The following is a 57,671-nucleotide window of genomic DNA, read 5'->3' as shown; positions in this document are numbered from 1 at the left end:
CCGCGTTCGTCGACCTCGGCGACCTTCCGGCTGTAGATCAGGTCGTTGATGGTCGTCGTGGACGAGTTCTCCGGGCCGGCGACCACGTAGTCGACCTCACCGGACGCCGTCGCCTTCGCCGCGTCCCGGGCCTTGAACTGGTACGAGACCTGCGCGGCCTCCAGCTCGCCGGGGTAGAACGCCACCTCGGCGGCGGCACCGGTGAGGTAGTTCATCCCGAGGGTGCCGCCGGTGCCGAGCAGATCGGTCCAGTCCCAGTGGCTGTACCCGGCGCCGACGTAGAAGTCCGGCCGGACGGCGGGAACGGTGAACGGGGTCCCGCCCGCCCACTGGCTCTTCTCGCCGTCGACGTACAGGGACTGCACGCCACCCGCGACGGTGAGCGCGGCGTGGTGCCACTTGCCGTCGTTGACCAGCTTCGCCTGGCTGTTCAGGCCGAAGGACCAGGTCTGGCGGGGCGGGGGCTTGGCCTCGCAGGTGTAGAGAAGGGCGTCGGTGCCGATGGCGACCTCGGTCTTCTCGTTCTTGTTCATCGGGAGGGTGAGGCACTTGCCGGAGTTGGGGTTGCGCAGCCCGCCCGCGAACGGCTTCCACACCTGCGCCACACCGCCGTTGCAGGTGTAGAGCTGGATGACCGTGCCGTCGTCCTTGCCCGAACTCTTCACGTCGAGGCATTTGCCGAACGCCTGGAAGGTGCCGGTGCCGCTGCTGCCGACGGTGAACGTCCAGCTCTGCGCGGTGGTGCCGTTACAGGTGTACAGCTGGACCGGGGTGCCGTCGGCGGTACCGGAGGACTGCACGTCCAGGCACTTGCCGTTGTACCCGGCACTGATCGGGCCGGTCGGATTGTTCGCGGGGGCGAGTCCGCGCAGCCGCCCGCCGGAGTCGACCCAGAGGACCGGCGAGACGGTACGCCCGGTGACCGCCTTGGACTCGCCGAGCAGGATGCCGCTCGACCCGGTCCGGAACCACAGCGAGGTGGAGGCGTTGCCGGTGGGCAGGATGCCGTCCGGCAGGTCCACGTACGACTTGGTCGTCCCGCCCGGGAACTGTGCGGCGGTCGCGGCCGCCCCGAACGGTCCGGCCTCCGCGCCCAACTGGACGTTGCTGTACGTGGCGGTGCTGCCGTTGACCTCGTTGACCGCGTCGGTCACGCCGGTCTCGGCCATCCGCCAGTAGTTGGTCGGCGCATCGCCGAGCACGGCGCTCTCGTACACCTTGGGGGTGCGCCCGATGGTCGGCGCGGCCGGTTTCCACACCGCGCCGTTGCCGTCGGTGAGCTGGCTGACCCGCCCGGTGACGGTGTCGTAGGCGACCGTGGCGGTCCGCTGCTGCGAGGGGCGGAGCACCGCGGTGAGCTGGCTGCGTTCCGCCCGGGCGGCCCAGATGTCGGCGACGACCTGGCCGTCGATCGCCGTGTCGTAGAACGCGACGTCGGCGAGCGAACCGGTGAAGTAGTCCTTCGCGCCCTTGTTGGTGCCCGCGGTCGACCGTGACTGGTTGGGCCAGGCGCCACCGAGGAAGCCCGAGCCGAGGTACGAGGCCGCCGCGCTCATGTCCTGCACGGTGATGCCGGTCTCGGAGGCGACCAGGGTCCCGTCGAGGTACATCTGCTGGGTGTTGCCGGTGGTGTTGAGGACCACGTGGTGCCAGGCGCCGTCGGTGACGGCGGCGGTCGACCTGAGCGCGGTGTGGGCGCGGGCGAAGTACGACTGGTCGGCCTTGCGCTGCTTGCCGCATGCCCAGATCTGCATCTCGGCGCCGGCCGTGACTCCCTCGCCGACCGAGTCCATGCAGTACCCGGACTGGTCGCCGATGATCTGGCCGTCGGCCTGCACGTCCCACTTCTGGTTGGCGCCGCCGTGGCAGTCGAAGCTGATGATGTCGGCGCCGTTGACCGATTCGCCGCCCTGGACGTCGACGCACTTCACGGCGCCGCCGGTGGTGACCTGCAGTTCCCGGTCGGCGGTCCAGGTGAAGGTCTGGTTGGCCGCGCCGGTGCAGTTGGCGATGGCGAGCCGGACGCTGTTCGCGGAGGAGTTGCCCGGAACGGTGAGGCACTGCCCGTTGCCGGAGGCGGTCAGCGTGCCCAGGACGGTCCCGGTCTTCGGTGCCTTCGGGAAGGTGCCCTGCAGGTATCCGTCCGAGCCGACGTAGAGCGTCGGGTTGTAGGCGCCGTTGGTGGTCGCCCCGGTCTCCCACGACTGGCCGTAGAGGACGCCGTCGCCGCCGCCGGACGACTTGAACCACATGCTGATCGCCTGGTTGGCGGCGTCGCCGTCCAGGTCGGCCGGCAGCTCGACCTCGGCGGTGCTGCCGTTGAAGCCGGCCGCCGTCGCCGTCGAGCCGGTCAGCGGGCCGGTCTGGCCCAGGGTGACGTTCTTGTACTTGCCGTTGTCGGTGCCGCCGTTCTCCAGCATCGTGCTGGCCGCGGTGTCGCCGCTGGTCTCGGTCAGCCGCCAGTACGAGTGCGGGCGGCTGTTGGTGACCGCCGTCTGGTAGGGCGATCCGGTGCCGTACTGGTAGGTGTGACAGTCGCTTCCGTTGCCGGGCGGGCACACCTTGGTCAGGTTGTTGCCGGTGTACTCGTACCCCCAGGTGCTCACCGAATTCGCGTCGCCGGGGACGGCCGGGTCGGAGGAGATGGAGGCGACCCGGGCCGGGGTCGTGCTGGTCCAGGTGACGGTGAGGGACCGTCCCGACGCCGCGGTGATCGAGGACAACTTGGTGCCGGTGTAGGTGAACGTCTGCGCGCGGCTGGACGAGTCCTTGATCGTGCTGATCGCGTACCGGCCCGACCCGAGGTAGCGGGCGAACTCGTAGGTGGTGCCGTCCTTCTCGGTCATCCGGTAGCCGCCACCGGTGATGGTGGTGAAGTTCGAGGCCCGGCCGGCCGGTGATCCCCAGGTTCCGTCGTTGTTGCGCCCGTACGCGAGTTCCCGACCGTCCGGATAGGTGATCACCACGGTGTTGATGATCGTCAGGCCGTTCGCGTCCTTGGCGTACCGCTCCACCGCCTTGGCGTCGATCACGCTGGACCAGCCGGTGCCGAACGCCTGCGTGGTCCGCGGGTCGATGCTGTTGTAGAACCGGTTGATCTCCAGCGGCGGGCCGACCGTGTTGATCATCGCGTCCCGGGCCGCGGTGGTGTAGTTGCCGCCGACCGGATCGAAGCCCTTGTCCGAGTTCTGCGACAGCCCGGAGGTGACCGACGGCTGGGGTACCGGTGTGACCAGCAGGTGTTTCGTCTGGCTCTTCGCGTTGTCCTTGAGGCTGTCGGAGACGACCACCGACCAGTAGTAGTTCTCGCCCCACTCCAGGACGCCGGCCGGGACCACCCAGTTCTTCTTCTTGATCTTTCCGGAGCTGGTGATCCGGGTCTTCGCGTCCTTCTGGTAGACGATGAACTCGTACTGGATCGACTTCGGCCACTCGTCCGGGTCGTGCGCGTCGGCGATCAGCTCCGGCGACAGCGTCGCCACCGGTGCGCCGTACGCCGGGTACTGCTCGTCGACCTGCGGTTCCTGGTTCTCGTCGTAGGTCATCTGCAGGTACGGCGTGTTACCCCAGTCGTCGTCGTTGCGGGAGTTGAACCGCTTCCACGCCGTCTTGTCGGTCTCCGACGCGGTCAGCGCCAGACCGTAGTTGGGGATCGCGCCGGTCGACCAGCCGTTGAAGGTGGTGGCGTTCAGGTCCACCGACCGCCACTTGCCGACGCCCCGGTTCGACTCGGTGTTGGTGCAGGCCGGGTAGTTGTCGTCGATCTCCAGGGTGCCGATCGCCCCGGAGTACGCCGGCCCCTTGTCCAGGTTGCTGGCGGCGCCCTCACCGATGGAGTCGTTCGACCACGCCTCGTTGATCCGCCGCACGTAGACCGGCTTGTGGCTGGTGCAGTCGTAGGACCAGGTGTGGAACAGGAACAGCTTGGCCGAGTAGATCTGGGTGCCGGCCAGGCCGATCTTGTCGTCGTCGAACTCGGTGAAGGCCATGAACGAACGGGAGACGGTGCTGCCGTCCCAGGTGCCGACCGGCAGGTTGTTGGCGTTGTCGTGCTCCAGCGTCGACGCGTCGTTGTCCGCGAAGGTGTCGCCGGTGTCGTAGATCTGCCAGGTCGTCGGGTCGATCCGCACCGGGTACCGGCGGGCCGGGTCGGCGAGCCAAGCCGCGTCGGCGGTCACCTTGAGCGCCTGCCCGCCGTCGATGTCGATCAGCTGGTAGTCGACGTCCCAGGAACGCGTGAGGGCGCCGGACGCGGGGTGGATCTTCGAGTCCTCCATGAAGCCCCGCGGCACCTCGAGGACCGGATCGCCCTGCGGGTCGATCAGTTCGAGCGCGCCGTTCTCGCCGGGCCGGACGGTCAGGCCGTCGGTGTGCAACGGGAAGATCCACTCGTTGCCGGCCGGCGGTGCCTTCAGGACGATGGTCTCCTTGACACCGCTGCCGAAGGTCCGCAGTTCGAGGTCGGTGCCGGGCAGGATCTCCGGGTAGGTCGCGGTGCGGCCGTCGACGACCGCCGTCACGTCGGCGGCACCGTCCAGGTTCCAGGCGATGGTGTGCCCGTCCTCGGTGGTCACCGAGGCGAGAGCGTCGTCGGCCGAGTCCGGGGCGGCCGGCTCGTCGGCCGCGGCCGGTTCCTCCGCCGCAGCCGGGTCGGACGTGCTCGGGCTCGGCGTGGGCTCCGCGGCGGCACGGGCCGGGGCTTCGGTGGCGGTGTCACCGCCGGACGCGGTCACCCCGAGGGTGACGTCGATCGAGTTGGCCGCCATCGACAGCCGGCCGTCCCGGCGTACCAGAGTGGCGTCGATCGGCAGGTAGGAGCCGTCCGACGCGCGGTAGTTGATCCGCTCCTGGTGGACGTTGCGGGTGATGGTGCCGTCGGTGTTCTCGAAGGCGTCGACGGTCTCGCTCGACCTTTTCGGGAGCCGCTTGCTGGTCGCCTCGTCGAAGGCGTTCTCCGGGTCGGTGGCCTGCGGCGTGGTGAACTCACCCCGGTCGACCACCGGTGGCGGTGCCGCCGCGTCGACCGCGCCGATGCCCTTGCCGGGCTTCGTGCCGGCGCCGACATCGGCCTGCGTCTGATCCGCGGAGACGTAGTGCTCGCGATCGTCGGCCCCGCCGGCCCACTCCTGCAGCGGCATCCCGACGACCGCGGCGAACGCGGCCGGCTGGCGTAGCGCCGCGAGGATTCCGGACAGCGGCCAGCCGCCCTCCTCGGGAATGACCTCCGGTGGAACGCCGAGCGACAGGCCGACGGCCAGCGCGGTGACAGCAGCTAAGCGCCGCCTCATAGTGAGCCCCGTTCTCACAGCATGCTTTCAGGCATCGCGAAGCATGAATCAAGGAGATCAAGGTATGCAAGATCTTGATTTGCTGTCCGTGAGCATCTAACGTCGCTGCGTGCCCACAAAGGCGAGGTCATCTCGCAACCGCTCATCGTCGACAGTGGCGAGGATCACAGCCCATCCACGATGGATGATCGCCGGGGCGGTAACGGTGACGGCCGTGATCGCCGGCCTCACCACCTGGGCCCTGTGGCCGGAGCCGCCGCGTCAGCGCGAATACCTCGACGCGACCGCCTGCCTGCTCACCGACGAGAAGGGTGTCACCGGCGAGGCACAACCGGTCTGGACCTCCATGCAGGAGGCCTCGGTCGCCGCCCTGGTCCGGGTGCAGTACCTTCAGGTCCAGGGCCCGCAGACGGCCCGCAACGCGACCGCCTTCGCCACCTCACTGGCCGGCGGACGATGTGGCGTGATCTTCTCGGTCGGCGCGGCCCAGACCGAGGCGGCCACCGCGGTCGCCCCCGGCTACCCCACCGTCCGGTTCGTCAACGTCGGCGAGGGCAACGCCACCCCACCGGCGAACGTGCAGGTGATCCCGGCATCCGCCCCGGACACCCTCGGTGCCGAGATCAAGCAACACATCGCAGCCCTGGCCGAGGCGTCCGCCGAGGGCTGAGAATCAGCTGAACAGCCCGGCCGTCGCCATGGCCACGCGGCGGCGGGCGGCCGCCTCCTCGTCGCGGAACCGGTCGACGGCCCACGACAGTGCGAGCACCAGCTCGTACACCTCATCGGGTGTGATGTCGGCAGCCGCCACCCCGTCGGCCTGAGCGGCCGCGAGTAGCACCCCGGTCCGCGCCAGCAGTGGATCGTAGGTCTCCTTCATCGGCGACGTCTCGTCCCGCAGCGCCGTGGCCAGGCAGTACGGCAGGTCGTGCCAGATCCGCAGCCGCCAGGTGAGCAGGATCAGCCACTCGCCGAGCGCCTCCCGCGGCGACAGGGACGAGGCCAGCACATCCGCCTCCGCCAGCGCCTCCGTGATGGACGTCGCCATGATCGCCGCGAGCAGGTCGTCGCGGGTCGGGAAGTTGCGGTAGAGCGTGGCGTTGCCGACGCCCGCGCGCAGGGCGATCCCATCCAGGGACGTCATCACCCCTTCGGCCTCGAACACTTCACGGGCGGCGTCGAGGATCGCGTCGCGGTTGCGCTGGGCGTCAGCGCGCAGAGGCCGCTTGGCCGCGTTCCGGGCAGTCGCCATCGACACATCCTCCTTGACTAAGTGGGGACTCTCCCCACATAGTTCTTTCCGGGGGCACTCCCCACTTGCTGAAGGAGTTTAGATGACCACGACACTCGACGGCCGCACCGTGCTCGTCACCGGCGCCAACGGCGGCCTCGGCGAGGAGTTCGTCCGGCAGGCCGTGGCACGAGGCGCGGCGAAGGTCTACGCCGCCGCCCGCTCGCCGCGACAGTGGGACGACACCCGGATCCACCCGCTCACCCTCGACGTCACCGCGGAGCAGGACGCCGTCGTCGCAGCTCAGGCCGCCCCCGACGTGGACCTGGTGATCAACAATGCCGGGATCGCGCCGGCCGGCGACTCGATCTCCGGGCCCGAACAGGAGCTGCGCCGGATCTTCGAGACCAATTTCTTCGGTACGCTCCGCGTCGCCCGCGCCTTCACCCCGGTGCTCGCGGCCAACGGCGGCGGCACGCTGGTCAACATCCTCTCGTCGGCCGCCTGGGCCACCATGCCCACCGGGTACGCGGCGTCGAAAGCCGCCGCCTGGTCGGCCACCAACGCGTTGCGCGTCGAGCTGGGCGCCCAGGGCACCCAGGTGGTCGGCCTGCTCGTCGGCATGATCGACACCCCGATGTCGGCGCGCTGGGACGTCCCCAAGGTGAGCCCGGCGAGCGTGGTCGCCCAGGCGTACGACGCGGTCGGCGCCGGCACGCTGGAGGTGCTGGCCGACGAGACGACCCGTTACCTCAAGTCGCGGATGAACACCCCGGGCGAGGAGCTCTACCCCTGGATCGGCGAGCAGATCGCCGCGATCGTGCCCTGAAGCGAGCAGATCGTGCCCTGATCAGGCCTTCGGGTCGTGGACGGCCTCGCTCAGCCGCCGCTGCTCGGCCCGGGGCAGGGAGTCACCGTCGGCGATGTTCATCGCCCACGGCGTCGTGCACGGACCCTCGTGGTCCCGGTCCGGACAGAGGGCGTGGACGATACGGTCGGTGAGGACCTCCATCTCCGCGGCGGTCGCGATCACCGGGATGGTGATCCGCCACAGACGGGCCCCACTAGATTCACTCACCACGGCACCAAGAGTAGGCCGTCAGTTCCCGGTGTTGACGAACCCCGGGTTGTCCAGGAGGAACCGCGGCACGTCGTTCTTCGCCACCGCGGTGAAGAACTCGTCGACCGGTCCGGTGAACCGCTCGCCCAGATAGTCGCCGCTGGAGGACTCCACGGCGCCGCCGGGCAGGCTGATGGTGACCATGTTCTTCGGGTCGACGTCGCGCATCGCCAGGGCCCAGTCGGCGATGTTGTGGCCGCCGCCGGAGAAGGTCAGCGACTGTCCGGCGGCGTCCAGCACCTTCAACAGTTTCGACGGGTTGGTGACGACGTCCTTGGAGAGTGCCTGCTCGGTGATCGCCCGGATGAACCGCTGCTGGTTCTTCTGCCGGTCGTAGTCGCCGTTCTTCAGGCTGTACCGCTGGCGGACCACGTCCAGGGCCTCCCACGCCTCGAGGTGGTAGGTGCCCTTCTTGTAGACCTTCTGCTCCCCGACGTACGGGTGGGAGCAGCTGTGATCGGCGCACTCCGGCCGGCGGTCGCGGGGCTTGCCGTTCGGCTTGAGGTGCTCGGACCTGATCTCCTGGTCGATCGTCATGGTGACGCCGCCCATCGCCTCGACGATGCTCTTGAAACCGCCGAAGTTGACGATCGCCCCGGCGTCGAAATCCTTGATCCCGGTGACCTGGCCGACCGTCTTCGCCAGGTGCTGGAAGCCCTGCGTGACACTGGGTTTGCCGCCGGGCACCCGGCTGCCCAGGCTCATCGCGCCGTTGATCTTTCCGCGGCCGCCGGCGTACTGCGACTTGGTGCTGGCCGGGATGTCGACGTAGAGGTCGCGCGGCAGCGAGAAGATGTAGGCCTGATCCATCGTCGACGGAATGTGCGCCACGATGATCGAGTCGGCGAGCGGGGGCGTCGTGTCGTCCCGCGGGTCGATGCCCACGAGGAGCACGTTGACCGGCCCCGTGATGTCGGTCTTCTCCGTCTCCGCCGCCGCCGCCGCGGGATCACCGATCAGGTCCGGCGCCTCGACCGCTTCCAGACGGGCGAAGGCCACCTCCTTGACCGTCAGCACACCGCCACTGGTGATCATCAGAATGACGCCGGCCACCGTGGCGAGCCGCGCCCACAGCGGCGAGCGGCGCTTCTTGATCTTCCGCTTCGTTGTCATGCTGGTCCCCGTATCCCGCCGTTGCCGATGGGCAATCTAACGGACGGAGATGACTCTCCCGGACACGCAAAGGATAGAGTCGAACACGCCGTGAACAGGGCGTTCGTCTCCTGGGACTCCCCTGGCAAAGTCCTGGCGCATTCCTGTTCCGGACCTGTCCGGATATCGAGGGATCTCTCAGGACGTGACCGCGGGCACAGCCGCTCTCAGACCTGGTGTGCGCCCGCCGGCAACGTGACGACAGCGTCGATACCGGACGGTTCCGCCGGATCCAGCCGCACGTGACCACCGTCCGCCTCGGCGAGCTTGCGGACCAGCGCCAGCCCGAGGCCGCTGCCGCCCTTGGGTGCGCCGGGCGCCCGCCAGAACGGTTCGAGGGCCCGCTCCCGCTGCTCCTGCGGAAGGCCCGGCCCGCTGTCCACCACATGCACCTCGACGACCTCGGACGACGGCCGCGCCACCAGCCGGATCACACTGCCGTCCGGCGCCACCGCAAGCGCATTGGAGATCAAGTTGTCGAGTATCTGCTCCACCGAACCGGGCGTCACCACCACCAACACCTTCGGGGGTACGTCAGCGAGCACGGTGACGTCACGTTCCGCGGCGAGCGGCTGCCAGATCTCGGACCGGTCGACGATCCGGGCGGTCAGGTCGACGGTCTCCGGAGTCTGCTCGGCGCCCTCCACCATGGTCAGATCGAGCAGCGTGTTGACCAGCTTGTCGAGGCGTTCGGTCTCGCCGATGGCCGCCTCCAGGTTCGGGGCGCCGGCCGCCGACACCTCCGGTTCCAGGTTCTCCAGGCGCAGCCGCAGCGCCGCGAGCGGGCTCTTGAGCTGATGCGACGCGTGCTCGACGAACGCGCCCCGGGCGGCGAGCACGCTGTGCAGGCGCGACGCGGTCCGGTTGAACGTCTGCGCGAGACGCCGCAGCTCGGGCGGCCCGTCCACGCCGAGGACCGCGGCCGGCTCCGACTCGTCGGCCAGCTGCCCGGCGGCGTCCTCCAGGGCACGGACCGGTTTGGTGATCCAGGCGGCGAGGCGTACCGCAACAGCGGCACTGACCACCAGCACAGCCGCGCAGGCGACGGCGAGCAACGCCCAGAACTGATAGACGTGATCAAGAACGGACGCGGCCGGGACGCTGACCCGGACCGAACCGACGTCCGTCCGGCCCGGCTCGACGGAGACCACCGCCGACATCATCATCACGCCGTCGACCTCGACGATCCGGTTGCCGGTTCCCGGCGACGCCCCCGCGCCGCCGTGCCCCGGCAGCGTGCCGAAGACCAGCCGGCCGGACGCGTCGAACAGCTCGACCTGACCGCGCCAGCGCCGGGCCGACTCCTCGGCCACCTGCTGCGCGCCCTGCCCGTCGTTCTCGTCCAGTTCGGCGCCGATGTAGGCGGCGAGCACCTCGGCCTCCCGCTCCAGCTGCCGGAACGCCTGCTGCTGCTCGCTGCTGCGATAGAGGTAGCCGAGCGGAACCGCCAACGCGACCAGCACCAGCGTGACCAGCGTCAGGTGGGCCAGCACCAGCCGCCGGGTCATGCCACGGCCCGGCGTTCGCGGCCCGCGAGGAGGAAGGTCACCCGATCAGCCGAGCGGGACGAGCCGGAACCCCACACCGCGGCGCGTCTCGATCCACGCCGGGTCGCCGAGCTTGCGGCGCAGGGCGGCGATGTGGAAGTCGAGCGTCCGCCCCCGGCCCTCGGCGGTCGCCCACACCTGCTCCAGCAGCTTCTGCCGCAGCACCACGGCACCGGGCCGGGCGGCGAGCATGGTGAGCAGGTCATATTCCTTCGGCGCCAGTGCGACCGGTGCTCCGCCGACGCTGACCTCACGGGTGGCCAGATCGATGCTCAGCCGGCCCGCAGTGCATGTCTCCGGCGCGGTGGCGGGCACGGTCGACACCCGTTCGATCGCCGCCGCCCGGGACCGCCGGTCGACCGCCCGGATCCGGGCCACCAGTTCCCGCAGGCTGAACGGCTTCGCCAGGTAGTCGTCGGCACCACCCTCCAGGCCGCGGACCAGGTCGGCCTCCCCGCGCCGCGACGTCAACATGATCACGGGTACGTCCCGGGTGCGGTTGAGTTCCCAGCAGACGTCCACACCGTCGATGTCCGGCAGTCCCAGATCGAGCAGAACCAGGTCGACCGGCTCGGCGGCGAGCGCCTCAGCGCCGGTCGCAACGTGCCGGGTGACGATGCCGTACCGGGCGAGGCCTTCGACAAGCGGCACCGCGATCGCCTCGTCGTCCTCGACCAGGAGCACCCGCATGTTCCACCTTCCCGCAGTGCCATGACCGGTTGTGGTCAGGCACCCGACTCTAACCACCGCGCCCGCCCCGCCACCGCAGCGGGCCGGGCCGCACACTCCACCACAGCCGCCGCCACCAGGGCATACGCCCGCGCAGCACCGCCGCGTAGGCGCTCACCTCACTCCCGGCCCGATCAGCCTGCCGTTCATCGGCCGCCCCCGGCGCAAAACCGACCGTGTTGACCGCCTCGATCAGCCCGTCGACAGGCGTCCCCCCGACAGTCCCAGCAACCGCTTGCCCGAAGGACGCCTGTCTGGAGAACGCCGCATCCGTTTGTCCGGAGTTCACAGCACCTGGTCGTTCGGAAAATGGTGTGGCTGTGTGCTCGGCGACTGCGGCGGCGAAACGGCCGGCCTCGGTCGCGGACAGATGCGTGGGCAGCGGGCTTCCGGCCAGCCGCAGGATGTCGGTGAACTCCAGCCAAGCCCCGGTGACACGCTCGTCCGGGCCGCCGACGGTCAGCCGCCGCCGGGTCTGCGCACGCCGCATCGCGATCACCATGAGACCGCCGAGAAGGACCACGAGCAGCAGCGATCCGGAAACGACCCCGGTAACGACCGGACCGGAGACCGCATCCTCCGACGGCGCCGCGGCGACGGCCGGCGGTGCGGCCGACGCGCTCCCCGACGGCGACGGTTCCGGTGACGCCGACGGCGTGGCGGGCGGGGTGGTCGGCTGCGGCCGGAAGTCGTCCTCGACCGGTGTGGGCTCGTCACTCTTCGGCATCGGGTCGAAGGCCACCCACCCGAGACCGTCGAACAGCACCTCCGGCCAGGCGACGGCGTCTCCCGCGGTCACGACGCCGCCCGCCGCCGGCGCCCGGAAACCCACGACGATCCGGCTGGGGAGTCCGCTCAGGCGTGCCATCAGCGCGTACGCGGCCGCGAACTGCTCCGAGGTCCCCCGCCGCCCGCCGAGCTCCTTACGCCCGAACAGGAAGTGATCGATGTTCGGATAGGCGTGCCCACTCGGAGCATCCGCAACCTGCCGATAATGATCAGCCAGGAACTCCTCGATCGCCACCGCCCGGTCGTACGCCGCGCCGTTCCCCTCGGCCAACTGCTCGGCAAGACGCTGGATCCGCTCCGGCACGCCGGTGGCCACGGTGAGATAGCGGGCCACCGCGTCCCCGGACGGCACCTCGGCGATCGGCAGCGCGTTGAGGTCGGGTTCCCGTTCGAGCGTGGTCGTGGCGTACCGCAGTCCCTCGGTCAAACCCTCCGGACGGATCAGGGTGCCGGTGGCCGCGTCATAGGCCACCCGAGCACCGGAGATCGCCGTCGGCGTCGGCACGACCGGCAGCAGCCGCCCGCTGAGCCCGGTGACCGTGATCTCCTGCCGGCTCTCACTCGTAGCGTCCCCACCGAACGCGACGTCACCTGACGTCCCCTCACCCAGCGATGGCACCGGCAGCACCCGGCCGGCGTTGCGGTACAGCCCGCCGACCTTCCAGGTGACCCCGTCATAATCGGACAACACCGCCAGCCGCAGACGCGTCTCCGGGGCGGCCCCGGTTTCGGACGGCCGGTACTCCAGGAGCGACTCCTTCGGAGCGAGCGCCCATCCCGAGATCCGGTTCAGCGGACTCTCGTCCAGGGAATCGACGCGGGGCGGTTCCACGTACTGCCGAGGGTCCTGCGGCATGACGCTCACCTGGCGTGAGGCCCAGGGACCGATCACCGCCACCAGGCCGAGAAGGGCCACCAGGCCGGCGGCCGCCCCACCCAGCGCCCGCATCCGCAGCATCGCGCGAACCCGCAGCTCAGCAGGGTCCTCCTCGTCCTTCCCAGTGGTAACCCTGGCAGTCGTGATCCTCCCGACGGGGAAAGACGAGGACCGAGTCAGAGCCGAAACCGCCAGCGCAAGCGCCGCAAGCGCCGCGAAACCCGTGCTGACCAGGACCGGCGTCTCCGCATTGGGGCCCACCACGTAGAGCGCCCCCGCGTAGACCCCCAGCACCGGCGACAGTCCGAGCAGCACCCGGCGGCTGCGCACCGCCACCTCGACAGCAGCCAAACCAGCCACCCACACCGCCACCACCGGCACGACAACCGTCTCCGGCGCAGCTTCCACCGGGATCAACGCCGTCAACAGGCGCGGAATCCCACCCGCCACCACGGTCCAGTCCGGCCACTGCCCACCGGCCGCCACTCGCAGCGCAACCGTCACATATCCCGTCAGGACCAGCGCGGACAGCGGCGCCGCCGACCACGCTGGCAGCCGTCTCGCCGCGACGCCCACCGCCACCGACCCGGCCGCCGAGCCGGCCGTCAGCCACACCACCAGGTCGTCGGCGAAGATCCGCCCCACCACCACGCCGGCCAACGTGAGCATCCCGACCAGGGCGCCCGGCACGACCGACGCCCGCAGTACACCGGCCACCCACGAACCTCGGCCGCCCACAACACCCACCGCCCGCGAACCCGAATCGCTCACCGCCCGGGCCCCTCCACCTCAGGAACGCTCACCACCAACGCACCCCATGCACCCGAAACACACGCCATCCACACGCCTGGGGCGCCCGTCACGTGCGCGCTCCGATTGCGCGTCACGCTCACCATCCGCGCACCCCGTCCCAGGCGGCCGCGAACTCCGCGCCGTCCGCCGCCTCGATCACGATCACCCGGTCGGTCGCCGGGGCCGGGGCGACGGTGTCGCGGTCGCCGAGCAGTGCGGCGAGCACCACCGGGTATGCCCCGCGCATCCCCCCGACCGCCCCGAGGTCGTCGCGCCCGCCCGGCCCGGTCAGGAAGATCAGCGTGTCCCCGAGTCGCTGCCCACGGAGCCGCCGCAGTGTCGCGCCGAGGTCTCCGGCCGCCGGCTGCACCTCGGTCAGGGTGTCCAGAAACGGTCCTCTCGCCTCGCCGCACACCAGGTGCAGGCTGACCGGCAGCCCCTCCCGGACGGCCGCCGCCAGCACCGAGGCCGCCGCCTCGCACGCGTCCTCGAACGAGTCGCCGCGATGCCCGGCGGACCGGTCGTCGAGCAGCACCACGAGGCTCGGTTCGGCGGTGTCGAGTTGTTCCCGGACCATCAGTTCGCCCACTTTGGCGCTGCTGCGCCAGTGCACGCGGCGCAGTTCGTCGCCGGGCACGTACTCGCGCAACGCGTCGAACGTGATCGTCCCGTGCGGCACCCGGTCGGCCTGCCCGTCCAGGCTGCGGGTCAGTCCCGCCGGTACGGCACCGAGCGGGTGGATCCGCGGGTGCACCCGGACCGTAGTCGTCCCGCCGTGCACCCGGTCCAGGCTGATCAGCCCGAACGGGTCGCCGCGGGTGATCCGTAGCGGTCCGATCGGGACGAGTCCGCGCCGGTGGGTGGGCACCGGATAGCCGGTCGTCGTGTCCCGTCCCGGCCGCAGGCGCAGCACCGGGACGTCGACGGTGGCCGGACCGCACCGGTCGGTGGCGATCAGGGTCGCGGCCCGCAGCCGGCTCGTGTTGCGGATGGTCAGGGTGACGGCGGCCGGTTCGCCGCGGGCCACCCGGTCCGGGTCGGCGGCCCGTTCGACGCCGAGCCGGGGACGCCACACCGCGTGACCGACAGCGACAACCAGCGCCGACACGGCGGCCGCACCCAGCACGGCCAGATCCGGATAGCCGAACCAGAACCCCACCCCGAGCAGCCCCACCGCGGCCGCCAGCAGGCCGACGCCCCGAGCAGTCACGGCACGGCCGGCAGGTGCTGCTTGTCGGGCAGCGGCACGGGCACCTCACGCAGCGCGTCGGCGAGCACCTCGTCCGCGGTGACGCCCCGCAGCTGGGCCTCCGAGGAGAGCATCAGGCGATGCGCGAAGACCGGTCCGACCAGTGCCTTGAAGTCTTCCGGCAGGACGTATCCCCGGCCGTTGATCAGGGCGTGCGCGGCGGCCGCCCGGGTCAACGCGATCACACCGCGGGGGCTGACGCCGACCCGGACCAGCTTGTGGTTGCGGGTCGCGGCGGCCAGGCGCACCGCGTACGCATAAAGGGGGTCGGCGATGTGCGCACCCAGCGCCGTCGCCGCCAACTCGCCCACCGTGGCGGTGTCGGTGACCGGTTCGAGGGTGTCCGGGGACCGGCCGGCCGCGCCGCGCAGCACCTCGATCTCGACCTCTTCGTCCGGATATCCGACGGACAGTTTGACCAGGAACCGGTCGAGTTGCGCCTCGGGCAGGCGGTAGGTGCCGTCCATCTCGACCGGGTTCTGGGTGGCGACCACCAGGAACGGCTGGGGCACCGGGTGCGGCACGCCGTCCACGGTGACGCGGCGTTCCTCCATCACCTCGAGCAGCGCCGACTGGGTTTTCGGCGACGCCCGGTTGATCTCGTCGGCGATGACCACGTTGGCGAACACCGGCCCGGGGTGGAATTCGAAGCCGCGGCTGGCCTGGTTGAAGATCGTCACGCCGGAGACGTCGGAGGGCAGCAGGTCGGGGGTGAACTGGATGCGCCGCCACTGCCCGCGGATCGACGATGCCAATGCCCGGGCCAGCGTGGTCTTGCCGACGCCGGGAACGTCCTCGAGGAGGACGTGCCCCTGGGCGAACAGGGCGGTGAGGGCGAGCCGGATCACCTCGGGTTTGCCGAGCACCACCGATCCGACGCTGCCGGCCAGGCGTTCGGCGGTCTGGGCGAAGGTCTGCACCTGGGCGGGGGTCAGCATGCGGAGAGGTCCTTCAGGTCGTCGCCGCCGTCGAGGTTGAGCCAGGCCCAGGGGATGTAGGTCTTCCCCTTGTAGTCGACCTGGATCCACCACGTGCTGCGCTTCTCGTTGTTGTAGACGTACGCGTAGACGGACTCGCCGCTCTTCTTGCAGTACGCCTTGAGCCGTGTTCCGTTCTTCACCCAGCCGACCTGCTTGTCGTCGTCCTGCCGGGTCACCGAGAAGATCTCGTTGCCGTTGCGCCCGTCGACCTCGTCGTCGCAGTACGTCTTCTCCTCGGCCTTGTCGCCGTTGATGCAGGTGGCCGTCCCGTAGAGGGCGTCGGTGGTGGCCTTGGCCGTCTTCGTGGCCGTGCCCGCCGCGTTCTTCGCGGTGACCGTGAACGTGTACGCCGTGCTCGGCTTCAACTCCGCGGCCTTGAGCCCCGAGCAGCCCCCGGTCGCCCCCTTGCCGCCGCCGGTGACGGTCAGCGTGCAGGTCGGTTTGCCGCCGCCCGCGTTGACGCTGAACCCGACCGACGCCGCGTTGAAGCTCGGGTCCACCCCGGTCATCGTGATCACCGGTGCCGCCACCGTCGTGGCCGTCGCACTGCCCGCCTCGCCCGCGCCGGCCTCGTTGACCGCGGTGACCTGCACCTGCACGCTCGCGCCGTCACCCAGCCCGGTGAGCGTCGCCGCGGTGTCGCCGGACACCTCGGTCTCCTTGCCGCCGGCCGCGACGACGTACCTGGTGACGGGCCGCCCGTTGGCCTCGGCCGCCGTCCACGTCACCCGCACCGCACCGGCCTGGTCGGCGACGGTCGCCGCGTCGACGTCACCCGGTCGGCCCGGCGTGGTGAACGGCACCACGCTCTCGCCCGCCCCGGACGCCTTCGACCCGGCGCCGCGGTCGTTCACGGCGACGACCGTGAACGCGTACTGGCTGCCGTACTCCAAGGTGCCGGGTGCGATCGTCATCGACGTGCCGGCGGTGTCCCCGACCGGGGACGTCCCGCCGGCGGTGATCGCCGTGACCGTGTACCGGGCTATCTTGCGACCCTGCCCGTCCGCGGCCGCCCAGCCGACCCGCACCGACCCGTCCGGCAGCGCCTCGGCCCGCGGGACACCCGGCGGCTGCGGCACGTCCGCGGTCGGCCGGACCGCGTTGCTCGTCTTGGCCGGGCCGTCACCCCTGCGGTTGACAGCGTGCACCTCGAACCGGTACGTCTCCCCGTTCGTCAGGCCGGTCACCACCAGCGACCGCTGCTCCGCGCCCACCTGGAAGGTCCGGTCCGCGCCCGTCACCACGTATCTGGTGATCGCCGCGCCGTTCGCCGCGGCAGCCTGCCACGTCACCCGGGCCTCGGCGTCACCGGCCGCCGCCCGCACGTTGCGCGGGGCACCCGGCACGGTCACGGTGGGCTTGGGCTTCTTCTTCCTCTCCGGGGCGGGCGGGGTCGGCGGCGCCGGCGGCGGATCGCCACCGAGGACGTCGTCGGCATACTTGTCGACGGTCCGCACGGTGTGCTCGTCGTCGACCACCCGGGCGGTGGAGGCCCCCGGGGCGTTGATGAACAGGTGGTTCTCCCGGACCTCGAGCTCCAGCCCGCCGCCCGGCCGTTTGACGGTGATGCCCTTCTGCGGGGTGCCGCCGGCGTCGAAGACGTGCACCGTGCCGGCCTCGGGCACATAGAGGAACCCCTCCCACGCGACCGCCGCCTCGATCTCCCCCTCGTCGTCGCCGGTGGCGGGCACGGTGACGTCGGCGCGCACGCCCGCCCCGTCGACGGTCAGCACCCGCCGCTCCCCCGGCACGGTCACCGCGATCAGCGAACCCTCGCTGCGCGGCGGCAGGATCCCCGGCGCGCCGAGCGGCAACGTGATCGTCGAGGTCGGCTCGTCACCGACCCGGACCAGCGCGTTCGTGGTGCGGTCCAGCACGGCGACGCCGCTGTCCAGGGCGCTCAGCGCCAGGTCGTGACTGCCCTGCGCCACCGGCTCGGTCCGGGCCACCGACGGCCCCGCCTCGCCGGCCTCGACCGCGGTCAGCGTGCCCTCGCCGGGCGCCGCGATCCACAGCACGCCGTCGCCGTCGAACACCCCGCCGGTGATCCCCGGCGGGAACCGCAGCGCCTCGCCGACCCCCTGGAGGGTGGCCGGGTCGACCTGCTGCACCTTGCCCTGCACCGCGTCCACCACGAAGGCGTCGTCGTCGTGCAGCGCCACGGTCACCCCGACACCCGGCTGCGACGTGCCGTTCCAGTAGGCCTGCAGGTCGGCGAGATCCATCGACGCGATCCGCCCGGTCTCCACATCGCGAAGGATGACGAAGCGGTCACTCTGACTCACCTGCACCTGATGCCCGCGCGCCTGCCCCACGTCGGCCCGGGTGTCGACCTTGGCGGTCACCCCGTTGACCCGCGCCACCTCACCCGCGCCCCGGCTCCACACCCACGAGGCCGCGTCGAAGCTCGCGAACGCCTCGTCGGCGGCGCCCAGCCCGCGCACGGTCAGCCCCAGCGCGGTCACCAGAGCGATCACCGTGCCGGCCGTCACGAGATGCCCGCGACGCGGCCGCCAGCGACGCTGCGGTGGCGTGTCTGCGCTGGTCATACCCGTTCCCCCGTAGCCGTCGGTCCAGGTTGGAGCGCTCATCATAGGGACCCGGCGTAGAAGATCGACACCCGCTCGGACAGCTTCGTCACCGTCTTGAGATAGAGCTTTGTCACGTGCTTTGTCAGCCGCGCTATTGCGACGGACGAGCGCTCACGGCATCGGTGCACGCTTGCGGCGAACTCGCAAACCGGTCCGTCCCATAGACGGCGACGACCGCGAAACAGTACTCCATCGTGGAATTCAGACCGCTGACCCGGTAAGAGGTCTCCCCCGGCCCGATCGTCGCAACGGGCCGTAGTTGCTCCCCGCTCCGGGCCATCGTCACGATGAAGGAGACCCGCCCCTCAGCCGGATCACGCCAGCTGACCTCGACGCTCGATCCGTCGACGTCGAGCGCGATCCCGGAAGGCGGATCCCCACGCAGTTCCGGCCCGTTCCCAGCGGTAGGGCCGACGGTTCCGGTATTCACGGCGGCCGGCTCCGAAGCCTGCTTGACCAGCACGAACATGAGCGCGGCCACAGCCACGAAGGCAGCGACGAGAGCCGCGGCGACTGCGGCGACGGCCAGCCCGCGACGCCCCCGGGAACCCTGCTGATAGGGCACCGGATAGGCCAGCTGTTCCGGATAACGCACCAGCTGATCCCCCGGAGGGACAACCCCGCCCTCCGCTTGCGCCGGCGGCCTCCCCGGCCTCATTTCTTGCGGGTACGAGCTGAGCATGCCCGCGGCTGCCGGAAGGCTGTTCGGAGTAACCGGGTAAACGCCAGGAGCCTCCCCCGTCCCGACCGAGAACACGCCGGGCGCGACATTCCCGCCCCGGGCCCTTTCCTCGTCCCACCCAGCCGCAACAGCGCCCGTCTCGATGGCGCTCGCGTCGTCCCGAGCCGAATCAGCGGCGCTCTCGTCGGCTGGCTCCGGGGCGTCGCTCTCCTGCCGCGCCCACCCGGACGGCGGCCCGTCCCAAGGCCCGGCCTGATCCCCTTTTTGATCACCAGCACCGGCCGGCACCTGAGCCACCGGCATGGTCGGCCGCACCGGCACGAGCGGTACCGGCGGCGGAGGCGGGAGCGGCCCGACCTCGGCCCGCGGCTGCGGGACCGGCTCCGGCCGGGGCTTCGGGGACGGCGCTTCCCCGCGTACCCCAGAAAGGTCTTGATCGTGGAAGTGAGCCCGCGCCCGCGCAACCGCCTCATGATCGGCCCCCAGCACGCCCGGCCCGTGGGTCGCGACCCGGCCGAACGCCTTCCGCGCCTCATGCCGGTTGCCGAGCTCCTCCGCGACCACCCCCAGATCGTGGGAGATCAACACCATGACCGGGTCGGCGTCACCGAGGCGCAGATGCCCCGCCGCGTAGGCCTCCTCGAGCACCCGGCGGGCCCCCATCGGGTCGTCCTCGCGCAGGTAGACGACGGCGAGCGCACGCTGAGCAGCCAGTACGTCCGGGGCGTCCTCCCCCAGATTGGCCCGCCCGATCTCCACGGCCCGCTCCAGCAGCAGACCCGCCCCCGCCAGATCCCCAGCAGCGATCAACGAATGCGCCCGTTCCAGGGCAGGCGTCAGCGGCGAGGACGGCGGCATGCCCGCCATGCTGCCCGGTTCGTCCCCCCAACGCCAGTGCCGCCCGGTTCCCAGCCCGCGTGCCGACCCGCAAGCGCTTGTCTCCCGGCACGCCGACGCCCGGCCATCGCTCCGTTCCCCGACGGCCTTTCCGCCACCGCAGGAGCCGACCCCACCCCCGCTTCGCGGTCGTGTCCAGGCCGTGTACAGTTTCGTCCTGTGCCGCTGCGGAGCAGGCCAAACCCCAGGTGAAAGCCAGGGCCAAGCGCTCCGCTAAGGTACAGCAGTACACCTTGTCCGGGTGGCGGAATGGCAGACGCGCTAGCTTGAGGTGCTAGTGTCCTTTATCGGACGTGGGGGTTCAAGTCCCCCCTCGGACACGTTAACCCACACCAAGGTCATTCACGTTTTGGATGATTCTGGTGTGGGTTAAATGCTTTCCGCCGCTGGTGCGGAATGACCAGTAGCCCCGGCAGGGGCAGCTGGCTGGGCGGCGGTGACATCTCCGGTCGACTGTGCGTCTTCTCATCTTCATCGCGGGGCGGCGGCGCGACATCACCATCGGCATGAGCCGTGTCCTCGCCGATATCGAGGGTGATGCTGACCGGGGTGCACAGGAGCGTGTACCCGCGCCACCGCAACTGTCGGCCCAGCTCCCCACCGTCCAGGTCCTGCGGGGCAACGCCGGTGTGGTGGGCCAGCTGACGGCCAGCCTCCACCAGGACCTGCTCCTCCCGCAGATAGAGGATCTTCGCCCGGTCCGGTTGCACATCGCGGCCGCTGGTGTAGCCATGCCGACACCGGTACCCGGCCCGACCGTGCACCCACTGACCCTCGAGGCGCCGCACGCACACGCCGCAGATCAGCAGGCCTGTCAACTGGTAGCGGTGAGGGTTCGCGTCGTCCGGCACGGCGAGCGCGCTGACCTGCTGGACCCGCAGGAAGTCCTGTTCGCTGACCAGCGGCGGGTGCACCACTGTCGTGGAGATCACCCACTGGTCCCGGTCGTTCCAGTGATGTGACGGCTTGCGGCCCGCCGGGCGGCTGCTCTGGTCTCCAGGGTTCACCTCGTGATGGTCGATGCCCTGCCGGTTCCACACCTGCCGGCCGGTGTACCGCGGGTTCTCCAGGATTGCGGCGATCGTCCGGACCGTCCACGACGTGCCGGCACGGTGCGGGTTCCGAGCCCGGTCATACCCCGACGGCGACAGAACACCGTTCGCGTTCAACGTCCGCGCGATCCCCGCCACACTCCACCCCGCGAGGCGCTGGGCGAACATCCACCGCACCGTCGGCGCCGTCTCCGGATCCGGATCCAGCTGGTGCAACCGTCTGCCCCACCGCGCATTCGCCGCGTTCGGATGCGGACCCGCATCGACAAGCCGATACCCGTACGGCGGACGCCCACCCAGATGCCGACCCTGCTCACGCGCCTGGACCCGCATCGCCGCGCTCGTGCGGAACCGGGCCCGCAGGACCTCCCGCTGCGACTGGCTACCCAACATCCGCATCATCGCCTGATGCACCGGATCGCCCGGGTCAACCGGACCGCCCATCTCCGGCAACCACAACTGGACGCCGTGCTCGCCCAGGTAAGGCAGCAGGTGCTCGAACTGCCCGGCCGAGAAGGCCCGCTCGAACTCCCCGACCACGATCGCGTCGAACGGCCGACACGGATCCGCCGCTGCGGCCAGCAGCGCGGCAGCTTGCGGCCGTTGTGACCACGGCAGGCTCCGCGAGCAGCCGGCATCGAAGTAGCTCGCGACGATCACACCGTGGCCGGCGATCAGGTGCAGGGCGCTGTCGCGCTGCCAGCCGCGCGACGACAGGTCATCCTGGTACTCGGTCGTCGACATCCGGCCGTAGAACGCGAACCGCAACGCCCCGACCGCCGGTGTCTCCGGACGACCCCGGACCCGCGCAGACGGTGGTGGAGCGGTCAGCCAGGCGGCCATCAGATCAGCAGTATCAATAGGCGACGTCATCACGATCACCCCATCCGGGCCGGATACAGATGAGACCGCGCCGGTCGCCGCCGATGACGCGACATCGACGACGATCACCCACCAGAGTGACCCCAACACCCTGCGACTACCTTCCCCGTGAGCGTCGACACGCCTGATGGGTCTGGAGGCTCGATACGAGTTGGAGCAATCGGCGGGCACGCGCCGAACCCCGATCGGCTTGCAGCTCGTCGTCGGCGTCTGGAGCTGTCCGGTACACCTGTATTCCTCCCTCCACGTCTCCGGCAAGCCACGACTTGCCCTACGCGAGTTTCCGACACCGGCATCGGGAAGCTCGCCTGATTCGTGATTTGGTACATGCGCTTCAGGTTCACGCTGCCGAGACGATCTAGAAACAGCGTCAGGCCGTAAAGTGCGGGATCAATCGGCTCAAACGCAACCGGGCGATCGCGACTCGGTACGGCAAGCTGGCCGACCGCGACGAAGCCACCGTTTCGCTGTCCCTTTGGTGGACCGGGCCGCCTACCCTTCCGCTATGGCTCTGATTCTCACGGTCACCGGCCAGCCCGGCGACGACGCCCAGTCCCTTCTTTCGTGGCTAAGCCAGGACGAGGATCTTCGTGGACGTGTCCAGGAACAACCGGCATCCGTGCCGGAGGGGAAACTGGGAGCACTGACGGATGTTCTGGTCGCCGCGCTGGGGCCGGGAGGCACGGCGATGGCGTTGGCCACTGTCGCGATCTCCTGGCTGCGGAGTCGCAAGACCAGCACCAAGCTGGAGGCGACAAGGAGCGACGGTGCCTCGATCATCGTGACCTCGGATCTGGTCAAGACCACCGATGACCTGAGGCAGCTCACCAACAAGGTGGCAGAGTGGGTCGACGGCTCGGGTGAGACCCCGCCCGAACTCGAGTGACTCAGCACGGCGCCTTGTACGGCCTCCCGACGATGTACTGATCCCACTGTTCCTCGGTCAAGTCCTCCACGACGGACTGACAGATCCGCTCCGCCACCCGCTCCGGGTCGGCGTCGAAGAGCACCAGCGTGCCGTCGGTGAACCCGGCGGCAAGGAATCCATCCGTGCTGAACGAGACACCGGCCACGCCGGCACCCTGTTGATCGATAGTTGTCAACCGTGCCGGAGTGGCCGGATTCTCGACATCCCAAAGTTGGAGGGAGCCGCCGGCCGTCCCGACCGCGATGACGCGGCCGTCGGGGCTCACCGCAACGGCGGTTACTCGAGCACCGGACCGTAGCAGGACACCGATCGCCTCCACGGTGCCGGGCTCGCGCACGTCCCACAGCCGAACGGTGGAATCTTCGCCACCGACGGCCAGGTACGGGGTGTCGGCGCCGCTGAAACCGAGTGCCGTCGGGCTCGGCGACTTCTGCAGTTGTAGCGGCGGGCCGGCTGTCCCGTCCGGCCCGATCTCGACCAGGTGGACGCCGGTATCGCCGAGCAGCGCGAGCTGGCTGCCGTCCGGGTTGAAGTGTGCTCCTTGGACGTGTCCGTCCGCCTTCAGAGCAATCACGCGGGGCGGTGATGTCGTGCCTGCACGCCATTCCGCCAAGTGCGCCGTCGTTCCCGGATACACCGCGCGAACGGTCTTCCCGTCCGGGGACACGTAAGCCGCTACCGGGGCCGTCGCTTCTACAGCGGCTGGCTTCGGAAGAGTCAGTGTTACCCCCGCCTCAGCGGTACGGCTCAGAGTGACCCGTCGCAGGCCGCCGTTCTTGGCCGTCACCAACACGCTGTCCGCGTTCGCGGCCAGGACAGCAGTGGCCGGGATGCTCATGCCAGGTACGGGACGGTGCGGATCCCGGGTGTCGTATGCCCGGACCAGGGCCGAGCCCGACACGATCGTTGCCTGATGGCCGGGCGCCAAGCGGACATCGCGCACGGGTTTCGGTCCTGTCGGCACCCGTGCCGTCTCGGCGGCACCCCGGAAGGAGTCGAGTCGCCAGATCCGTACCAGTCCGCCGGCGGCGACCAACGTGGTGAGGTCGGGCCCGAATGCCATCTGCTCGGCGTGGGACGGGAATTCGGCGAGGCGGCGCGGCTGTGCGCTTTCGGTGATGTCCCACAGGCTCACGATGCCCATCGCAATCGCGATTCGGCTGGCATCCGAACTGAACACCACCTTCGGGTTTACCACCTGGTCGTTGGACCCTCCGGGGTGGATCGGAGAGAGTTCAGCGGGTTGTTCCGGCACCGTCACATCCACCAGGCGGACAACAAGCGATCCGCTTGGTTCCTTCAGCCCTATCGCCACGCGGGAACCGTCCGGGCTGAAGGCCAGCACCGGGTAGTCGGTGACCTGCCGGGCCACGGTGGCGATCCGTCGGGGCGCACCGGGATCCCGGATGTTCCACAGGCTCACCACCGTGCCGCCGTCCTCGCTCTCCTCAGGTTCGGTGAGAAGTGCGAGTTCACCGGTACGGTCGACGACGATCCGGTCCAGGACGCCATCGCCCGGCAGTTGGAGAGCGTAGGGCCCTACTGGGTGTTCGGGGTCGGTGATGTCCCACTGGCCGATTCCGTCGTAGTAGGTGACCGCCGCTTCGTCAAGGGACCGGGACGGGGACGCCAGCGGCACGCCCACTGGGCTGCTGCGATTGTCCGCACGCGACAACAGTCCGGGGCGGGCGGTATCGCGTACGTCCCAGAAGTCGGTGTATGGCCCCAGGTGGGAGCCGTATCGCACCGCAAGAATGTTCGGGCCGGCCACTTCTATCCGGTTGATGACTTCACCGGCCCTGACATCGGTCCGTACGGGTAGCCGGGCCAGCAGTTTCCCGGTGGACGGCTGCCACAGGGCGGCATCCGTCGCGCTGGCCACGGCGAGGGCTCCGGTCGATTCGAGATAGGCAGCGAAGGTACCCGGAACTTGCAGATCCAGGAATCGGGGATCCCAGGAGTCGTTGAAGATGGACGCTCTGGTCGCCGGTGTGGACTCGGTCCGGTATGCGATAACCGCCAACTGCTGGGCAAGATGCGGTTGTACGTTACGAAGCTTGTCGGCGTGCGCGGCGATCTCGTTGGCCGTCGTCCGGCGCCCGCTCTCACGGATGGTCCTGCCCTGCAACATGACCACAGCGATCACCGCGACCAGCACGGCGGAGAGCACAGCGAGCGCCGCGGTGGTGGCCCGGTGACGGCGCCGCTGCCGCTGTTCGGCCTTCCGAATCGCGATGTCAGCGGCGATGGAGGCGTTGAGGAACTCCCGGGCGATCGGGGTGAGCTCGGCCTCCGGCCGCTGATCGAACTGTTCTGTGGCGTTCGCCAGCCGGTTGCCGCGCAGCAGGCCCGCATCGGTCCGGCCGTCCTCGTCCCAGCTCTGCGCGGCTGTGATTATCTGCTGTTGGAGAAGTAGCCATGCTCGGTCCGAGGTGATCCAGTTCTGCAGCCTCGGCCAGGCCCGCAGGATCGCCTCGTGGGTGATCTCCACGGTGTGCTCGGCGGTGACGACCAGTCTCGCTTTGGCCAGTGCGCCGACCACGCGACTGACGGTTTCGGCGCTGGCGACCTGCTGTGCGAGACGTTCCCAGGTGAGCCGGCGACGGGTGTCGGCGGATTCCTCCCCGAGAACCGTCAACCGGAGCAGCAGGCGCCGGGCCACATCCTGGTCATCGACTGACAGTTTGGTAAAGGCGTCCTCCGCAGTGACCTTGATGGCGTTGGTGATGCCGCCGGAACGTATGTATGCCGGGGCGGTCAGCACGTCGTGATGCCGGTGCTGCCAGGTGGCCCGCAGTGCGTGGGCGAGCAGCGGAAGCGCACCGGGATCGCAGGTGCTTACGGAGTGCCGGCCGGTGATCGTTTCGTCCACACCGAGATCTCGGAGCAACAGTTCGACAAGTCCGGGGGCGACCTCCGCTCCGACCTGTTGCGCGGGTTTCACAATGGCGTCGCGGAGTTCGTTCGGGCTCATAGGACCGACGAGAAGCGGTTGTGCTTCCAGGACCGGCAGGAGTGCCGGGACCTCAGCACATCGGGCGAAGAAGTCCGCGCGAACCGAGATGACCACGACGGCACGATTCGGGGATCCCGGCCGGGTCGCCGCGATCAGGGCATCGATGAAGGCAAGTCGCACCTTGGCCGGCGCTCCCTGGGTGAACAGTTCCTCGAACTGATCGACCACGATGAGAACCCGATCGGCTACAGGCTTCGCGGCCTGACGGCCGATGAAGCTCAGTTCCTGGACGATACCGTCGGTATGGGTGGTGAGTGATCGCTCCACCACGGGAACCGGCCGTCCGGACAGGTCTGCGAGGGCGGACGCGAGTCGAGCGAACGGTTCGCTGGAAGGCGTGATCAGAATTCGGCGCCAGGTCCGGGTCTCCGCCAGGTGGTGGCCATCGGCGAGTTCGGTCAGGAGGCCGGCGTGCAACAGGGACGACTTGCCGGCGCCGGACGGGCCGATCACCGCGAGCGGGATTCCTTCACCGTCACGATCGAGAAGCCGGTTGATCAACTCTAGGGTGAGGCCGGAACGACCATGAAACCATTGCGCGGTCGTCATATCAAAAGACCGCAGACCCGGGTACGGGCAGATGTCGCCGGCACTCGAGCCACGAGCCGGTTCGGGTTCGCTGACGTCACGAATCCGCCCGGGCTCCGGACGCCGCGCCGGATTGTAGGCGAGAAGAAAGTCGGACCCGCTCCCTTTGCCATGGTTCATCGGCTTCGGCATCGTCATGGTCATCAGCGAACGAGTGAGCGACCGGTAGACGTCCTGCATACGAAGCTCATGGGGCGCACCCGGATCGCCGTCGTTGAGCAGCTTGATCAGTTCGCCGCTGAAGACCGTGTAGCGCTCACCAGGCAGTGCCAATGACTGCTCTGACCATGACGACGAGGTCAGCACGTAGGAGCCGCGCAACGCGAGAACGACCTCGGCATCCAGGCCCTGCCCGCTGAGGGTGTTGACGGCGTTCCCGGAGTAACAGGCGTCCAGGATGATTACCGAGGTGGTCGCCGGGCTGTTGTCGACGGCTCGCCGGAGGTTCTCGTACGGTATCGACGTCGACCACAGTGCGCTCTGCTCACCGGCCCTGGTCCGGCTCGTGGCAAGGTAGAGCTGGCGGTCCCAGAGAATGCCGTGACCGACGTAGTAGACCAGCAGAACGTCGGTGGCGGCGCCCGCCGTCTGCGCGATGAGGGTGCCGAGGCTTTCGTTGCCTATCGGGTCCTGCACGATGGTCAGGTTCCGCCGGTCGAGTCCGCCGTGTTGGACCAGGGCATTTCCAAGATCATCTAGGGTGGCTGGCACCGCGGGAACCTGGGGAAGCCCGGAATCCGGTTCGTACTGTCCCGCGCCGATCAGCAGAACTCTGCTTCCGGGCGAGCTGAGCCCAAGTCTAGAGACGCCCACCGCTGGCTCCTCTCCTGGACGACCGCACCGATGCGGCTTTCGCCGGCACCAACATGCGGCGTATCCGCACGGCCCGGCTCATTCGCTGCCGGATGGTCGAGCGGAGTTCATCGGACTTGGCCCAGGCGCGGTCGGCATCGGTCTCGGACGGCTGTGCCTCGGCGAACAGGGCGAGGGTAGCCAGGGCGGTCAGGGTGGACAGACCGGACTTCTGTTCGCGTCGTAGTGCCGTACCACCGAGTTCGTTGATCTGATTGGGGGTCGCCGATCGGGGGATCGTCACGCCCGAGCTGCACAGTTCGTCGATCGTGTCGTGCCATGCGCCCAGGACGCGGCGACGAGGGTCGGGGGCCTTGCGCCGGCGCCGGCGTAGCCGGGCTGGGCCGGAGGCGGACAGAGCGAGGTAGGCCACCAGCAACACCACGACCGCCGCCGTCATGCCTGTCCAGAGCCTTCGCAGGTCGCGGTCTAGCTCGGCGACCTGGATCTCCGGCAGGGCGAGACCGTCGGTGGGAGCGTCAGGCCCCGCCGCATGTTCGTCGTTGCCCGTCTCGGGTGGAGGCGTTCCGGCGTCGGGCGGTGCCGTCTCGCCGAGTCCCGGCGCTTCTTTCAAACTCGAGGTCTGCGGGGTCGGGTAGAACGGCAGCCATCCGGCGCCTGCGAATTTGATCTCGGGCCAGACGACTACGTCGCCCGACCGGATCTCATGCTCGGTACCTGCCACAGCGGAGGTGCCGGGGGTGAAACCGACGACGATGCGGCTAGGCATCCCCAATCGCCGGGCGGCGAGTGCGAAGGTCGTCGCGAAGACCACTGAGGTGCCTTGCGCCCGGGGCGTCTCAAGAAAGGTCCGGACGCTGCCGAGCGAGTGGCCCGAGGTTGCCTTCGGGTTGTATTCCCAGTTGGTGCGTAGGTTCTGCTGCAGCCGTCGGGCGCGTTCGTAGGGGTTTCCGGCAGTGCCGGCTTGTTCGGCCAGCCGCTCGAGTACGGCCGGAACAGCCGCCGGGGAGGTGAGACTTGCGGCTGGCGCGTCGGTGGCGGGGGTGAGTTTCGCGGTGTCAGCAGGGGCAGGAGAAACCGGCCGGACGGAGCGGACGGTGTAGCTCAGCTCACCCGTGACCGGTTCGGTACTGAGCAGCGTGGCGGTTTCCGTGTCGACAGCGAGATCCACGCCGTCGACCTCGACCGGCCGTTCTGCCGAGGGAAGGAGTACACCGTCCAGATCCGCTATCTCGATGGTTTGCTCGCTGACCGTGCCGGGTCGGCCCGGTTGGCCGGGGATGTGCCTGCCTGTCGGCAGGAAGCGGCGGTTGAGTCCCCAGTCGCGGCCGTCGAAGTCATCCAGCGCGATCAGCCGCCAGTTCTGCCACGGAACCGCCTGGCTCTGGCGCGCCCGGAACAGCGTCCGGTCCGGCTCCGCGAGCCATTTCGCCACCAGGGACAGCGGATCCGTCTGGACCTCCGCATCGAGTTCGTGCCGAAGGTCGTCGCGAGGGTCGTAACGAACCCGGGTTCCGGGCCACGGAAGCGACTCGACCGCGAGCCCGGTGCCAGCGAGGATGAGCACCACGAACGGCGTGGCAATGCGCTGGAACAGGGATGTGCTGGTCCGGCTTCGCCCGACGCCGGCGGTCGTCTGCGGTACGGGTCTTCCGGTTCGACGGTGTGCGATGAAGGCCGCCGCAGCTAGGGTGAACAGGCTGGCGTACGCCACATTGGTGCCGGGCAGCGGAGCCGTCAACGCGATCCCGGCTGTCAAGAGGACCAGCGCGGGAATCAGCGGGATCAGCGGGCCATCACCACGGCTGGAGGACTCGGCGCTGGCCACCGCGGCGACGAAGACGAGTACGGCGGGGACGATCAGCGAGTTCGGGTCGGCGGGCAGCGGCAGGGCCCTGTTCAGCAGGGGGATCACTCCGTCCACGAGGCCTCTGACGAGGTCTGCGGAGTTTCTGGCCGGCGATGCCCAGACGAGCACCGCACCGACGGCGGTGAACAGCCCGAGGGCTGCCGTCACCGACGACAGCAGTGGAAGGCTGCGTGACCGGCTCTGCCACGCGGACACCAGAAAGGGCGGCAGCAGTCCGGCTGCGGCCCAGGCGTACGCAGCCGGGCCGTCGAAGGCACGTGGGATCACCGCAGCTGCGCTCGCGGTCGCGGCCATCGCCAGAAACCGGCCGGCGAGGTCTCTCCGGCAGAGTGCCCCGGCCCGGCTCACCGTCTGTCCTGCCGTCCGGCCGACAGGGCCCGGGCCCATAGCCTCAGCGCGTCGGGAACGCTGGCCGCATCGGCCACCGTCATGCGTGTGGAGCTCGGCCACGAGGGGATCTCGGCTCTCTCCCCCGCCGGGCCGGATTTCAGGCGCAGCACGACCGCCCGCTGATAGCGGGCGATGAGACCGGTCAGCACCTCCGGTGGGGCTTCCCTGGTCCCGGTGAGCACCGTGACCAGCCCGGAGTGGCCGGCACGCGGTCCCTGAATCAGGCCGGGAGCCTGGATGCGCCGAGGATCGTCATGCAGCCGTGCCACGGTGAGCAGGTCCAGGAAGCCACCGGATCCCGGCAGGCTGGATCCACCCGGCGCCGGTGTCGCGGTGGTGGTCAGCAGGAGAGCCTCCCGGCGGTGCTGGACCGCCGCCATCAGCACAGATGCGGCCACCTCGATGGCGGTTTCCGCGTCGGCGGGCGACGCGTAGGCGCCCCGGTACAGATCGAGGAGCACGGTGACGGTCAAGGGGACGGGATCTACGTATCGGCGAACCCGCAGCCCCGCGGCACTGCGGGCGCTGGCCCGCCAGTGGACGTAGCGGAGATCATCGCCTGGTACGTACTCGCGCAGCGCGTGGAACGTGTTGCCGCCTTCGGGTGAATTCTCCCTGGTGGGCCCTTCCGCGGCGGCGGCGGTCGTTGCGGGTGGCACCGGCGCCAGGACGACGGCCGGCATCACCCGAAGCGTCTCCGGGGCAACCGAGATCGTCGTGTCCCGCCGCCACAGCCCGAAGCGGTCTTCCTGGTGGATCGTCACGGCACCGACCACATGCACCCCACGCTGTGCGGTCGGCAACCCGACCGCGGTGACGTATCGGCTCTTCCTGCCCAGGGCCGGGACATCGGCACGTACCGGCGTCCGGCCGACCTCGAAGCGCACCTGGAAGGCCGGGCAGCGTCGGCCAACGGCCCGGACCTCGATCTCGGCATGGGCCTCGCCGCCCCGGTGCACCCGGACCGGCACCACACGCCGAGTGATCTCAACACGCGGCCGGCGCCAGATCGTCGCCGCACCAGAGATGATCGCCGCAGCCGCTGCCACGGCCGGGACAGCAAGTTCCCGGTAGCCGAGCAGCATGATCAAAGCGACAAGGGCGGCCACGCCGGCCAGGAGCCCGCATCCACGCACCGTCAGCACTGTCAGCGTTCCCGGTCCCGGGGAGCGTCGACCGACAGCAGTACGTTCTCGATCACCGTGTCGGTGGAAACCGTGGCCTGCAATTCGAGGTCCGCTGACAACCGGACGCGGTGGGAGAGAACCGGTACCGCCATGTGCCGGATGTCGTCGGCGGTGACGAAGGTACGCTCGTTCGCGGCCGCCCAGACCTGGGCGGCCTTCATCAGAGCGATGCCGCCGCGTGGGCTCACGCCCAGGCGTAGCTCAGGCATCCGGCGAGTGCGGGCCGTGATGTGGACGACGTACCTCTTCACCGACTCCGCGACGGACACTCGCCGGGCGGTCTGCGCCATGCGGAGCACGTCTGCGCTGTGCAGCACCGGCGAGAGATCCTCGTCGAACCGGCCGTCGAGTTCGCGTTGCAGGATCGACATCTCAGCGGTCTCGTCGGGATAGCCGACTCCGAGGCGGAGAAGGAAGCGGTCGAGTTGCGCCTCGGGCAGCGGGAAGGTCCCATCCATGTCCAGCGGGTTCTGGGTGGCCACCACCATGAACGGCCGGGGAACCAGCCGTGGGTGGCCCTCCTCGGTGACCTGACGTTCCTCCATGACCTCCAGGAGCGCGCTCTGTGTCTTGGGCGAGGCCCGGTTGACCTCGTCGCAGAGGACGATGTTGGCGAAGATCGGGCCGGGGCGGAAGGTGAAGTCTCCGGTTCGCTGGTTGTACCACGTGACGCCGGTGATGTCCGAAGGCAGCAGATCGGGCGTGAACTGAATACGTTTCCAGTCGGAGGCGATCGAATGCGCGATGCAGCGCGCCATGGCCGTCTTGCCGACTCCCGGTACATCCTCGATCAGCAGGTGTCCTTGAGCGAAGAGACAGACGGCGGCCAATTCGATGACCTCGGTCTTACCGACGATGACACGCTCGATGTTCTCCACCACCGAACGGAACGACGCCGCGAACGCCGACGGGTTGACCTGGTCCTGAAAGGCTTCGCGCATCTACGGCCCCTCGAGCTGTCGATAGTCATGTCGTGACCGTGCGTCAAGAGCGGATCTGCCACAGACGGATTGTGGAGCGACCACCCATCACCGCAAGAACCCTCCCGTTCGGGCTGAAGATCACCTGTGCGATGCCGTCATCGGGGAAGGGCCAGTCGGCCTTGAGCCGTTGCACGAGCACCGGCTTCACCTGATCCCGGATATCCCACAGCTGGATGTTGTTCTCGTCGTAGCTCGCGTCGACGACGACGAGCAGCGTCCCTGCCGGATTGACCGCCAGCACGTGTCCGCGGATCCCCGGCATCCGGACGGCGGTGGGCCGGCCCGGTACCCGAAGGCTCCAGAGCCGGCCTCCGGCGGCCAGGTACTCGCCGTCATCGGTGAAGCTGGCCCTGCGTCCGAGGTCGTCGTCGACCGGATTCAGCGTCGCCAGCGAGTTGGGCGCCTTGGGGTCGCTGACATCCCACAATGTCAGGTCGTTCAGCAGGAGGTTGCCGTTGTGGCTGAAGGTGAGGCTGTGGGGAGCCCTGCCCTCGCCCACGGTCGCGACGATCACGGGTGTTTCCGGATCGCTGACATCCCAGAGACGTACGGGGATCTCGGCGGCCAGCCGGTTGAAGGAGAAATCGCCGGCGACGATCTTCTTGGGGCTGTACGCCACCGCGCCTGACGGCCACTTGTATCCCTGAGCCGGCTCGGGCCCGATCAGCGGCGCCTGCAGCCTCTGTCCGTCCGCGGAGAGCAGGCACCCCTGATTCTCCTGCCCGGCGATCACCAGGTATTCACCCGCCGGGTCGAAGGCGATCGCCTTGGTCGCCCCGTTGCAGGTGGGCCAGGACGCCTTCACCTCGTGAAGTTTCTGCGGAGTCCCAGAAGCGGCGAGGCCGTAGATTATTCCGTCCAGGGCGAACAGCTTGCTGTTGGCGCTGAAGGACATCTCATGCTCGGTGTAAGGCGCCGGAAAGTACGGGCCCGTCAGCAGGCCGAGGCGCGTAGGAACCGGGATGTTTCCCTGCCCGGGTGAGGGGCTGGGGCCAGAGCCGGGTGACGTCGGAGATCGGCTCGCCGATGGCGTCGCCGCACCGCTGGGCGGCACGCTGGTTGACGGACGAGTCGACGGTGATGCCGTGGTCGCAGTTTTGGGCGGCGCGACACTGGGCGGCGGTGTGGAGGAAGGTGTCTCCACCGCGCCGGTCGGACTCGTCCGGTACTTCTTAATCCTTCGGGATACTCCCTGGTAGATCGCCACCGCGTCGGGGCCACTGGGATCGTTGACCCAGACAACCTCGCCCTTGACGAAGGCCTCCAGAGGCGCGGCCCGGCCGCTCACCGAAACCTGATCGGGCAGGCTGCCAGGGCGCAGGTCACGCACCAGCACTACCCCCCGCGACCGGTCCGGGACGTAGAGACGCCCTTCGGCAAGGACCGGTGAACCGTAGTCGCCCTTCACCCCGAGGTCGATGAGCGAGGATGCGCCGACGGTGAGGTCGAGCAGCACCAGACGCGGCGAATCGGGCGCGGCCAACACAAGTTGATCACCGAAGACGGCTGCGGACACCGTACGGCTTCTCGTGAAGCCGTCCACCGGGAAACTGAGGCGAGGTTCGCCGGACACTCCGGTGATCTCGCCCACGGTCCAGTTGACGATCATCGGCCTGCCGTCGACCGACACTAGAGAAAGGCGCTCGCCGGGGCGGGCCACGGCAACCGCCGTCCCGGCGACGCCGGAGCGGACCGGTACGACGACTCCTCGGCTTTGTGCCGCTACCCACAGAGTGCCGTCCTCGGCGATGACCGCACTGTCTGTTGCCCCGTTGACTCTCGCTGGCCGGCCGCGCCGGGTGAGCACGGTACTGTCGAGGTGAAAGACCGCCTGTTTCGCGGTGTCGACCACATAGGTCTGCCCGTAACCACGCACGAGCGTCGCGCCGGATGGCCAGTCATCGATCCGCCGGACCGGGGTCGCCTCGTGGTAAGTGGCATCGACGACCGAGAAGTAGCCACCCCGCCGCTCGGCGATCAAGATCTCGGCATCGTCCTGAAAGACATGGAAGGACGGCTCGTATGTCTCAAAGGGAACCTTCACCGAAGCTTCCGCCTGGCCGGACAATCCGTTGATCTCACTCACCATGCCAGGCCGCATGCTGAACAACCACGCTCGTCCGCTGAGCACCTCGAGTACGGGCGACCGGGCGTGTCTCGCCCAGACGGTGACCACGCCGACAAGACCGCTCGCCATCAACACAGCAGTGAGAACCGCACATCCGGATCTCCGCAAAGAACGGAGGGACCCGAATTGTCGCGAGCGCACCGCCATCCGATCCACCTAGTTGATCAATAGACTCCAATGCGAGTGACACTAACCATGCACCAGACCGGAAGCAATGTCCCTATTGGCGGACCTGAGTCCGATCATCCAACTGCGTCCACCATGCGTCGTCCGCCGAAGACCGATCGGCGGATTCCTACACGAGATTCCCATAGATCCAACCTGGACCGGAGCCCGACGCCGTTCAGCTTGGCCCGTATCGCGATCGCTGGCCGAGACTTGAAAATGACTCTCTCGGGCGAAAGACCCTGATCACCCACATCGACACCGGGTTCAACTTCCTTGGTTTCCGCATCCAGCGCAAGCAGTGGAACGGCCGACTGGTGGTACTGACCTGGCCCGCGAACGACGCCCTCGCAGCCGTCATGCATAAGATCAAGCAATGGACCGGGCGAGGAACCACCTCGATGTCCCTGTCCGAGGTGGTACAGAGGATCAACCCTATCCTGCGCGGCTGGGCCGAGTACTTCCGTTACGGCGACTCCAGGAAGACGTTCTCCTCTTTGACGCCGAGCTGCTCGACTGGCTTCTCCGTCCGCCGCGTCGACACGCCAAGCAGGTATGGCCTTGACGTCGCCACAGCGCTAACTAGGGTCTGCTCGGCCTGTCGCCGATGATCGAGCAGCCAGTCCGGGAGTACGGGCCGGACCGGAGTTTCGGGTTCGCGAGCTCGGCGGTGCCGTCCCGGGTGTCCCATTCGCGCTGCCGGTGGCCGTTGCACGAGTTGGTCCACCAGGTCAAACGTTCGCCGTAGCCGGCGCCACACACCACTTCGGCGGATCGACCCTTCTGCCGCATCCACGATGGAGTTGCTGCCTCCCGGTGGGCTGGTTGGGCGGTGCAGGCTACCGGTGCAGTGATCAATGTTCGTCGCGTGGGTAGCGGTTTGGGATCGTTCCGCAGCAGGCGGAAACCCGCAGGTGCGCGAGCGTTCCGGGGCGGTAGGGTGCCCTCCGGCTATGGGCTGGGATCCGTTGGTCGGGCCGAACTGTTGTTGTGCCCGCAGACGGGTGGGTTGATATTCGATCGTGGTGGTGGGTTGTCATGATTCCGCGTTTGTCGCTGGACGGGTCGGGGAGCATGTGGGAGGCGGAGTGGCCGCCGGACCCGGCTCGGTCGCCCCGGTCTCCGTTCGAGCCGCGGCACGCGTATCGGAAGATTCGCGTGCTGGCCGACATGGACTCGATCGCTGATGGCACTGCTGATCCGTGGGCGCCGCAGCGGCTGCTGGCCGGGATGCTGCGGCATCCGTTTCTGCAGTCGTCCAGGTACAGCGACGCCGGCCCGCCGCCAGATGCTCGCCGGCTCCAGGCACCGGCCGAGGGAATCGCGGAGGGTTGGATCTCGCTGTCCGAGGGCATCCCCGGTGACCGAGGTGGATTCGTGTACTCGGCGGGCAGCCGGGCCGGCTTTACCGGATACGAGCCGGAGACCGCAGCATGGATCGCTGACCTGACGACGTCGGCCTCCCGAAGCCTTGAGGGAGTGGAGGCGCGGCAGCGGGACGGTATCGCAGCGGCAGTGGCGATCAGCCTTCATCCGGACGTGTTCATCACGAGCCGTCCTCATCTGCTGGCGTGCCGCGACCGGATCCGTGGTGTGACGATCTGCGATGTCGGTGAAAGCCTGGCGCTACTCGGGCTGTATCTACGGGCCCAAGGCGACTTCCGGTACTGGTTCGACCCTGACGGTGGACTGACTCCGGCGATGAGCAGGTCGTCGTTCTACTGGGTCGGGGTACGCGAGCTCGTCCCGCAGGCATGGCGGTGGGTAACGGGGTGCGCCCAGGCCGGCAAGGCTCGCGCGGACGACTCTTTGCTCGACGTCGCGTTGTCGGTGCTGGAGCGGCTGGTTCAAGTGCTGAAGTGCCGCGATGCCATGCACCGTCACCTGAACCAGCCGGTTCGCGACGTCCGCGGCGACGACGCGATCGAAGCCTTCGAGGCCGCTCTGACCCTACTTCTGGCTGCCGCTGACGCCTCCGCAGCAACGACGCACCGAGTACTTCAGATAAGCGGAGAGGAAAAATACGCGAGCTGGCAGGCCAAGCAGTGGCGTGATCGCGTGAAGCGGGTCTCCCCGGCACTGGCGGCTGTTACTACTGACGGCACGGCTCACAATGACGCACTCCTGGTACTGAGGCATCTGCGGAACTCGCTGCATGCCGATGCGATGCTGGGTGGAGGCCTACAGCGGCCCGGACGCAGCCCGATCGCGTTAATGAGCCTGCCCCGTAACCGTCAGACCGAGATCGTCGACGCCATCGAACGGATGGGCGGCCGGGAGCAGTGGTCAGTGCAGCCGTACCGCGGAACCGAACTGCGCGTAGATCCGGGGACGGTGTTGGAGCTACTTCTCCCCCGAATCATCCTGTTGCTAAACGACGTGATGCGAGAGACCCCACTGGACTCGCTCCCGGAGGTGTCAATCACGCCTGCGGACAGCCTGCCGCCCGCCTCCGCTGATGGCATCTTCGATGAGTTCAGCGCGCCACAACGCGCCTGCATTCGAGCGCTCCTCGGACTGTGACAAGACGGCATCAAGGCCGGTCCCGACTACGTCCAATCCAAAAGCATCCCGGCCAACCGAGTCGATGGTGGCGTGCTCGCTGGCCGGTCCCTTCAGATTCCCTGGCCGGGCCAAGCAGCCAGGCTTGCTGCGCCAGCGGACTCTGGCAGGCGGCACAAATCCGGCAGGACTACCGATACCTCCGCCGACTTGAGCGACTACGCGGGCCGTTGCCGTACAACATGATCCGCGAAACGCAGCCGACGATGGCGGCAATCACCGAAGGTGACTGAGCCTCCGGCAATCTTGTGTGTCAATACCGCTACACTGATCGCATGAGCACCCACAATGAATTCGGGTGCTACGCGTGGGGGTTCAAGTCCCCCCTCGGACACCAACTAAATTCCCACGGTGCGTGCTGAGATCCACATCAGCGCGCACCGCATTCGTTTCCGGGCTGTAGGTCAGCCGCAGGTTCAATACCTCGTAAACCTCGGCTTTGTTCTCCGGCGCTGCTCGCCGCAGAACCGCTCCGATGTCGCCGAGCGACTCGGCCAGCCCTCGACCTTCCGCGATCCCCATCCGGCAAGCCGGCGCGTGCTCAATGCCACTTAGCTTGAGTTGATCAAGGCTCTGAGCAGGAACTATGCGATCCGCTTCGCCGCGGCGACCCTTACGGCCGCCGCGGTGGGCAGCCGCATCGGCGCAGCTCAGTCGTTTGTCGCATCATCGGGCCCGCCTCAAGATCAACTTAAGCTAAGTGGCATTGGGCGCGTGCTGGTCCCGACCACCTTCGACGAGGACGATCACGCGTTCGGGGCGTTGCCGGCCGGCGCCGCCGGTTTCCTGGTCAAGGGCATGCCGCTGGACGACATCCTCGATGCGGTCCGGACCGTCGCGTCGATCATCGCGCCCCGGCATCCGCCGCCCGTATGACCTTTTCGGCATATCCCACATTCATTGACGTACGTCTAATCGCTGCTTAGCGTGCAGGCACACACCCCGGTTCTCCTCGAAAGGGCGTTGACCATGCTCCGAGGCGTACGTCGCACGCTGCTCGCCGCCGCGACACTGCTGTTGTCGCTGGCCATCGCCGGGCCACCGGCCGGCGCCCACGATCCGGGATCCGCCGAGGGCAAGGCCGAGGAGCAGGAGCTGCTCCGGATCTACCAGCCCGCCTGGAAGAGCGGCGCCGCGATCGCCGACGCCACGGTGACCTGCACCGGCGGGTACGCCGGAAGCTACCCGTGCAAGAACGTCGACCTGCTCAGCTTCCTGCCGCAGTCGGCGCTGGGCGGCGGCAGCTCGTCGAGCATGTGGTACTGGTCGGACAGCTACAACAACAACGAGTACATCCTGTACTGCCGCTCCAACGGCGTCTCGTTCGTCAACGTCACCGATCCGAACAACCCGCGCTATCTGGGCAACCTGCCGTCCGCGAACGGGGTCAGCTCGTCCTGGTGCGACATCCGGACGTACAAGAACTACGCGTACATCGGCAAGGACTCGGTCTCGCACGGCATCCAGATCTTCGACCTGACGAAGCTGCGCAACGTCACCACCACGCAGACGTTCACCGCCGCCGCCCGGTTCACCGGCCTCACCAACAGCCACACGCTCTGGATCAACCAGCAGACCGGCTTCCTGTACGTCTCCGGGGCCAACACCTGCAGCAAGGGCCTCACCATTTACGACATCAAGACGCCGCTCACGCTCACCCAGGCGGCCTGCTACACCGGGGCGGTCTACTCGCACGAGTCGATCGTGGTCAACTACACCGGCCCGGACACCCGCTACACCGGCCGGGAGATCGCGTTCAACTTCACCGGCCAGGGCAAGACCCTGCAGATCCTGGACGTGACGGACAAGTCGGCGATCAAGCTGCTGTCCAGCGGCACCCACCCCGGCGCCAGCTTCGTCCACCAGGGCTTCGCCAGCAGCGACTACAAGTACATGATCGTCAACGACGAGACGATCAGCACCGCGAGCGGCAGCCCCGACTTCGTCTACGACATCCAGAAGCTGGACGCCATCAAGTACGTCGGCCGGGACAACGGCACCCGCGGCACCTTCGTCAACCACAACGGCTACACCGTCGGCAACCGCCACTTCCAGGCGTCCTACCGCGGCGGCCTGCGGATTCTCGACACCACCAACGTCGCGTCGGCCAGCCTGCCCGAGGTCGGCTACTTCGACGTCGACCCGTCCTCCAACTCCAGCGGCTACAGCGGGAGCTGGATGGCGCTGCCGTACCTGAAGAACGGGGTGGTAGCCGTACAGAGCATCGGTGTGGGTCTCTTCCTGGTGAAGCCCACCGGCACCGCGGCCGTCAGCTGACCGCCCGGCCAACCGGCACGGACCGTCACCGCCGCCTGACAGCGGCGGTGACGCTGGCCGGTTTCCTCGGAGCCGCGTGGCTGTTCCTGGACAGCCGCGCCCCGGCCGCGCCGCCGGCTCCCGCCCCGTCACCCTCGGTGGTCGCCTATAACAGCGACGGCCTGTCCGACACCTACGACGGCTTTCACGTGGAGGCGCTGTCCCTGCCGGGCGGCCGCGGACCCGGCACCGTGTCCCTGCAGGTCACCGGCCCGACCGCCGACTTCCAGATCGTGCACACCAAACCCATGCACATGTACGTCCTCCGCGACGATCTGTCCGGCTATCAGCACCTGCATCCGACCCTGGCGGACGGCGCGTGGACGGCCCCGGTGACGATCACCGACGGTGGCGCGTACCGGGTCTACATCGAGTTCACCCCGGTCGGCCGCCCCACCACCGCCGACCCGACGGTGCTCGGCGTCCCGTTCGTCATCCCCGGCGACACCAGCATGATCCCGGTTCCCGCCCCGTCCGCGGACGCGTCCTCCGGGGAGTACACGGTCCGCCGCCTCGACGGCACGAGGGATCTGACCTCGGGCACCCAGACCGCACTGCAGTTCCAGGTGCTCCGGGACGGCGAGCCCGCGGTGCTGGAACCGTACCTGGGGGCGTTCGCGCATCTGTCCAACTTCGAGGTCCGCACCCAGGCCTTGATGCATCTGCACCCGCTTCCGTCGTCGTCGACGGGGCAGCTGGCCTTCCACGCCGCCTTCGCCGAGCGCGGCGACAAACGGATGTTCCTCCAGTTCGTGGCCGGCGGCGAACTGCACGAGGTGGCGTTCACGGTGTTCACGACGTGATCACCACCGTCAACCGGGACGGCAGTCCCGCCGCGACCCCGGCGTAGACGCAAAGGGTTGAAGAGACCGGGGCGGACATCGTCACGGTGTCGTCCACCCTGGAGAACCGCGGGAACACGCGGACGCCCCAGATGCACGGCCGGGAGTTCGCCCGCGCGATTGAGCGTGATGCTCGACGAGACGAAGGCCATGCTGCGGCAGCTGGAGGACTTCGAACGGCCCGACCTCGTGGTACACGACGGGACGATGTGCTGATGGGGGCGGGACTCTTCCCGGCCGTACGGGACGGTGGGGAAGCGCTGCTCACCACCGCAGGGCGAGCTCCAGGGGTCCGCGAACGTTGACGGAGTTGCGGATCGGCACGGTGGCGCCCGGGGCCAGCGACAGGCCCGGGAGGCGGGCCGTCAGGACTTCGAGGGCGATGCGGGCCTGAGCCCGGGCCGGGCCCGCGCCGACGCAGGTGTGGATGCCGGCGCCGAAGGCGAGGTGCCGGGCCGGGCGGCGGGTCACGTCGAAGCGGGCGGGCTCGGGGTAGCGGTCCTCGTCGTGGCCGGCGGAGGCGAAGAGCAGCATGAGGTCGGCGCCGGCGGGGATGTCGACGCCGGCGAGCACGGCGTCGCTGGTGGCGTGGCGGAACATCGCGGGGATCGGCGCTTCGTAGCGGAGCGTCTCCTCGACGGCCTGCGGGATCAGCGAAGGGTCGCGGAGCAGCAGCTCCCACTGCTCGGGGTGGGCGGTCAGCAGGCGCAGGGCGCTGCCGATCAGGTCGGCGGTGGTGATGTGGCTCGCGCCGAACGTGCTGCACAGCGACGTGACCACCTCGGCCTCCTGGTCGTACGACAAATCTTCCCCAGGAGCGACCCCAGGGGCGAAGGCCGCGGTGACGTCGCTGATCAGGTCACCCGCCGGGGCCGCGTGGCGACGGCGCACGTACTCGGCGACCAGGTTCTTGAAGCGGACGACGGTCTCGCCGATCTGGAGTTCCTGCTCGACCGTGAGGTCGACGCTGCCCAGGGAGAACTGGGCCTCGCTGCCTTCCTTGACCACCGGGATGTCATCCGGGGCGAAGCCGAACAGGGCGGCGGCGGTCTGGACCGGCAGCGGCGCGGAGAAGCGGGCGACCAGGTCGGCGCTGCCGTCGTCGATGAACGCGTCCACGAGCGCTTCGGCGCGCGTACGGATGGCCGGTTCGAGGTCTTTGAGCCGGCCGGTCGTCGTCAGGTGCTTGGCGTATGGCTGGCGGAGCCGGCGGTGCGCGGGGTCGTCGGTGGTGACGGCGTCGGGGGTCTGCGGGTAGCTGCGGGACAGCACCGCGATCGTCGACGGGTAGGGGGCTTTGATGCCGCGCAGGCTGTTGACCGACGAGAAGACGGCCGGGTTCTTGAGGACCGCGTCGATCTCGGCGAAGCGGGTGAGGACGTAGGCGTCGAGGCGCGGCGAGTAGAAGACCGGCTCTTTGTGCCGGGCCTCGGCGTAGAAGGGGTACGGGTCCGCGGCGTGGGCTCCGAGCGGGTCGTAGCTCTCGGCGAGTGCGCTGGGCATGGTCAGGGCTCCTGTCGGACGAAGGGCTTTCCGAGGGCGCGGGGCCGGCGTTGCCGGGTGGCGAAGAGCAGCATTGCGAGCAGAGCCAACAGGTACGGGGCGGCGATGAGCAGTTGCGAGTTCAGGGTCACGCCCAGCGCGGGCAGGGCGAGCCGCAACGCGTCGGCGAGGCCGAAGACCGCGCAGCCGACGAGGGTGCGGCCGAGGCGCCAGCCGCCGAAGATGACCGCGGCGATGACGAGGTAGCCGCGGCCGGCGGTCATGTTCTGGTTGAACGAGCCGACCTCCCCCACCGCGAGGTACGCGCCGCCGAGCCCGGCGAGGGCGCCGCACCAGAGCAGGGCCTGGCGGCGGCGCAGGCCGACCCGGATGCCGGTCATGTCGGCGGCGCGCGGGCTCTCGCCGACGGCGCGCAGTTCCAGGCCCCATCGGCTGCGTTCGACCAGCCACCAGGTCAGCAGGACGATGCCGGGCAGCAGGAGCAGCGGCCAGCGCTGGGGCGGGCGGCTGCCGAACGTGGTGCCGGCGATCAGGAAACTGGTCAGGCCGAGTACGAGCGCGTTGAGGACCAGACCGACGACGAACGTGTCGATCGTGAGGCGGTGGGCGAGGTTGCCGTGGATCAGGCCGGTCAGCGCGCCGGTCAGCATGCCGGCGGCCAGGCCGGTGGTGACGCTGCCCGTGGCGCCGGCGACGGCTACCGAGCTGAAGGCCGCGCCGAGCATCATGGCCTCGACGGAGATGTTGAGGGTGCCGGCGCGTTCGGCGAGATACTCGCCGCAGGCGGCGAACGCGAGCGGGGCCGTGAGGCGCAGGCCGCTGGCCAGAACGGTTCCGAGGTCGTCGAGGAGATTCATGCGACGGCCGGCCTTCCCCAGCGGGCCCGCGGGGCGACGAAAGCGAGAACCAGCAACGCTTTGACGATGTCGGCGAGGTAGTACGGGACGCCGGTGGCCGCGAGGAAGCTGCCACCCGAGCGCAGCACGGCGAACAGCAGCGCGACGGGGATCGCGAGCAGCGGCCGGTTGCGGGCGATCAGGGCGACGAGCAGGCCGTCCCAGCCGAGGCCGAGGGAGCCGCCGGGCTGGAGCCGGTTGGTGCTGAGCGGGCTGGTCAGCAGCACGGCACCGGCGAGTCCGGCGAGGGCGCCGGAAATGGCGAGGGCAGAACCGGTCACCACCGTGACGCGTACGCCGGAATGCGCCGCGGCCGTGGGATTGAGACCCAGCATGGTGACCCGGAAACCCCATCTCGTCCGCGTGAGGAGCACGGCGACGGAGACGGCCGCCGCGACGGCGATCAGCAGACCCGTGTTGAGCTGCAGTCCCGGGTAGCCGCCCAGCGAGCCGAGCAGCGCGCCGGGCGGGAGCTTGTTCGTCTGCGGCAGTACGGTCGCCCGGCCGAGGCGCGACTCCTGCAGCAGCCACGGCGTGTTGACCGCGAGCGCGACGACCTGCTGGGCGACGAACGTCATCAGCAGCGTGCTGACCACGATGTCGACGCCGCGCAGCCGATGCATGAGGGCGCTGAGCCACGCCCAGAGGCCCGCCGCCAGCGCGCCCGCCAGCAGGACGACGGCGATCAGCGCGGGGCCGGGCAGGGCGAGGCGCAGCCCGGCGGCGGCACCGGCGAGGGCACCGATGAGCACCTGACCTTCTTGACCGATGTTGAACACGCCGGCGGAGGCGCTGACGCAGGCGCCGGCGGCGATGAGCAGCAGCGGGGCCGCGTACAGCAGCGTCACGCTGACCGCTGTCGCGTCGGCCACGCTGCCGCGTACGAGAGCCTGCATCGCCTCGCCCGGGGAGCCGCCGGTGGCGACGATGAGCATGGCCGACATCAGCAGGGCCAGGGCAGACCAGGCAGCGGTACGCGTCACCCGGCGCCTCCCCCGACGAGCATCCCCAGCTGTTCGGGGGTGGCTTCGGCGGCGCGCAGCTCCCCCGCGACGCGCCCGGAGGCGATCACCAGCACCCGGTCGGCGAGCCCGAGCACTTCCTCGATCTCGGTGGAGATGAGCAGCACTGCCATGCCGTCGTGTGCGCATCGGCGCAGGCGCTCGTGGAGGTCCTCGGCGGCGCCGACGTCGAGGCCCTGGGTGGGCTGGGCGAGGACCAGGACGCGCGGGTCGCCGGAGAGTTCGCGGGCGAGGACGACGCGCTGCTGATTGCCGCCGGAGAGGCTGCTCAGCGGCGCGTCGAGGGAGGCTGCGACGACGCCGAACTCCGCGGCGAGCTCGCGGGCGCGGCGGCGCAGGCGGCGGCGGTCGAGCCAGACGCGCGTACCGAGATCCTTCATGGTCAGGTTGGCGGCGACGCTCATGGCGGGGACGACGGCGGCCCGGTGCCGGTCCTCGGGGACGATGCCGAGGCCGGCGGCGTGCAGGGCGCCGGGTCTGCGCAGGTCGACGGGGATACCGCCGACCTCGATGGTGCCGGCGTCCGGGGTGACGAGGCCGCAGAGGACGTCGCCGAGCTGCGCCTGGCCGTTGCCCTCGGCGCCGTAGAGGCCGGCGATCTCCCCCGGGCGTACCTCGAGGTCGATTCCGGTCAGGCCGGGGGCGGTCAGGCCGCGGATCCGCAGCGCGGGATCGCCCTGGGCTTTCTCCGGGGCGTGGGGCGCGGCGGGGATCAGGCCGATCGCGGCGGCGTCGGCGACCTCGCGGCCGACCATCTGGCGGGCCAGCTCGGCTACGTCCGTCGCGGCGGTCGCGCTGCGGAAGACCACGCGGCCGCGGCGCAGCACGGTGACCCGGTCGGTGGCGGCGGTGATCTCGGTCAGCTTGTGGCTGATCAGCACGACCGCGCGGCCCTCGGAGCGGACCACCCGGCGCAGCACGGCGAAGAGCTCGGCCGACTCGGCGCGGGTCAGCACCGAGGTCGGCTCGTCGAGGATCAGCACCGCCGGGTCGCGGCGCAGGCACTTGATCAGCTCGACGCGCTGCCGCTCGCCGGCCGACAGTGACGCGACCACCGCCAGCGGATCGACAGGCAGCCCGTACCGCTGACTCATCTCGTGGATCTCCGCACAGGCTCGGGAGCGCCGGATCCGGCCGGTGTCACCGAGGATGACGTTCTCCCACACCGTCAGCGGCTCGACGAGGCTGAAATGCTGGTGCACCATGCCGATCCCGAGCGCCACGGCCTCGCGCGGGCTGCCGGCGGTGACCGGGCGGCCGTCGCGGAGGATCGTGCCCGCATCGCGGGTCTCCAGGCCGAGCAGGATGCGCATCAGTGTCGACTTGCCCGCGCCGTTCTCGCCCAGCAAGCCGTGGATCTCGCCACGCTCGACGTCGAGATCCACGGCTTCGCAGGCGACGACCGCGCCGTACCGCTTCGTGATGCCCCGCAGCGTGAGCGCGCTCATGTCAGTCGCCGAGCTTCTTCACTTCCGCCGCCGGATCGATCCTCTTGGCGCCGATGTCGGCGATGAACGCGGCCAGCTTCGCGTTCTGCTCGGGCGTGCCGTGACACAACTTCACCGTCGGGTACGGGTCGACGCCCAGCTGCCAGACCTTCGTGACACCCATCCGCAGCTGCCCCGCGGCGAACAGCGTCAGCGCGGCCTCGAAGTAGTCGCCCGGGTCGAACAGCACCGACACGTCGAACGCCGGATTCGTGGAGTCGCAACGGTCGGTGCCGGGCGTCAATGTGATCAGCTTCTTCTCGTTGGCGAGTGCCGTCGCCGCGTCGGTGGCGCCGCCCAGATACGGGTAGAGCGCGCCGACGCCCTGGCTGATCTGCGCGTTCGCCGCCTCGCGCGCCTTGCCGGAGTCGTTGAAATCCCCGGTGTACGTGGTCACGAGCGTCGCCTCGGGGATGGTCTCGCGGATCCCGGCCTGGAACGCGGTCGCAGCCACGACGGTGAAGTCAGCCTCGGGCCCGGTGACGAAGCCGGCCTTCGTGGTGCCCTTCTCCCGCATGAGCAGCCCGGCGGCGTACCCGGCGACGAGCATCGACTGGTTCGGGTCGTCGCTGGACAGCGTGATCTCGGGGGTCTGCGTGACGTTCGCGGACGAGGGCACGTACCAGGCGGTCTTCTGGCAGACCGCCTCGGTGGAGGCGGGGATCGCGTCCTTGAGCTCGGTGGCCCCGATCGCGACCATGTCGACCTTCTGCTGGCAGAGCGCGCGGGCGGCGCTGAGCGCCTCGGCGACGGGGACGCTGCCCCGCTTGATCACCTGCCAGCCCTGCTTCGTGGCGAACGCCTCGGCCTTGACGACGAAGCTCTCGTAGTAGCCGTTGTCGTTGATGTCGCCGGGGCTCAGCACCCCGATGACGACCTTGCCGTCACCGTTGACGTCGGGCTCGCCCGGTGGGAGCGTCCCCGCTTCGTTGTCTCCCGGGGACGCTTCCGGAGTCGCGGTGGCGTCGTTGCTGACGCAGGCGGTGAGCAGGAGGAGGCCGGCGGCGGCGAGGATCGCTCTCTTCACCCGCCCAGTAAACTCACAGCTATCGATTTCGTAAAGGTCTGTCCGATGCGGATACCCGTCGATGAATCGGTCACGCCGTCCCCGTCGGTCCGTAGCGCTCGAGGAGAGCGTCGCCGATCGCCGCCAGATGACGCCGCACCGATGGCGGACCGGTCACCTCGACCCATGTCACCAGCGCGGCGAGCTCACCGGCGAGGACAAGGTCGTCGCCGCCACGGATCACGACCTCGATGCGGCCGTCGGCCGTCGGGCCTCCCACCTCGAGCCGGGAGCCGAACGCCCTCCGGAGCACGACGATCCCGTCCGGTCTGCACACCGCCCGGGCCTCCCGGGGCGTCCGCCTGCGGTCGATCTCGTCCGCGATCACGCGCCAGCTCTCGGCGAGGTCGAAGTCCTCGGGCCGGCGTACGGGGTCGCCGGTCGGGTCGGCGGATGCCACCCGGTCGATCCGGAAGGTCCGCCGGCCGGCCTCGGTGTCGGCGACGAGGTACCACGACGGGCCCTTCGCGACGACGCCCAGCGGGTGGACGGTCCGCTCGGTGCCGCCGCCGTCCCGGTCGACGTAGCCGAGCCGCACCTGCACGCCGCGGATCACCGCGTCCTGGAGCGCGTCGAGAAACCGCGGCGGCCGTGGCGTGACCCGGTTCGCATCCCAGCCCCGCAAATCCGTGACGAGCGACGACGCTGCCGCCTCGGCCTGTGCCCGGAACGGTTCCGGCACCGCGCGGACCAGCTTGCGCAGCGCCGCTTTCACGGCCGGAGTGGCGGCCGAGGCCGGGCCCGCGACCAGGAACAGGGCGCGGACCTCACTCGCGGTCAAGCCGGACAGGTCGGTGCGGGCGCCGCCCACCAGCCGCCAGCCGCCGCCCCGGCCCTGCACGGAATACACCGGCACGCCGGCCACGCCCAGCGCGTCGAGGTCGCGGCGCGCGGTGCGCTCGGAGATCTCCAGCTCGACGGCGACCTCCGCCGCCGTCACCTGGTCGCGGCGTTGCAGCAGAAGGAGGATGGCCATCAGCCTGTCGGCGCGCATTCCGGCAACGGTTCCACAGAAACCGGTCAGGAGATGACCTGTTTCGGTCCGCAGTATGCCGGTATGACAACCGACTTTCCCCGGCCTGCCCTCGTCCCGGTCAACGGCGTACACCTCGAGGTCTTCGAAGCCGGCCGGGAGCATGCGGGAAACCCCATCGTGCTCTGCCACGGCTGGCCGGAGCACGCCTTCTCCTGGCGTCATCAGATGCCCGCGCTCGCGGCGGCGGGCTACCACGTGATCGTTCCGAACCAGCGCGGCTACGGCAACTCGTCCCGCCCGGCCGACGTCGACGGCTACGACCTCGCACACCTGTCGGGTGATCTGGTCGCGCTGCTCGATCATTACGGGTACGAGGACGCCACCTTCGTGGGTCACGACTGGGGCGCGGCAGTCGTCTGGGGCCTGGCCATGCTGCACCCGAGCCGCGTCAACGGCGTGATCAACCTGAGCCTGCCGTACCTCGAACGCGGCGAGAGGCCCTGGATCGAGTCCATGGAGGAGATGCTCGGCGGCGACTTCTACTTCGTGCACTTCAACCGGCAGCCGGGAGTCGCGGACGCCGTGTTCGAGGAGAACCCGGCCCGGTTCCTGCGGAACATGTACCGGAAGAACATGCCCCGCACCGAGCCGCAGCCGGGCAACATGATGATCGACATCGCCCGCGCGGACACCCCGCCCGGCGAGCCCGTCATGAGCGAGCATGACCTGGCCGTCTTCGTCGCCGCCTTCGAGACATCGGGGTTCACCGGCGGCATCAACTGGTACCGGAACCTGGACCGCAACTGGCACCTGCTGGCCGACGTCGATCCGATCGTCCGGCAACCCGCCCTCATGATCTACGGCGACCGTGACACGGTCGCCCGGTCCCCGAGGCTGCCGGAATTCGTCCCGAACGTGGAGGTGGCCGGCCTGGACTGTGGTCACTGGATCCAGCAGGAGAAGCCGGAGGAGACGAACCAGGCGATCCTCAGCTGGCTGCGCCAGAGGCGCGCCGCCTAGGGTCCACTTGCGTCAGCAACTCACCTCCCGTCAACCGATGCGGGGTGCACGCCGGTTTCGGAGACCGAACATGATCGCGGAGACCGCCCCCGACGCCGCGCCCAGTCCAACGAGCAGCGTGACCGCGCCGATCAGGAACAGACCGGACTCGGCATTGCCGGCCGCGCCCACAGTCCAGACGGTGGTGAAACCGACGGTCAGAGCTGCCGCCGCGACCACCTCCATCGTCCCGAACCACACCGAGCCGAGCAGAACGATCAGCAGCGTCACCGCGCACCCGGCGACCTGCCATGCCTCGTACGGGCCGCTGTACGAGGAGGTCACCGGATCGAAGTCGTACTGGGTGTCCCAGCCCAACCAGGCATACCAGGTCGCGGCAGCGAGCAGAGCCACCAGCACAGCGGCTGCGACCTGGAAAAGGGGACCGCGTTTGGTCGACATAAAGATCTCCTTAACGACGTTTCGATTGACGGCCGCCAGCGGGACTCCGGCGACCCGGTAAGCCGCTGCACACGGCGCTGCCGGCTATTACATGGGGATGGTGATGGCGCTTTCATCCGCCAGGACACCGCCGACGAAGCTGAGGCGCCACAGATCCGGGCCGTCGACACCGGCCTTGCGCATGTTGATTCCTCCATCGTGGCGGGCTGTGCCGACAACGATGCCTGAGGCCGGCAAACGAGTCGTCAGCCCTTCGTCATAACGCATGCGGACCCGCTGTCAACGAAAGTCACGACGGCCCTTTCACGCATCCCGGCCCTCGCCGGTCCGGACCGGCGGACCGGCGGACCGGCGGACCGGCGGACCGGCGGACCGGCGGACCGGCGGACCGGCGGACCGGCGAGTGAAGCGGGACGCTCAGAGGCGGTGCAACCACGTGTAGAGCTCGGTGGGCAGCTCGGCGCCCAGGCGCTCCGCGACTCGCGGGTCGCGTCCACCCAGTCGCCGGCCAGCAGCAGGTCGATCGGGATGATCTCGGGCGTCTCGTCCGCGGCCCGGGCCGGTGCGGCGATGCTGATGACGGCCGTGCAGGCCAGAGCCGCGGCGGCGAGGGCGTTGGCTACTCGGAACATCACCGGCGGCCCTCCAGGCTATCGATGATCTTTGACCACAGGCTGGCCGGTTGATCGACGGAAATCAAGGGGCGGGCGTGCTCTCCGCGGAGGACCGTCGTGTGCCGGCCGATCATCACAGACTCCAGTCGCTGTTCTCTGCGCCCTGGGGCAAGCGCTGTGCGCCGCAGCGAAAGACCGCCCGCGCGCCGGCCCGGAGTATCGACCGGGTACCAGGTGGCACGGATTTCACGAGGAGTGAGTGGGTCTTGAGCGAGAAGATTCTGTCGGGCAAGGTGGCGCTGGTGACCGGGGGCAGCCGGGGGATCGGCGCGGCGACGGCCCGGCGGCTGGCCACGCTGGGCGCGGATGTGGTCATCACCTATGTCGCGCAGGCGGAGAAGGCGAAGACGCTGGTCGAGGAGCTGCGGTCGCTGGGTGTGCGCGCCGAGGCCATCCAGGCCGATCAGGCCGACCGTGCCCAGGTGACGGCCATGGTGGACGCGGTCGCGCAGCAGTTCGCCCGGATCGACATCCTGGTCAACAGCGCCGGCGTCTTCCGGGCCGGGGAGATCACCGATGTGGTACGCGACGAGCAGCTCGCGATCAACGTGACCGGTGTCGCCGACACGACCTACCGGGCTGTGCGGCACATGGGTGAGGGTGGCCGGATCGTGAACCTGTCGTCCGGGCTCGCCAGCAAGACGTTCGCGGCGGGCATGTCCGACTATGCGGCGACGAAGGCAGCGGTCACGGCGTACACCCGTGGGTGGGCCCAGGATTTCGCGGCGCGCGGGATCAACGTCAACGTGATCGAGTGCGGCATCATCGACACCGACATGGCCATGGCGAAGGATTCCGACGGTGGCCGGTTCATGCTGCAGGCGGTCATCCCGATGCACCGTTACGCCGAGGCCGACGAGGTCGCCGGTGCGGTGGCGTTCCTCGCCGGGCCGGACGCCGCGTACATCACCGGCAGCGTCCTCCGGGTCGACGGCGGCGCGCTCGCCTGACGCCCTGGCTCAAAGGCCGTCGCCGCGGGTCTCGCGGGGCGTGACGCCGAACTCGCGGCGGTAGGCGGTGGCGAACGACGCGTGGCTGGCGAACCCGGACGCGTACGCGACCTGGGCGATCGACCGGGTGTCCCAGGCCGGGCTGGCCAGCCGGGTCCTGGCCAGCCGCAGCCGCTCGGAGCGGATCAGGTCGCGGGAGGTGGTGCCGGCGGCCTGGAGCACGTCCTGCAGGTATCGCGCCGACCAGCCCAGAGCCCGGGCGATGCCGGTGACGGAGAGGCCGGGGTCGGCAGCGTGACGGCGGACGTACTGCCGCACCTGCGCCTCGACCTCTCGTCGCCGGGCGGCCGGTGCCGAGTCGCCGCCGCCGTCGGCGGCCAGGCAGAGCAGGTCGAGCACCTGGTCGCAGGCGATGTCGAAGGTCGCCTCGGAGAGGTGTTCCCGTTCCTGCTGGAGGGTGAGCACCGTCTGCCGGATCAGCCGGCCGAGACCGGCGGTGCCGTCGAGGACCTGCGGGTCCCGGGCCGCGGCCGGGTTACGGCGGTGGATCGCCTCGCCGGGGACGAGCAGCGCGACCGACTGGAACTCCTCGCCGTGGCTGAAGGTCACCGGGCGGTCCACGTCGCACAGCGCGAGACTGCCGGGCCGGATCTCGCCGGCGGACGGGCCCTGCTCCACCCGGGCACTCCCGGCTGTCGGCACCAGCAGTTCGACGACGCCGCGCGGGTCTTTCCGGATGTGCCGCGGCTCGCGGACGAACTCCTCGCGGACGTTGCCGCAGAGCGCGATGCCGTACGACCGTGATCGCTGCCATTCCAGCAGGCCCGCCCACGGGCCGGCGTCGGTGAGCGTGACCCGGCTGTCGCCGTGCAGGTCGATGAACTCCTCCCGCCAGGCGTGGGGCGTCGGTATCGAACCACGCTCGTTCCAGCGATACATGCCGGTACGGTATCCAGCCCCCGCTACGGGAGATCGCGGGGAGCTGTCGGGCGGCCTCGCGGCGCCGCGGCTCCCGCACCACCCGTCCGGGTTACCCGCATTGCTCTCGGCCGGTCGGCCGTGGTGAGGTTCCCGCGTCGACAGAGCCGTCCGGGTGGGTGTCTTGGCCAGAAGTCGCGGGGTGTGGACGGGCGCCGGCCTGCTGGGGATCCTCGGCTGTCTGGCCGCGATCGGCGCGGCGCTGGCCGGCACCGGCGGGCTCGAGAGCTCGGCCGACGTGGCGCAACTGGTCTCCGTGCTGCTCGCCGTCCCGGCCCTGGCGGCATCGCTGATGCTGTGGTGGCGGCAGGCCGCCGGGCCGGCTGTGATCACACCGGCGGCGCTCACCGCGGCCACCGATGTGCTGGCCGGTCTGGTCGGTCAGCAGTGGCGCACCGAGGCCACCATCCGGTCACTGGACGACCCGGACCCGATCCCGGTCCGGTGGCGCCCGGCTCGGGACACCCGGCTGGCCGACCATCCGGTGAACCTCTCCCCCACAACGGTGCCGACCGCCGTGTCCAGCGCCGACGTCGCCGGTCTGGCCGCCGCCTTCCGGGCGATGCGCCGCCGTCGGCTGGTCCTCCTCGGCGGTCCCGGCAGCGGCAAGACCACCCTGGCCGTACAGCTGCTCCGCGAGTTGCTCGCCACCCGGCGCGACCACCCGGACGAACCGGTGCCGGTGCTGCTGTCGGTGGCGGGCTGGGACACCGGGACGTGCCCACGCCTGCAGGACTGGCTGGCGGCCCGGCTGGCGCAGGACTACCCGGCGTTGCGCGCCACCGTGCTGGGCCCGGACGCCCCCGCCGTTCTGGCCGCCCGCGGACTGATCCTGCCGGTCCTGGACGGCCTCGACGAGCTCCCGCCGGTGTCCCGGGCCGCGGTGGTGATCGCCCTGAACCGGTCGCTGGGCGACACGGACCAGGTCGTCGTGACCAGCCGGACCGTCGACTACCGGCACGCGGTCAACGCGGCCGGGGACGTGCTGACCTCGGCTGTCGTCCTCGAGCCCGAGCCGCTGGACCCGGCCGCGGGTGCCGGGTACCTGCGGCGGTGCCTGCCGCCGGTGCCGGGCCGGGCGTGGGAGCGGATCCTCGCCGGGCTCCACCACGGCGCGCTGGCCGAGGTCACCGCCACCGCGCTCGGGTTGTGGCTGCTGCGGTCGGTGTATCTGAGCCCGGTCGCCGACCCGGCGGAGCTGCTCGACCAGGGCCGTTTCCCGGATGGCACGGCCTTGCGGACCCACCTGTTCGACCGGCTGATCCCGGCACTGGTCGAGGCCCGGCCGCCGAGCGCCGACCCGGCCGATCCGTTCCGGCCGCGGCGCCGGCACGACCCGGCGCGGATGCGGGACCGGCTCGGCTTCCTCGCCCGCCACCTCTGCGATCCCCGTGGTGAGGACGGCGGGCCGCGTACCCGCGATCTGCTCTGGTGGGATCTGGCCCGGACCACCAGGGCGTTCTCCCCGGCTGTCCGCGCCGCCCTCGCCGCCGTCGTCGCGGTCACCATCGCGGCCGTCTCCACGGTCGCGAACGTCATGTCCGAGGGGATGCCCCGCGGACTCACCCACGGATTCGGGTACGGGCTCGCGTTCGGACTGGTCAGCGGGGGGATCGTCGCGGCCGGGGCCCGATCGTGGCCAAGGCAGCCGCCCGGGTTCGCCGATCTGTGGCGGCACGGTCGCCGGTCGGTGCCGCGGTCCCGGCTCCGGGTTCTGTTCCGCCGGGGCGCGGTGATCGGCCTCGGCGCCGCGCTCCTCTCCGGGACGGTGATCGGCATGGTCGACGGCGCCCGGGCCGGCACGGCGGCCGGACCTGTCACCGGACTCGCGATCGGCATCGCCTATGTCGTCACCGCATGGTTCACCGCGTGGGCGGAGTCGCCGACCCGTGACGGGCACGCCGACACGCCTCAGGCCGTCTGGCGGGCAGACCGGAACCTCAACCTGCTGCGTGCCGGGGTGACCGGCCTGACGAGCGGACTGGCCGGGGGCCTGGCCAGCGGGCTCTCCGCGGCCGCGGTCGACACGGTCGCGTTCGGTGTGTCGGTCGGGGTCACCTACGCCCTCACCTTCGGGATCACCACCGGGCTCACGGCCGGACGCCACCACGCGTGGATGGCCTATCTGATCGCCACCGGGCGGCTCGCCCGGGCCGGGGTCCTGCCGCGGCGGCTGATGGGCTTTCTCGACGATGCGCACCGGCTCGGTCTGCTCCGCGCGGTCGGCCCGGTCTATCAGTTCCGCCACGCCGAGTTCCAGGACCATCTGGCGGCGGGAGGCAGCGCCCGGGCACGGTGAACCGCCGGCCGAGGGCGTCAGGCGCCGCCGGTGGAACGGCCTGCCGGGGTCAGCATGCCGAGCAGGCGGACGGCGTCGGCGGACGGGCTGTCCGGGGCCGGGCGGTAGACGAGGAGTTGCTGGCCGGACGAGCCGCGGACGTCGAACGCCCGGTAGGTCAGCGTCAGCGTGCCGACCGCGCTGTGCCGGAAGGTCTTGGCCTCGTACGTTTTACCGCGCACGTCCTGCCGCGCCCACAACAGCCGGAACTCGTCGTCGGCCGCCGCCAGCTCCTCCACCAGCGCGACGGTCCGCCGGTCGCCGGTGTCGTGGCCGAGGGCCAGGCGCAGGTGGGCGACGCAGGACTCGGCGGCCCGGGGCCACTCGGCGAAGAAGGTGCGCCCGGCCGGGTCGAGGAACGTCATGCGGGCCAGGTTGGACGTGTCGGCGAAGTCGGCGTGGAGCGCGTCGGCGATCGTGTTGCGGGCGAGCACGTCGAGCCGCCGGTTGACCACGAGGGCGGGCAGGTGCGGCCACTCGGCGAGCAGTTCCCGCAGGTCGTCGTCGACCCGGTCGGTGGTCGGGCCGCGGCCGTCCACCGGCATGCCGGACAGGCGGAACAGGTGTTCGCGGGCGTCCGGGCCGAGGTCCAGGGCGCGGGCGACGGCGTCGAGCACCGAGGCCGACGGGGAGCGTTCGCGGCCCTTCTCCAGCCGGGCGTAGTAGTCGGCGCTCACCCCGGCGAGGACGGCGACCTCCTCGCGGCGCAGCCCGGGCACCCGGCGGCGGCCGTGCGAGACCAGGCCCACGTCGTCGGGACCGAGCCGGGCGCGGCGGGCGGCCAGGAAGGCACCGAGATCTGTGACGGGCATGCGACCAGGCTAAACGCCGATTCCGTCGGTAGCCAGGGCGCGCTGCACCCCGGTCGGCCCCGCACTGGTTGCGCCCGGCCGCGGCACCGACGGTGGGTGCATGACCGATCTCAGGAACATGCTCTTCTCCGGTGGCACCGTCGTCACCATGGATCCCGATCTCGGCGATCTGGAGCGCGGTGACGTGCTGATCAGCGGCGAGCGCATCGTGGCCGTCGGGCCGGACCTGCGTGATCATCCGCAGGCCCGCGGTGCGGAGCTCGTCGACACCACCGGCCGGATCGTCAGCCCCGGCTTCGTCGACACGCACCGGCACGCCTGGCAGGCTCAGCTGCGCCGCAGCATCCCCGACGTGACCGACCTCGGCGCGTACGTGATGAACACGCTCGCCGGTATCGCGCCCGCCTACCGGCCGCACGACATGTACGTGGGTACCCGGCTGGCGGCCCTGTCCGCGCTCGACGCCGGCATCACCACGATGCTCGACTTCTCGCACAACTCGCGCAGCGCCGCCCACTCCGACGCGGCGATCGAGGCGCTTGCCGGCACCGGCATTCGGGGCGTACACGCGTCGATGTCTCCGCACTTCGGTGTCTGGGACGAGCAGTGGCCGCAGGACGTGGAGCGGCTGCATGCGGCCCACACGACGGGGCTGCTCTCGGTCCGGTTGGCCACGCTGGCCACCGCGGAGATCTCCGGGCCGCGTCTGGCGTACGGGAAGGAACTCGCCGCCGTCGCCGATGATCTGGGGATCGGGGTGAGCGTCGACGCGGTGTTCGGCGCCGCCTCGTCCGCGGCGATCCTGGACTGGGCCCGGGACGGGCTCCTCGGCCCGCAGGTCACCCTGATCCACGCCACCGGCCTGACCGCGGACGCGTGGCGGGCGATCGGCGACACCGGCACGACCGTCTCGCTGGCCCCGACCTCGGACGCGCAGATCGGCCTGGAGACGGCGATCCCCGCCGTCGACGAGGCGCTGGCCGTGGGAGTCCGCCCCGGACTGAGCATCGACGTGGAGGTCGCCCTGGCCAGTGACATGTTCACCCAGATGCGGGCACTGCACGCGATCCAGCGGATGCGGGCGGTCAACGCCGCGTACGGCACGCAGGCCGAACCGCACCGGATCACCACCCGCGACGTCCTCGACTTCGCCACGCTGCAGGGTGCCCGCACCATCGGGCTGGGGGCGGTCACCGGTTCGCTGACCCCCGGCAAGCAGGCCGATCTGCTGGTCGTCGACGCCTGCGACATCAACACCATGCCGCTGAACGACGCCGTGGGCACGCTCGTGCTCGGCGCGGACCCGCGCAACATCGAGACGGTGCTGGTGGCCGGCGTGCTCCGCAAATCCGGGGGCCGCCTGATCGGCGTCGACGTGCCGGCCCTGCACGAGGAGGTGCTCGCCTCCCGTACCGCGATCCTGTCCGCAGCCGAATCAAGTTCGGCGTCCGACCGGCAGAACTAGGATCCTCCGAACGTTGTTCAGAATCGACCGGGTTTCGGCGTTCGTGCGGCTAGTTTTCCCGGTCATGTCCACGCAAAAGAAGATCAAGATGTTGGGGGTCGGGGAGGGCACCGCGCTGTTCGCCGGTGCGGTCCTCGGCCCCGGGGTGCTGGTGCTGCCGGCGCTCGCGGCCAAGGCGGCCGGGCCGGCGTCCATCGTGGCGTGGCTCGTGCTGCTGGTGTTCAGCGTGCCGGTGGCCGCCACCTTCGCGGCCCTCGGCGCACGGCACCCCGACGGCGGCGGGGTCGCCACGTTCGTCACCCGCGCCTTCGGCTCCCGGTTCGCCGTCCCGGTCGGATGGTGGTTCTACTTCGCCGTCCCGGTCGGGGTGCTCGCCGGCGCACTGGTGGGCGGCGAGTACGTCGCGGCGGCACTCGGGGCCGGGCCCGCGGCCGCGTCGGGGATCGCCGTCGCGATCCTGGCCGCCGCCTTCGGCGCCAACTACGTCGGGCTGCGGTTGTCCGGCCGGGTGCAGCTCGCGATGGTCGCCGTGCTGGCCGCCCTGCTGCTGGTCACCGTGATCGCCGCGGCGCCGTCGAGCCGCGCGGAACACTTCACCCCGGTCGCCCCGCACGGCTGGACGGCCGTCGGGACCGCCGCCACCGTGCTGTTCTACGCCTTCTCCGGCTGGGAGGCGGCCAGCCACCTCTCCGCCGAGTTCCGTGACCCGCGCCGCCACCTGCCGGTGGCCACGGCGCTGACGCTGGTGCTGGTCTCGGTGCTCTACCTGTCACTGGCCACGGTCACCGTCGGCGTCCTCGGCGGCGAGGCCGCAACCACGCCGGTGCCGCTGAGCCTGTTGCTGGAGACCGCGTTCGGCGCGGCCGGCCGCACGGTCACCGCCGTCGCGGCGGTCTTCCTCAGCTTCATCGCGGTCAACACCTACCTCGCCGGTGGGGCGCGGCTCGGGGCGGCGCTGGGCCGCGACGGCGGACTGCCGCGCGTGCTCGCGAAGGGCGGGACCGCGGGTGACGTGCCGCGGCGCAGCCTCACCGTTCAGCTGGTCCTGTGCGCGATCGCGGTCGCCGTCACGGCCGTCCTCGCGATCGACCTCGACGGTCTCATGCGGATCACCTCGGTCTGCCTGGCCGCCGTCTCCTTCGCCGGGATGGCGGCGGCGCTGCGGCTGCTGCCCCCGCGATCACTGATCTGGTACGCCGCCCTGACCGGACTGGCGTTCACCGGACTGGTCCTGCTGTTCTGCGGCCCGCTCCTGCTCGTCCCGGCAGGCCTGGGCGCCGGCGCTCTGCTCACCGTCCGATCCTCGCCGGCGGTGCGCCGGCTCACGCCTCGAGCACTTCGATGACGGGCTTACGGGCGTGCTGATAGATCACCGAACTCTGGAACTTGACGATCTCGCGGCGGCCACTGAACTTGTCCATCAGGAACCCGTGCAGGGCGTCCACGTCGGGAACGCCGACGTGCACGAGGAAGTCGTCGCCGCCGGCCACCACGAACACCGACAACACCTCGGGCAGGCTCATCGCGTACGCCTTGAAGCCCTCGATGACGGTCCGGTTCAGCGGCCGCACCTGGACGTGCAGCAGCGCCTGCACACCACGGTTGAGCGCCGCGAAGTCGACCTCCGCGTGGAACCCGGTGATGACGCCCCGCTCCCGCAGCGACCGGACCCGCTCCAGGCACGTCGAGGGTGCCACGCCGACCGCCCGCGCCAGCTCCCGGTTCGTCTGCCGGGCGTCGGTCTGCAGGTGCGCCACGATCGCGGCATCGATCTCATCCACGGTCAGTGATCATAGGCAGCCACCGACGCGGCGCCACGGATCACTGGTCCTCGCGGACCTTGCCGTCGAGGTTCGGGCGGGCCCGTCCGTCGACCGAGACACAGATCCCGGCGACCTTCGCCCAGCCCGCCCAGCCGTTGATGCGGCCGCGGTTGTTCGAGATCTGCACCCGGGTGCGGGGCGCGTCGACCGCGCTCACCTTGTGCAGGTAGACGTTCCCGGCGACCTTGACGAGCACCACGTCGCCCGTGGTCAGCGCGGACGCGACACAGGGCCGGACGACGACCTGCGCCCCGTCGGCGACCAGGCCGGGCATCGAGTTCCCCCGCGGCCGGAACGTGACGGTCTCACCGGCCAGAGCACGGCCGTAGACACCACCGAGCATCCAGTACTCCTCTCCTTCATCAACCCTTTCGGATTTGACTTCTCCCCGCCCTAAAGGACGGGGATTCCGGCGGTCGCCCGCCGGGTTTCCTGCTTCACAGCCGACCGCCCCGAACGGAGATTCCCCCGTTGGGGTCTTACACCAGCTCCACAGGCAGACACCGCCAGCCCGGCGGCCAGAATGTTCTTCGCCGCGTTGACGTCGCGGTCGTGGGTTACCCCGCAGGAGCAG

At 69.8% G+C, this 57,671-nt stretch carries 44 protein-coding genes, 1 tRNA gene and 1 pseudogene (1 of these 46 running past the window's edge); 16 read left to right on the top strand and 30 right to left on the bottom strand.

Translation table 11 applies throughout. The annotated features are described in order from the left end of the window. The coding region annotated (locus tag WH85_RS47595) for a ricin-type beta-trefoil lectin domain protein (RefSeq protein ID WP_052720945.1) crosses the window boundary (this coding region is incomplete at its 3' end): on the bottom strand, positions 1-5,288 show 5,288 of its 10,511 nt. Its footprint begins 5,223 nt before the window's first position. A gap of 214 nt (positions 5,289-5,502) precedes the next feature. Here WH85_RS47595 and WH85_RS31480 point away from each other — a divergent pair. Further along, the gene (locus tag WH85_RS31480; RefSeq protein ID WP_157411326.1) at positions 5,503-5,958 is read left to right on the top strand and encodes a type 1 periplasmic-binding domain-containing protein; all 456 of its coding nucleotides are present in this window, start codon (positions 5,503-5,505) and stop codon (positions 5,956-5,958) included. Positions 5,959-5,961: 3 nt separating this feature from the next. Here WH85_RS31480 and WH85_RS31475 read toward each other — a convergent pair whose 3' ends face one another. Beyond that, positions 5,962-6,540: a TetR/AcrR family transcriptional regulator gene (locus tag WH85_RS31475; RefSeq protein WP_045745689.1), complete on the bottom strand. Its 579-nt coding sequence runs from the start codon at positions 6,538-6,540 to the stop codon at positions 5,962-5,964. Between the two features lie 82 nt (positions 6,541-6,622). Between WH85_RS31475 and WH85_RS31470 the strand changes: the two genes are divergently transcribed. Beyond that, a complete protein-coding gene (locus WH85_RS31470) occupies positions 6,623-7,348 on the top strand; it encodes an SDR family oxidoreductase (RefSeq protein ID WP_045745688.1) in 726 nt (241 codons plus the stop codon). 21 nt (positions 7,349-7,369) lie between these two features. Here the strand turns inward: WH85_RS31470 and WH85_RS31465 are convergent, their stop codons facing one another. The 9 genes from WH85_RS31465 to WH85_RS47590 form a co-directional block, all read right to left on the bottom strand. Next, complete coding sequence (locus WH85_RS31465; RefSeq protein WP_157411325.1) at positions 7,370-7,600, bottom strand: hypothetical protein; 231 nt, start codon at positions 7,598-7,600, stop codon at positions 7,370-7,372. Between the two features lie 18 nt (positions 7,601-7,618). Further along, on the bottom strand, positions 7,619-8,752 hold the full coding sequence (locus WH85_RS31460; protein WP_045745686.1) for an LCP family protein: 1,134 nt from the start codon (positions 8,750-8,752) through the stop codon (positions 7,619-7,621). Positions 8,753-8,958: 206 nt separating this feature from the next. Continuing rightward, on the bottom strand, positions 8,959-10,299 hold the full coding sequence (locus tag WH85_RS31455; protein ID WP_045745685.1) for a sensor histidine kinase: 1,341 nt from the start codon (positions 10,297-10,299) through the stop codon (positions 8,959-8,961). A gap of 45 nt (positions 10,300-10,344) precedes the next feature. Next, positions 10,345-11,028, bottom strand: coding sequence for a response regulator transcription factor (locus WH85_RS31450; RefSeq protein ID WP_045745684.1), 684 nt, complete (start codon positions 11,026-11,028; stop codon positions 10,345-10,347). A 49-nt stretch (positions 11,029-11,077) separates the two neighbouring features. Beyond that, positions 11,078-13,402: a transglutaminase TgpA family protein gene (locus WH85_RS31445; protein ID WP_245674172.1), complete on the bottom strand. Its 2,325-nt coding sequence runs from the start codon at positions 13,400-13,402 to the stop codon at positions 11,078-11,080. Between the two features lie 220 nt (positions 13,403-13,622). Further along, positions 13,623-14,735, bottom strand: coding sequence for a DUF58 domain-containing protein (locus WH85_RS31440; RefSeq protein WP_045745682.1), 1,113 nt, complete (start codon positions 14,733-14,735; stop codon positions 13,623-13,625). Further along, positions 14,732-15,712: an AAA family ATPase gene (locus WH85_RS31435; RefSeq protein ID WP_045745681.1), complete on the bottom strand. Its 981-nt coding sequence runs from the start codon at positions 15,710-15,712 to the stop codon at positions 14,732-14,734. Before WH85_RS31435 ends, WH85_RS31440 begins: the two co-directional genes overlap by 4 nt. After that, positions 15,706-18,303: a fibronectin type III domain-containing protein gene (locus tag WH85_RS31430; RefSeq protein ID WP_045745680.1), complete on the bottom strand. Its 2,598-nt coding sequence runs from the start codon at positions 18,301-18,303 to the stop codon at positions 15,706-15,708. Before WH85_RS31430 ends, WH85_RS31435 begins: the two co-directional genes overlap by 7 nt. A 133-nt stretch (positions 18,304-18,436) precedes the next feature. Beyond that, positions 18,437-19,885 carry a fibronectin type III domain-containing protein gene (locus tag WH85_RS47590; protein WP_169792508.1) on the bottom strand — a complete coding sequence of 483 codons (1,449 nt, stop codon included), beginning with the start codon at positions 19,883-19,885 and terminating at the stop codon, positions 18,437-18,439. Between the two features lie 274 nt (positions 19,886-20,159). Between WH85_RS47590 and WH85_RS31415 the strand changes: the two genes are divergently transcribed. Beyond that, positions 20,160-20,244 (top strand) — tRNA-Leu (locus tag WH85_RS31415). 18 nt (positions 20,245-20,262) lie between these two features. On the opposite strand, the gene WH85_RS31410 is transcribed toward WH85_RS31415, so the two are convergent. Continuing rightward, positions 20,263-22,116, bottom strand: coding sequence for a recombinase family protein (locus WH85_RS31410; protein WP_245674171.1), 1,854 nt, complete (start codon positions 22,114-22,116; stop codon positions 20,263-20,265). A gap of 247 nt (positions 22,117-22,363) precedes the next feature. Between WH85_RS31410 and WH85_RS31405 the strand changes: the two genes are divergently transcribed. Continuing rightward, positions 22,364-22,744: an effector-associated constant component EACC1 gene (locus WH85_RS31405; protein WP_045745677.1), complete on the top strand. Its 381-nt coding sequence runs from the start codon at positions 22,364-22,366 to the stop codon at positions 22,742-22,744. Between the two features lies 1 nt (position 22,745). Here WH85_RS31405 and WH85_RS31400 read toward each other — a convergent pair whose 3' ends face one another. From WH85_RS31400 to WH85_RS50870, 5 genes are read right to left on the bottom strand one after another with little or no spacing between them, the layout of a single operon-like run. Continuing rightward, positions 22,746-27,203: a caspase, EACC1-associated type gene (locus WH85_RS31400; protein WP_157411324.1), complete on the bottom strand. Its 4,458-nt coding sequence runs from the start codon at positions 27,201-27,203 to the stop codon at positions 22,746-22,748. Then, positions 27,190-29,367: a transglutaminase TgpA family protein gene (locus tag WH85_RS31395; protein ID WP_169792506.1), complete on the bottom strand. Its 2,178-nt coding sequence runs from the start codon at positions 29,365-29,367 to the stop codon at positions 27,190-27,192. Before WH85_RS31395 ends, WH85_RS31400 begins: the two co-directional genes overlap by 14 nt. A 50-nt stretch (positions 29,368-29,417) precedes the next feature. Next, the gene (locus WH85_RS47585) at positions 29,418-30,599 is read right to left on the bottom strand and encodes a DUF58 domain-containing protein (protein ID WP_157411323.1); all 1,182 of its coding nucleotides are present in this window, start codon (positions 30,597-30,599) and stop codon (positions 29,418-29,420) included. Positions 30,600-30,610: 11 nt separating this feature from the next. Continuing rightward, positions 30,611-31,591 carry an AAA family ATPase gene (locus tag WH85_RS31385; RefSeq protein WP_045745674.1) on the bottom strand — a complete coding sequence of 327 codons (981 nt, stop codon included), beginning with the start codon at positions 31,589-31,591 and terminating at the stop codon, positions 30,611-30,613. 43 nt (positions 31,592-31,634) lie between these two features. Beyond that, the gene (locus WH85_RS50870) at positions 31,635-33,722 is read right to left on the bottom strand and encodes a WD40 repeat domain-containing protein (RefSeq protein ID WP_157411322.1); all 2,088 of its coding nucleotides are present in this window, start codon (positions 33,720-33,722) and stop codon (positions 31,635-31,637) included. A gap of 563 nt (positions 33,723-34,285) precedes the next feature. Here WH85_RS50870 and WH85_RS54015 point away from each other — a divergent pair. Continuing rightward, entirely contained in the window at positions 34,286-34,537 is a 252-nt protein-coding gene (locus tag WH85_RS54015) for a group II intron maturase-specific domain-containing protein (RefSeq protein ID WP_211275509.1), read from the top strand. Here the strand turns inward: WH85_RS54015 and WH85_RS53300 are convergent. Further along, positions 34,426-34,784 (bottom strand): annotated as a pseudogene (locus WH85_RS53300) (transposase); the annotation flags it as partial. The gene WH85_RS54015 and the pseudogene WH85_RS53300 overlap by 112 nt on opposite strands. Positions 34,785-35,084: 300 nt before the next feature. Here WH85_RS53300 and WH85_RS31370 point away from each other — a divergent pair. From WH85_RS31370 to WH85_RS31360, 5 genes are all read left to right on the top strand, one after another. Then, positions 35,085-36,449, top strand: a complete 1,365-nt coding sequence (locus WH85_RS31370) for a hypothetical protein (RefSeq protein ID WP_157411321.1) — start codon at positions 35,085-35,087, stop codon at positions 36,447-36,449. A gap of 390 nt (positions 36,450-36,839) precedes the next feature. Continuing rightward, positions 36,840-37,043: a hypothetical protein gene (locus WH85_RS50860; protein WP_157411320.1), complete on the top strand. Its 204-nt coding sequence runs from the start codon at positions 36,840-36,842 to the stop codon at positions 37,041-37,043. Positions 37,044-37,202: 159 nt separating this feature from the next. Then, on the top strand, positions 37,203-37,364 hold the full coding sequence (locus tag WH85_RS49165) for a response regulator (RefSeq protein ID WP_425394676.1): 162 nt from the start codon (positions 37,203-37,205) through the stop codon (positions 37,362-37,364). 93 nt (positions 37,365-37,457) lie between these two features. Then, the gene (locus tag WH85_RS31365) at positions 37,458-38,765 is read left to right on the top strand and encodes a choice-of-anchor B family protein (RefSeq protein ID WP_052720938.1); all 1,308 of its coding nucleotides are present in this window, start codon (positions 37,458-37,460) and stop codon (positions 38,763-38,765) included. A 47-nt stretch (positions 38,766-38,812) separates the two neighbouring features. Next, the gene (locus WH85_RS31360) at positions 38,813-39,607 is read left to right on the top strand and encodes a hypothetical protein (RefSeq protein ID WP_052720937.1); all 795 of its coding nucleotides are present in this window, start codon (positions 38,813-38,815) and stop codon (positions 39,605-39,607) included. A 303-nt stretch (positions 39,608-39,910) separates the two neighbouring features. On the opposite strand, the gene WH85_RS31355 is transcribed toward WH85_RS31360, so the two are convergent. From WH85_RS31355 to WH85_RS31330, 6 genes are all read right to left on the bottom strand, one after another. After that, positions 39,911-41,149 carry a cytochrome P450 gene (locus WH85_RS31355; protein ID WP_052720936.1) on the bottom strand — a complete coding sequence of 413 codons (1,239 nt, stop codon included), beginning with the start codon at positions 41,147-41,149 and terminating at the stop codon, positions 39,911-39,913. A 2-nt stretch (positions 41,150-41,151) separates the two neighbouring features. Beyond that, complete coding sequence (locus WH85_RS31350; protein ID WP_045745670.1) at positions 41,152-42,006, bottom strand: ABC transporter permease; 855 nt, start codon at positions 42,004-42,006, stop codon at positions 41,152-41,154. After that, positions 42,003-43,028, bottom strand: coding sequence for an ABC transporter permease (locus WH85_RS31345; RefSeq protein ID WP_045745669.1), 1,026 nt, complete (start codon positions 43,026-43,028; stop codon positions 42,003-42,005). Before WH85_RS31345 ends, WH85_RS31350 begins: the two co-directional genes overlap by 4 nt. Continuing rightward, on the bottom strand, positions 43,025-44,515 hold the full coding sequence (locus WH85_RS31340) for an ABC transporter ATP-binding protein (protein ID WP_045745668.1): 1,491 nt from the start codon (positions 44,513-44,515) through the stop codon (positions 43,025-43,027). Before WH85_RS31340 ends, WH85_RS31345 begins: the two co-directional genes overlap by 4 nt. Before the next feature lies 1 nt (position 44,516). After that, positions 44,517-45,581 (bottom strand): BMP family ABC transporter substrate-binding protein, encoded by a 1,065-nt coding sequence (locus WH85_RS31335; protein ID WP_045745667.1) that lies wholly within the window; start codon positions 45,579-45,581, stop codon positions 44,517-44,519. 70 nt (positions 45,582-45,651) lie between these two features. Then, positions 45,652-46,614, bottom strand: coding sequence for a helix-turn-helix transcriptional regulator (locus WH85_RS31330; protein ID WP_045745666.1), 963 nt, complete (start codon positions 46,612-46,614; stop codon positions 45,652-45,654). 63 nt (positions 46,615-46,677) lie between these two features. Between WH85_RS31330 and WH85_RS31325 the strand changes: the two genes are divergently transcribed. Next, a complete protein-coding gene (locus WH85_RS31325; protein WP_245674170.1) occupies positions 46,678-47,616 on the top strand; it encodes an alpha/beta fold hydrolase in 939 nt (312 codons plus the stop codon). Between the two features lie 30 nt (positions 47,617-47,646). Here the strand turns inward: WH85_RS31325 and WH85_RS31320 are convergent, their stop codons facing one another. Further along, positions 47,647-48,057, bottom strand: a complete 411-nt coding sequence (locus tag WH85_RS31320; protein WP_045745664.1) for a hypothetical protein — start codon at positions 48,055-48,057, stop codon at positions 47,647-47,649. 87 nt (positions 48,058-48,144) lie between these two features. Beyond that, positions 48,145-48,324: a hypothetical protein gene (locus WH85_RS50855; protein ID WP_157411319.1), complete on the bottom strand. Its 180-nt coding sequence runs from the start codon at positions 48,322-48,324 to the stop codon at positions 48,145-48,147. Between the two features lie 159 nt (positions 48,325-48,483). On the opposite strand from WH85_RS50855, the gene WH85_RS50850 reads away from it, so the two are divergent. Both WH85_RS50850 and WH85_RS31310 read left to right on the top strand, forming a co-directional pair. After that, positions 48,484-48,717: a hypothetical protein gene (locus WH85_RS50850; protein ID WP_157411318.1), complete on the top strand. Its 234-nt coding sequence runs from the start codon at positions 48,484-48,486 to the stop codon at positions 48,715-48,717. Positions 48,718-48,937: 220 nt separating this feature from the next. Beyond that, positions 48,938-49,681, top strand: a complete 744-nt coding sequence (locus WH85_RS31310; protein WP_045745662.1) for an SDR family NAD(P)-dependent oxidoreductase — start codon at positions 48,938-48,940, stop codon at positions 49,679-49,681. 9 nt (positions 49,682-49,690) lie between these two features. Here the strand turns inward: WH85_RS31310 and WH85_RS31305 are convergent, their stop codons facing one another. Beyond that, positions 49,691-50,620: a helix-turn-helix domain-containing protein gene (locus WH85_RS31305; protein WP_045745661.1), complete on the bottom strand. Its 930-nt coding sequence runs from the start codon at positions 50,618-50,620 to the stop codon at positions 49,691-49,693. A gap of 163 nt (positions 50,621-50,783) precedes the next feature. Between WH85_RS31305 and WH85_RS31300 the strand changes: the two genes are divergently transcribed. Further along, positions 50,784-52,958 (top strand): NACHT domain-containing protein, encoded by a 2,175-nt coding sequence (locus WH85_RS31300; RefSeq protein WP_157411317.1) that lies wholly within the window; start codon positions 50,784-50,786, stop codon positions 52,956-52,958. Positions 52,959-52,975: 17 nt separating this feature from the next. Here WH85_RS31300 and WH85_RS31295 read toward each other — a convergent pair whose 3' ends face one another. Further along, positions 52,976-53,809 (bottom strand): helix-turn-helix domain-containing protein, encoded by an 834-nt coding sequence (locus tag WH85_RS31295; protein WP_045745659.1) that lies wholly within the window; start codon positions 53,807-53,809, stop codon positions 52,976-52,978. Positions 53,810-53,909: 100 nt separating this feature from the next. On the opposite strand from WH85_RS31295, the gene WH85_RS31290 reads away from it, so the two are divergent. Continuing rightward, on the top strand, positions 53,910-55,274 hold the full coding sequence (locus tag WH85_RS31290) for an amidohydrolase family protein (RefSeq protein ID WP_045745658.1): 1,365 nt from the start codon (positions 53,910-53,912) through the stop codon (positions 55,272-55,274). A 64-nt stretch (positions 55,275-55,338) separates the two neighbouring features. Further along, positions 55,339-56,619, top strand: coding sequence for an APC family permease (locus tag WH85_RS31285; RefSeq protein ID WP_045745657.1), 1,281 nt, complete (start codon positions 55,339-55,341; stop codon positions 56,617-56,619). On the opposite strand, the gene WH85_RS31280 is transcribed toward WH85_RS31285, so the two are convergent. Further along, the gene (locus WH85_RS31280) at positions 56,597-57,055 is read right to left on the bottom strand and encodes an Lrp/AsnC family transcriptional regulator (RefSeq protein WP_045745656.1); all 459 of its coding nucleotides are present in this window, start codon (positions 57,053-57,055) and stop codon (positions 56,597-56,599) included. The genes WH85_RS31285 and WH85_RS31280 overlap by 23 nt on opposite strands. A 40-nt stretch (positions 57,056-57,095) precedes the next feature. Further along, positions 57,096-57,440 (bottom strand): hypothetical protein, encoded by a 345-nt coding sequence (locus tag WH85_RS31275; protein ID WP_045745655.1) that lies wholly within the window; start codon positions 57,438-57,440, stop codon positions 57,096-57,098. Positions 57,441-57,671: the final 231 nt, after the last annotated feature.

It is taken from the genome of Actinoplanes rectilineatus, assembly GCF_000962825.1.
Lineage (GTDB): Bacteria > Actinomycetota > Actinomycetes > Mycobacteriales > Micromonosporaceae > Actinoplanes > Actinoplanes rectilineatus.
This window is presented reverse-complemented; position numbering and strand designations above follow the sequence as displayed.

Coding starts and splice junctions, on each gene's coding strand:
- WH85_RS31475 (WP_045745689.1), bottom strand. CDS start 6,540: ATGGCGACTGCCCGGAACGCGGCCAAGCGGCCTCTGCGCGCTGACGCC.
- WH85_RS31470 (WP_045745688.1), top strand. CDS start 6,623: ATGACCACGACACTCGACGGCCGCACCGTGCTCGTCACCGGCGCCAAC.
- WH85_RS31460 (WP_045745686.1), bottom strand. CDS start 8,752: ATGACAACGAAGCGGAAGATCAAGAAGCGCCGCTCGCCGCTGTGGGCG.
- WH85_RS31455 (WP_045745685.1), bottom strand. CDS start 10,299: ATGACCCGGCGGCTGGTGCTGGCCCACCTGACGCTGGTCACGCTGGTG.
- WH85_RS31450 (WP_045745684.1), bottom strand. CDS start 11,028: ATGCGGGTGCTCCTGGTCGAGGACGACGAGGCGATCGCGGTGCCGCTT.
- WH85_RS31445 (WP_245674172.1), bottom strand. CDS start 13,402: ATGCTCACGTTGGCCGGCGTGGTGGTGGGGCGGATCTTCGCCGACGAC.
- WH85_RS31435 (WP_045745681.1), bottom strand. CDS start 15,712: ATGCTGACCCCCGCCCAGGTGCAGACCTTCGCCCAGACCGCCGAACGC.
- WH85_RS31430 (WP_045745680.1), bottom strand. CDS start 18,303: ATGACCAGCGCAGACACGCCACCGCAGCGTCGCTGGCGGCCGCGTCGC.
- WH85_RS47590 (WP_169792508.1), bottom strand. CDS start 19,885: ATGCCGCCGTCCTCGCCGCTGACGCCTGCCCTGGAACGGGCGCATTCG.
- WH85_RS31405 (WP_045745677.1), top strand. CDS start 22,364: ATGGCTCTGATTCTCACGGTCACCGGCCAGCCCGGCGACGACGCCCAG.
- WH85_RS31395 (WP_169792506.1), bottom strand. CDS start 29,367: ATGGCCGCGACCGCGAGCGCAGCTGCGGTGATCCCACGTGCCTTCGAC.
- WH85_RS31385 (WP_045745674.1), bottom strand. CDS start 31,591: ATGCGCGAAGCCTTTCAGGACCAGGTCAACCCGTCGGCGTTCGCGGCG.
- WH85_RS50870 (WP_157411322.1), bottom strand. CDS start 33,722: ATGGTGAGTGAGATCAACGGATTGTCCGGCCAGGCGGAAGCTTCGGTG.
- WH85_RS54015 (WP_211275509.1), top strand. CDS start 34,286: ATGCATAAGATCAAGCAATGGACCGGGCGAGGAACCACCTCGATGTCC.
- WH85_RS31365 (WP_052720938.1), top strand. CDS start 37,458: ATGCTCCGAGGCGTACGTCGCACGCTGCTCGCCGCCGCGACACTGCTG.
- WH85_RS31355 (WP_052720936.1), bottom strand. CDS start 41,149: ATGCCCAGCGCACTCGCCGAGAGCTACGACCCGCTCGGAGCCCACGCC.
- WH85_RS31350 (WP_045745670.1), bottom strand. CDS start 42,006: ATGAATCTCCTCGACGACCTCGGAACCGTTCTGGCCAGCGGCCTGCGC.
- WH85_RS31340 (WP_045745668.1), bottom strand. CDS start 44,515: ATGAGCGCGCTCACGCTGCGGGGCATCACGAAGCGGTACGGCGCGGTC.
- WH85_RS31330 (WP_045745666.1), bottom strand. CDS start 46,614: ATGCGCGCCGACAGGCTGATGGCCATCCTCCTTCTGCTGCAACGCCGC.
- WH85_RS31325 (WP_245674170.1), top strand. CDS start 46,678: ATGACAACCGACTTTCCCCGGCCTGCCCTCGTCCCGGTCAACGGCGTA.
- WH85_RS31320 (WP_045745664.1), bottom strand. CDS start 48,057: ATGTCGACCAAACGCGGTCCCCTTTTCCAGGTCGCAGCCGCTGTGCTG.
- WH85_RS50855 (WP_157411319.1), bottom strand. CDS start 48,324: ATGCGTTATGACGAAGGGCTGACGACTCGTTTGCCGGCCTCAGGCATC.
- WH85_RS31305 (WP_045745661.1), bottom strand. CDS start 50,620: ATGTATCGCTGGAACGAGCGTGGTTCGATACCGACGCCCCACGCCTGG.
- WH85_RS31295 (WP_045745659.1), bottom strand. CDS start 53,809: ATGCCCGTCACAGATCTCGGTGCCTTCCTGGCCGCCCGCCGCGCCCGG.
- WH85_RS31290 (WP_045745658.1), top strand. CDS start 53,910: ATGACCGATCTCAGGAACATGCTCTTCTCCGGTGGCACCGTCGTCACC.
- WH85_RS31285 (WP_045745657.1), top strand. CDS start 55,339: ATGTCCACGCAAAAGAAGATCAAGATGTTGGGGGTCGGGGAGGGCACC.
- WH85_RS31275 (WP_045745655.1), bottom strand. CDS start 57,440: ATGCTCGGTGGTGTCTACGGCCGTGCTCTGGCCGGTGAGACCGTCACG.